This is a genomic window from Pseudomonadota bacterium (genome assembly GCA_039028155.1).
Classification (GTDB): domain Bacteria; phylum Pseudomonadota; class Alphaproteobacteria; order SP197; family SP197; genus JANQGO01.
Map to the genome: position 1 here is coordinate 1 of JBCCIS010000030.1, position 57,671 is coordinate 57,671.

The 57,671-nt window shown below is 63.1% G+C and carries 51 protein-coding genes (1 of these 51 running past the window's edge); 23 read left to right on the top strand and 28 right to left on the bottom strand.

The features are described from left to right. Positions 1 to 95 precede the first annotated feature (95 nt). The 3 genes from AAF563_15785 to AAF563_15795 form a co-directional block, all read right to left on the bottom strand. Entirely contained in the window at positions 96 to 2,087 is a 1,992-nt protein-coding gene (locus AAF563_15785) for a CocE/NonD family hydrolase (GenBank protein ID MEM7122741.1), read from the bottom strand. 78 nt (positions 2,088 to 2,165) lie between these two features. Further along, positions 2,166 to 2,936: a FadR/GntR family transcriptional regulator gene (locus AAF563_15790; protein MEM7122742.1), complete on the bottom strand. Its 771-nt coding sequence runs from the start codon at positions 2,934 to 2,936 to the stop codon at positions 2,166 to 2,168. Between the two features lie 2 nt (positions 2,937 to 2,938). After that, positions 2,939 to 3,952: a succinylglutamate desuccinylase/aspartoacylase family protein gene (locus AAF563_15795; protein MEM7122743.1), complete on the bottom strand. Its 1,014-nt coding sequence runs from the start codon at positions 3,950 to 3,952 to the stop codon at positions 2,939 to 2,941. Between the two features lie 77 nt (positions 3,953 to 4,029). On the opposite strand from AAF563_15795, the gene AAF563_15800 reads away from it, so the two are divergent. From AAF563_15800 to AAF563_15815, 4 genes are read left to right on the top strand one after another with little or no spacing between them, the layout of a single operon-like run. After that, entirely contained in the window at positions 4,030 to 5,820 is a 1,791-nt protein-coding gene (locus AAF563_15800) for an extracellular solute-binding protein (GenBank protein ID MEM7122744.1), read from the top strand. Positions 5,821 to 5,871: 51 nt separating this feature from the next. Then, entirely contained in the window at positions 5,872 to 7,032 is a 1,161-nt protein-coding gene (locus AAF563_15805; GenBank protein ID MEM7122745.1) for a dienelactone hydrolase family protein, read from the top strand. 56 nt (positions 7,033 to 7,088) lie between these two features. Beyond that, entirely contained in the window at positions 7,089 to 8,489 is a 1,401-nt protein-coding gene (locus tag AAF563_15810; GenBank protein ID MEM7122746.1) for a sugar porter family MFS transporter, read from the top strand. 37 nt (positions 8,490 to 8,526) lie between these two features. Then, positions 8,527 to 9,903 (top strand): MATE family efflux transporter, encoded by a 1,377-nt coding sequence (locus AAF563_15815; protein ID MEM7122747.1) that lies wholly within the window; start codon positions 8,527 to 8,529, stop codon positions 9,901 to 9,903. 8 nt (positions 9,904 to 9,911) lie between these two features. Here the strand turns inward: AAF563_15815 and AAF563_15820 are convergent, their stop codons facing one another. Together AAF563_15820 and AAF563_15825 are read right to left on the bottom strand one after the other, a co-directional pair. Continuing rightward, the gene (locus AAF563_15820) at positions 9,912 to 10,997 is read right to left on the bottom strand and encodes a DNA alkylation repair protein (protein ID MEM7122748.1); all 1,086 of its coding nucleotides are present in this window, start codon (positions 10,995 to 10,997) and stop codon (positions 9,912 to 9,914) included. 16 nt (positions 10,998 to 11,013) lie between these two features. After that, positions 11,014 to 11,640, bottom strand: a complete 627-nt coding sequence (locus AAF563_15825) for a DNA-3-methyladenine glycosylase 2 family protein (GenBank protein MEM7122749.1) — start codon at positions 11,638 to 11,640, stop codon at positions 11,014 to 11,016. A gap of 92 nt (positions 11,641 to 11,732) precedes the next feature. Between AAF563_15825 and AAF563_15830 the strand changes: the two genes are divergently transcribed. Together AAF563_15830 and AAF563_15835 are read left to right on the top strand one after the other, a co-directional pair. Next, entirely contained in the window at positions 11,733 to 12,332 is a 600-nt protein-coding gene (locus AAF563_15830) for an urea carboxylase-associated family protein (protein ID MEM7122750.1), read from the top strand. Between the two features lie 20 nt (positions 12,333 to 12,352). After that, entirely contained in the window at positions 12,353 to 13,105 is a 753-nt protein-coding gene (locus tag AAF563_15835) for a sulfite exporter TauE/SafE family protein (protein MEM7122751.1), read from the top strand. Positions 13,106 to 13,166: 61 nt separating this feature from the next. Here the strand turns inward: AAF563_15835 and AAF563_15840 are convergent, their stop codons facing one another. Continuing rightward, positions 13,167 to 13,952, bottom strand: a complete 786-nt coding sequence (locus AAF563_15840; protein MEM7122752.1) for a cupin domain-containing protein — start codon at positions 13,950 to 13,952, stop codon at positions 13,167 to 13,169. Between the two features lie 203 nt (positions 13,953 to 14,155). Between AAF563_15840 and AAF563_15845 the strand changes: the two genes are divergently transcribed. The 3 genes from AAF563_15845 to AAF563_15855 are packed head-to-tail and all read left to right on the top strand — an operon-like array spanning position 14,156 to position 17,289. Beyond that, positions 14,156 to 15,142: a thiamine pyrophosphate-dependent dehydrogenase E1 component subunit alpha gene (locus tag AAF563_15845; protein MEM7122753.1), complete on the top strand. Its 987-nt coding sequence runs from the start codon at positions 14,156 to 14,158 to the stop codon at positions 15,140 to 15,142. A 12-nt stretch (positions 15,143 to 15,154) separates the two neighbouring features. Then, a complete protein-coding gene (locus AAF563_15850) occupies positions 15,155 to 16,174 on the top strand; it encodes an alpha-ketoacid dehydrogenase subunit beta (GenBank protein MEM7122754.1) in 1,020 nt (339 codons plus the stop codon). Next, complete coding sequence (locus tag AAF563_15855; protein ID MEM7122755.1) at positions 16,171 to 17,289, top strand: acetoin dehydrogenase dihydrolipoyllysine-residue acetyltransferase subunit; 1,119 nt, start codon at positions 16,171 to 16,173, stop codon at positions 17,287 to 17,289. The genes AAF563_15850 and AAF563_15855 overlap by 4 nt, the downstream gene beginning before the upstream one ends. Positions 17,290 to 17,365: 76 nt before the next feature. Here the strand turns inward: AAF563_15855 and AAF563_15860 are convergent, their stop codons facing one another. Together AAF563_15860 and AAF563_15865 are read right to left on the bottom strand one after the other, a co-directional pair. Then, positions 17,366 to 18,337, bottom strand: coding sequence for an ABC transporter substrate-binding protein (locus AAF563_15860; protein MEM7122756.1), 972 nt, complete (start codon positions 18,335 to 18,337; stop codon positions 17,366 to 17,368). 354 nt (positions 18,338 to 18,691) lie between these two features. Beyond that, on the bottom strand, positions 18,692 to 19,663 hold the full coding sequence (locus AAF563_15865; GenBank protein ID MEM7122757.1) for an ABC transporter substrate-binding protein: 972 nt from the start codon (positions 19,661 to 19,663) through the stop codon (positions 18,692 to 18,694). 199 nt (positions 19,664 to 19,862) lie between these two features. Between AAF563_15865 and AAF563_15870 the strand changes: the two genes are divergently transcribed. The 6 genes from AAF563_15870 (at position 19,863) to AAF563_15895 (ending at position 25,516) form a co-directional block, all read left to right on the top strand. Then, the gene (locus AAF563_15870; protein ID MEM7122758.1) at positions 19,863 to 20,690 is read left to right on the top strand and encodes an enoyl-CoA hydratase-related protein; all 828 of its coding nucleotides are present in this window, start codon (positions 19,863 to 19,865) and stop codon (positions 20,688 to 20,690) included. A gap of 100 nt (positions 20,691 to 20,790) precedes the next feature. Further along, complete coding sequence (locus AAF563_15875; GenBank protein MEM7122759.1) at positions 20,791 to 21,162, top strand: hypothetical protein; 372 nt, start codon at positions 20,791 to 20,793, stop codon at positions 21,160 to 21,162. A gap of 90 nt (positions 21,163 to 21,252) precedes the next feature. After that, positions 21,253 to 22,413, top strand: a complete 1,161-nt coding sequence (locus AAF563_15880; GenBank protein MEM7122760.1) for an enolase C-terminal domain-like protein — start codon at positions 21,253 to 21,255, stop codon at positions 22,411 to 22,413. Beyond that, complete coding sequence (locus tag AAF563_15885) at positions 22,410 to 23,549, top strand: mandelate racemase/muconate lactonizing enzyme family protein (protein ID MEM7122761.1); 1,140 nt, start codon at positions 22,410 to 22,412, stop codon at positions 23,547 to 23,549. Before AAF563_15880 ends, AAF563_15885 begins: the two co-directional genes overlap by 4 nt. A 29-nt stretch (positions 23,550 to 23,578) precedes the next feature. Then, positions 23,579 to 24,736 (top strand): Xaa-Pro peptidase family protein, encoded by a 1,158-nt coding sequence (locus tag AAF563_15890; protein MEM7122762.1) that lies wholly within the window; start codon positions 23,579 to 23,581, stop codon positions 24,734 to 24,736. A 3-nt stretch (positions 24,737 to 24,739) separates the two neighbouring features. Then, positions 24,740 to 25,516, top strand: a complete 777-nt coding sequence (locus AAF563_15895) for a carbon-nitrogen hydrolase family protein (GenBank protein MEM7122763.1) — start codon at positions 24,740 to 24,742, stop codon at positions 25,514 to 25,516. Here AAF563_15895 and AAF563_15900 read toward each other — a convergent pair. After that, the gene (locus AAF563_15900; protein MEM7122764.1) at positions 25,511 to 26,767 is read right to left on the bottom strand and encodes an MFS transporter; all 1,257 of its coding nucleotides are present in this window, start codon (positions 26,765 to 26,767) and stop codon (positions 25,511 to 25,513) included. The two genes, AAF563_15895 and AAF563_15900, sit on opposite strands and share 6 nt — an antisense overlap. Positions 26,768 to 26,926: 159 nt before the next feature. Here AAF563_15900 and AAF563_15905 point away from each other — a divergent pair, with 159 nt between their 5' ends. Beyond that, positions 26,927 to 27,424 (top strand): N-acetyltransferase, encoded by a 498-nt coding sequence (locus AAF563_15905; GenBank protein MEM7122765.1) that lies wholly within the window; start codon positions 26,927 to 26,929, stop codon positions 27,422 to 27,424. 29 nt (positions 27,425 to 27,453) lie between these two features. Here the strand turns inward: AAF563_15905 and AAF563_15910 are convergent, their stop codons facing one another. The 13 genes from AAF563_15910 to AAF563_15970 form a co-directional block, all read right to left on the bottom strand. Next, entirely contained in the window at positions 27,454 to 29,523 is a 2,070-nt protein-coding gene (locus AAF563_15910; GenBank protein ID MEM7122766.1) for an FAD-dependent oxidoreductase, read from the bottom strand. A gap of 2 nt (positions 29,524 to 29,525) precedes the next feature. Continuing rightward, positions 29,526 to 31,607, bottom strand: coding sequence for an FAD-dependent oxidoreductase (locus tag AAF563_15915; GenBank protein MEM7122767.1), 2,082 nt, complete (start codon positions 31,605 to 31,607; stop codon positions 29,526 to 29,528). 83 nt (positions 31,608 to 31,690) lie between these two features. Next, the gene (locus tag AAF563_15920; protein MEM7122768.1) at positions 31,691 to 33,133 is read right to left on the bottom strand and encodes a metallophosphoesterase; all 1,443 of its coding nucleotides are present in this window, start codon (positions 33,131 to 33,133) and stop codon (positions 31,691 to 31,693) included. Beyond that, on the bottom strand, positions 33,123 to 33,620 hold the full coding sequence (locus tag AAF563_15925) for a hypothetical protein (protein MEM7122769.1): 498 nt from the start codon (positions 33,618 to 33,620) through the stop codon (positions 33,123 to 33,125). Before AAF563_15925 ends, AAF563_15920 begins: the two co-directional genes overlap by 11 nt. Before the next feature lie 12 nt (positions 33,621 to 33,632). Beyond that, positions 33,633 to 33,830, bottom strand: a complete 198-nt coding sequence (locus AAF563_15930; GenBank protein ID MEM7122770.1) for a hypothetical protein — start codon at positions 33,828 to 33,830, stop codon at positions 33,633 to 33,635. Between the two features lie 58 nt (positions 33,831 to 33,888). Then, entirely contained in the window at positions 33,889 to 35,040 is a 1,152-nt protein-coding gene (locus AAF563_15935) for a thiolase (protein ID MEM7122771.1), read from the bottom strand. Next, entirely contained in the window at positions 35,037 to 35,399 is a 363-nt protein-coding gene (locus AAF563_15940; GenBank protein MEM7122772.1) for an OB-fold domain-containing protein, read from the bottom strand. Before AAF563_15940 ends, AAF563_15935 begins: the two co-directional genes overlap by 4 nt. Then, positions 35,396 to 36,256, bottom strand: coding sequence for a MaoC/PaaZ C-terminal domain-containing protein (locus tag AAF563_15945; protein MEM7122773.1), 861 nt, complete (start codon positions 36,254 to 36,256; stop codon positions 35,396 to 35,398). Before AAF563_15945 ends, AAF563_15940 begins: the two co-directional genes overlap by 4 nt. Beyond that, complete coding sequence (locus AAF563_15950; protein MEM7122774.1) at positions 36,246 to 37,124, bottom strand: MaoC/PaaZ C-terminal domain-containing protein; 879 nt, start codon at positions 37,122 to 37,124, stop codon at positions 36,246 to 36,248. The genes AAF563_15945 and AAF563_15950 overlap by 11 nt, the downstream gene beginning before the upstream one ends. After that, positions 37,121 to 38,026 carry an SDR family NAD(P)-dependent oxidoreductase gene (locus tag AAF563_15955; protein ID MEM7122775.1) on the bottom strand — a complete coding sequence of 302 codons (906 nt, stop codon included), beginning with the start codon at positions 38,024 to 38,026 and terminating at the stop codon, positions 37,121 to 37,123. The genes AAF563_15950 and AAF563_15955 overlap by 4 nt, the downstream gene beginning before the upstream one ends. Positions 38,027 to 38,051: 25 nt before the next feature. Beyond that, positions 38,052 to 38,828: an MBL fold metallo-hydrolase gene (locus tag AAF563_15960; protein ID MEM7122776.1), complete on the bottom strand. Its 777-nt coding sequence runs from the start codon at positions 38,826 to 38,828 to the stop codon at positions 38,052 to 38,054. A 110-nt stretch (positions 38,829 to 38,938) separates the two neighbouring features. Next, a complete protein-coding gene (locus tag AAF563_15965) occupies positions 38,939 to 40,600 on the bottom strand; it encodes a hydantoinase B/oxoprolinase family protein (GenBank protein MEM7122777.1) in 1,662 nt (553 codons plus the stop codon). A 29-nt stretch (positions 40,601 to 40,629) separates the two neighbouring features. Further along, entirely contained in the window at positions 40,630 to 42,675 is a 2,046-nt protein-coding gene (locus tag AAF563_15970) for a hydantoinase/oxoprolinase family protein (GenBank protein MEM7122778.1), read from the bottom strand. Positions 42,676 to 42,930: 255 nt separating this feature from the next. Between AAF563_15970 and AAF563_15975 the strand changes: the two genes are divergently transcribed. Further along, positions 42,931 to 44,331, top strand: coding sequence for an MATE family efflux transporter (locus tag AAF563_15975; protein ID MEM7122779.1), 1,401 nt, complete (start codon positions 42,931 to 42,933; stop codon positions 44,329 to 44,331). On the opposite strand, the gene cydC is transcribed toward AAF563_15975, so the two are convergent. Then, complete coding sequence (cydC, locus tag AAF563_15980; protein ID MEM7122780.1) at positions 44,298 to 47,891, bottom strand: thiol reductant ABC exporter subunit CydC; 3,594 nt, start codon at positions 47,889 to 47,891, stop codon at positions 44,298 to 44,300. The genes AAF563_15975 and cydC overlap by 34 nt on opposite strands. A gap of 142 nt (positions 47,892 to 48,033) precedes the next feature. On the opposite strand from cydC, the gene AAF563_15985 reads away from it, so the two are divergent. After that, entirely contained in the window at positions 48,034 to 48,789 is a 756-nt protein-coding gene (locus AAF563_15985) for a glucose 1-dehydrogenase (protein MEM7122781.1), read from the top strand. Positions 48,790 to 48,806: 17 nt separating this feature from the next. Further along, the gene (locus AAF563_15990; protein ID MEM7122782.1) at positions 48,807 to 49,247 is read left to right on the top strand and encodes a GNAT family N-acetyltransferase; all 441 of its coding nucleotides are present in this window, start codon (positions 48,807 to 48,809) and stop codon (positions 49,245 to 49,247) included. A 52-nt stretch (positions 49,248 to 49,299) separates the two neighbouring features. Here the strand turns inward: AAF563_15990 and AAF563_15995 are convergent, their stop codons facing one another. Continuing rightward, positions 49,300 to 50,361 (bottom strand): arginase family protein, encoded by a 1,062-nt coding sequence (locus tag AAF563_15995; GenBank protein ID MEM7122783.1) that lies wholly within the window; start codon positions 50,359 to 50,361, stop codon positions 49,300 to 49,302. A gap of 32 nt (positions 50,362 to 50,393) precedes the next feature. Then, positions 50,394 to 51,023 carry a TetR/AcrR family transcriptional regulator gene (locus tag AAF563_16000; protein MEM7122784.1) on the bottom strand — a complete coding sequence of 210 codons (630 nt, stop codon included), beginning with the start codon at positions 51,021 to 51,023 and terminating at the stop codon, positions 50,394 to 50,396. Between the two features lie 64 nt (positions 51,024 to 51,087). Between AAF563_16000 and AAF563_16005 the strand changes: the two genes are divergently transcribed. Further along, a complete protein-coding gene (locus tag AAF563_16005) occupies positions 51,088 to 51,711 on the top strand; it encodes an SDR family oxidoreductase (protein ID MEM7122785.1) in 624 nt (207 codons plus the stop codon). Positions 51,712 to 51,754: 43 nt separating this feature from the next. Beyond that, positions 51,755 to 52,255, top strand: coding sequence for an anthrone oxygenase family protein (locus AAF563_16010; GenBank protein MEM7122786.1), 501 nt, complete (start codon positions 51,755 to 51,757; stop codon positions 52,253 to 52,255). A 75-nt stretch (positions 52,256 to 52,330) separates the two neighbouring features. Here the strand turns inward: AAF563_16010 and AAF563_16015 are convergent, their stop codons facing one another. The 3 genes from AAF563_16015 to AAF563_16025 form a co-directional block, all read right to left on the bottom strand. Then, a complete protein-coding gene (locus tag AAF563_16015; protein ID MEM7122787.1) occupies positions 52,331 to 53,113 on the bottom strand; it encodes a class II aldolase/adducin family protein in 783 nt (260 codons plus the stop codon). 95 nt (positions 53,114 to 53,208) lie between these two features. After that, on the bottom strand, positions 53,209 to 54,351 hold the full coding sequence (locus AAF563_16020) for a mandelate racemase/muconate lactonizing enzyme family protein (protein ID MEM7122788.1): 1,143 nt from the start codon (positions 54,349 to 54,351) through the stop codon (positions 53,209 to 53,211). A gap of 6 nt (positions 54,352 to 54,357) precedes the next feature. After that, the gene (locus AAF563_16025; GenBank protein ID MEM7122789.1) at positions 54,358 to 55,401 is read right to left on the bottom strand and encodes an Ldh family oxidoreductase; all 1,044 of its coding nucleotides are present in this window, start codon (positions 55,399 to 55,401) and stop codon (positions 54,358 to 54,360) included. 261 nt (positions 55,402 to 55,662) lie between these two features. Here AAF563_16025 and AAF563_16030 point away from each other — a divergent pair, with 261 nt between their 5' ends. Together AAF563_16030 and AAF563_16035 are read left to right on the top strand one after the other, a co-directional pair. Further along, positions 55,663 to 56,859, top strand: a complete 1,197-nt coding sequence (locus AAF563_16030; GenBank protein ID MEM7122790.1) for a TauD/TfdA family dioxygenase — start codon at positions 55,663 to 55,665, stop codon at positions 56,857 to 56,859. Positions 56,860 to 56,944: 85 nt separating this feature from the next. Beyond that, positions 56,945 to 57,671 carry the 5' portion of an MFS transporter gene (locus AAF563_16035; protein ID MEM7122791.1) on the top strand. Its footprint extends 677 nt past the window's final position, so 727 of the gene's 1,404 nt are visible here — the first part of the coding sequence; it begins with the start codon at positions 56,945 to 56,947; the stop codon falls past the right edge of the window.

Genomic DNA, 57,671 nt, shown 5'->3' on the forward strand with positions numbered 1-57,671 from the left:
GAAAGGATGCCGGAGAGGATCGAGGGGTACAAAAGATCAATTACTTATTGATAAAGCCATTATCCGAAATTCTAAGCGAATGAAGAAAAACCTTGCTATGTGTTACCCGCCTCTTCCGCCACAATGTCAGCTTCGACAAGGAAACTATCAGCGTCAGCGGTGACGGTCGTTGTCGCTTCAATGGCGACGTCCCAGTCGGCGCGCCGCTGTGCGATACGCCACGACACCTCGCCTCCGCCGGATAACGGATCGCCGTCGGTGATCCACTGGCGCTCGCTGCCCTGGGCATCAACCTCCATACCGTGACCGTCGATCCGATAGGCGCCGTCATCCTTCTCCAGAATCAAGTTGACACGTCCGCTGGCAAGGTCGCGCTCGAAGCGCCGCACACGGTCGAATGCGCGCAGCCATGTCAACGCAGGCGGTGGCGGGACCTCGGCGGCGGCAAACGCCGGCGGCGACGTTCCTGTTTCGTCAGACCAAACCGGCAGGTCCAGTTGGCTTGCCGATAGGTCCACACTGACGGTCGCTTCGACCGGAGCCGGCCACAACAACGGCCACGATCCCGTCGATACTGCGACGCGAAGTCGGCTTCCTTTCTCGAAGGTCTGGGCCATCGCGTTCAGCGTGACTGTAACGTCATAGTCTTCACCGGGGATCAGCGCTTCCGGGTCAGCGTGGCCACCACGGTGGGTCAGGTTGAGCACACCCCACGAGACAAGCGTCGACGCGCCGGCCGGCGCTACCGCGCAAAGGCGCGCCACCAGCGTGGCGACCGGCTGATCGGCACGGAGCCTCAGGCGAAGCACCGGCGTGCCGACGATACTGAGGTCGGCCTCAAGCGGTGAACCGTCAAAGCACACCGACAAGGCATCGTCCGGCCGCTGGTCAAGTGGCAGTTCCGGGCCGATGCCATGAGGGTTCCACTCGCCCGTCATCATGCCCAGCGACAACGGCGTCTTGACGTCAATGCTGCCCTGGCCCGCCTCACCGAGCGTCCCGTTGCCAAGCGCTAAGCCGTGCCAGACGACGTCGGGCGCGGGCCAGTCGGCCTGTGTGATCCATCGGCCCGGACGTTCGGCATAGCTGGCCGCAGGCGCTGCCGCTTCCTGCAGCCACAGGCGCACCATCGGCTCATTGTCGATGCCGTTCGCCTCGTCTTTCAGCCAGCGGTCCCACCAGCGCAGTGTCTCCTGTAGAAATCCAATGGCCGGGCCTGGTGCGGCGATATGGGGATAGCCATGCGCCCACGGCCCGATCAGGCAGCGGCGCGGTACCTTGAGACCCTCGACAAGACGCAAGGCCGTGTTGGTGTAGCCATCGGCCCAACCGGTGACCGCATAGACCGGACATTGGATGGCATCCCAATCCTCGTTGACCGAACCATGCCGCCAATAGGCGTCGCGTGTCGGATGGGACATCCACTCCGCTGTCGTGAATGCCAGGTTGTCGAGGCGCTCGCGCCACATGTCGCGCCATTGGTCGCCGACGATCTCGGGGTCCGGCGGGCGCGCCGAATAGGCCAGACTTTGGCCGCCCCAAGCCAGATTGTTCCGCAGCAGACAGCCGCCCATGTAGTGGACGTCGTCGGCGTAGCGGTCGTCCGTCGAACACAGGGTGACGACGGCCCTTAGTTCCGGTGGGCGGCGCATCGCGACCTGAAGACCACTGAAGCCGCCCCAGGAAATCCCGATCATGCCGACCGCACCGGTGCACCAGGGCTGGTCGGCGATCCATGCCAGCGCCTCCAGCATGTCGTCCTGCTCCTGGGCGACATACTCGTCCATTGGCAGGCCTTCGGAGTCGCCGGAGCCGCGGATGTCGAGCCGGATCGCGGCATAACCGTGTCCGGCATACCAGGGATGGATCAGCTCATCGCGCGGCAGGGTGAAGTCGCGCTTGCGGTAGGGAATGTACTCGACGATGGCCGGCACCGGATCGGTTTCGACGTCGTCCGGCAGCCAGATGCGCGCGGCCAGCCGGATCCCGTCCGACATGGGGATCCAGACGTGCTCGATCTCGCGTACCCTACGCGGAAACGTGTCGACAACGTTGAGATCGCCACCCGCAGCAACCAGATTGACCATGCACCCCCACCACGCTCATGTGGCGGGTATTGCACACCAGGTTGGCGGTCAACGGCAAGCCGCCAGCGCAGGTGACGGTCAGTCGGTGTCGTCGGGCAAGGTATCGGCCGGGAGCATGTGACCGACAACGCGTCGTTGCGCGTTGCCGACATGGGCGCGCATCGCGACACGCGCGCGATCGGCATCACCATCTTCGATCGCCGACATGATGGCGTCATGTTCCTGGCAAACGATCACAACGCGCTCCTGCTGCTTTTTGGCGTCGAGCGACCGGGCGAGGTCCATGCCCTGACCGATATCCTCAAGCAGGCTTTCCATGGTCTCGGCAAACAGGTCGTTGCCGCTGGCGCGCGCGATGTTCAGGTGGAACTCAAGGTCGGAGGTCTTACCGATGCGACCCTGGTTCACCGCTGTATCGAAGTCCCGGTGCGATTTTCTGATCGCCCGCAACTGGCTCGCGCTGCGCCTTGTCGCCGCCAAAGCGGCTGCCTCACCTTCCAGCGCGACGCGGAATTCGAAACAGCGCAACAATTGCGCGACGTTGGCACACGGTGCATAGCGAAGAATCTCGTTGGCGGGGCGCCGCCGCACATAGCTGCCGGAACCCTGACGTGAGTCGACGATGCCGTCAGCCCTGAGACGCGCCAGCGCCTCGCGTACGACGGGACGCGAGACCTCGAACATGCGGCAGAAATCGTGCTCTGATGGCAGGCGAGAGCCTTCGGGCAGCGAGCCGGATACAATACGCTCGACAATCTGCTCGTAGATACGGTCGCCCAGCTTGGGCGCCTTGATGGGAGATCTGACCGGCCAGGGTCCTGGCTGATCAATCGGTTTGGTTTCGTTCATGATCAAATCACCGGATCGTCAATGTCGATGGCTAAATGCGCCAGGCAGTCGCCCGGCTCAACACGGCCGATCGCCCTGAGGCAAATCAAAAGGCCGGATGCACTAAAGTAAACGGGAATAGCTGGCCGTTCGGGATGTTCGATGGCATGAACTTCGCCGGCCAACTGACCTTGTGAAACTGTTTCGCCCAACCGACAGGCAGGCGCAAAAACACCGTAATCTGGCGCGAATGTATAGAGATCTTCACTCGCGCTTGTCATCCATCTCATGGAGTCCTCGTTATGAACCTCAGCGCCAGGCAGAATGCCCAGATGAGCCATGAGATTTCTGACACCACGTTCAACATAGGCCGTGTGGTCGATGTCGACGACACCGCCGCCACCGAACTCACCGCCCAGCGAGATACACCGAGGCCGCGGCACCGAGCTTTCGGAGACGCCGCTCGTGCTTGGCGCCCAAGCTTGAGCATAGGGCCCGCCGAACGCCTTGGTCGCGGCCAGCGCACGTTCATCATGCTGTGCATCGCCGCACAACGTGACCGCCACGAAGGGAATGTAGTCGAGCGACGCGCCACCGGAATGCAGATCGACGAAAACATCGGCCATCGGCATCAGTACCGTTCCGATGTAATGGGCGATCTGGCGCGTCGGCGATCCTTCGGGATCACCGGGGAACATGCGGTTCAAGTTGCCGCCATCCAGCGGCGAGACCCGAACGCCATCCCGCGCGGCCGGAAGATTGGCCGACGGCAAAACGATCACACGGCCCTGGATCGACTCCGGCTCGAGGTCGCGGATCAGTCGCCCCAGGGCGACCTGGCCCTCATACTCGTCGCCATGATTGCCGGCCATCAGGACAAGTGTCGGTCCCTCGCCGTTCGCGATGACCGCGATCGGTATCGGGATGACGCCATAGGCCGATCGCGTCACCGAATGGGGCATCTTCAGGCGGCCAACCTGCTTGCCCTGGCGATCGAAGTCCACATCCGTGTAAAGGCTGGTTTGGTAAACCGACATCCCCAAGCCACTCGGCAACGAAGGGCATGCCCGCCCGACGTGAATCCGCTGGTTCTAACCGACGGCGGAGTAGGGTAATGGCCCTATTGCGCCGTTTGATGGTCTTGATTGCCGGATTCACCATGGTCGCCGGTTCGGAGTCAACGGCCGGCGAGGTGCAAACCGCTTTGGCGATGCATGGCGATCCCGCCTACCCGCCGGACATGACCCACTTCGCCTATGCCGACCTCGACGCACAGGTCGGCGGCACGCTGCGGCTGACCGCCGTCGGCACCTTCGACAACCTGAATCCCTACATCATCCTGGGCGTGCCGGCGCAGGGTCTGGGCCTGGTCTTCGAGAGCCTCATGGAACGCAGCCAGGACGAACCTTTCACGCTTTATCCACTGATCGCCGAATCCATCGAGCTCGCCGACGACCGATCGTGGATCACGTTCCATATCAATCCTGAGGCCCGCTTCCAGGACGGCACGCCGGTCACCGCCGACGACGTCTTGTTCACCTGGCGCACCCTGCGCGACGAAGGCCGGCCCCACACGCGCACCTACTATAGCGAGGTCACCGAGGCCGAAGCACTGGATAGCTTGAGCGTGCGTTTCACGTTTCGAAGCGGCAACTGGGAGATGCCGTTGATCATGGGATTGATGCCGGTTCTGTCGATGAGCTATTTCGAAACCCATGAATTCGACAAGACGACCCTTCAGCCGCCACTGGGCACCGGCCCCTATCGAGTCGCCCAGGTCGAGGCCGGGCAGCGAATTGTCTACCAGCGCGACCCCGACTATTGGGGCTGGGATCTGCCGGTCAACCAAGGCCGCTATAACTTCGATCAGATCAGCTACACCTACTTCCGCGACGCCAACGCGGCCCTACAGGCATTTCTGGCCGGGGATGTCGATGCCCGATTCGAAGACGACGAGACGCGCTGGGCGACCGGCTACGATACGCCCGCGGCACGGCGCGGTGATATCATAACGGAGGAAGTTCAGCACGGACGGCCATCCGGTATGTCGGCGCTGGTGTTCAATACCCGACGCGATCTGTTCGACGATGTCCGTGTGCGCGAAGCGCTAGGCTTGGCCTTCGACTTCGAGTGGACCAACAGGAACCTGCTGCATGGCGCATACGAACGCACCACCAGCATGTTCGACAACGCCGATCTCGCGTCGAGTGGTCTACCGGTGGGCATGGAGCTTGCTTTGCTGGAGCCCTATCGCGACCAGTTACCGCCCGAGCTGTTCAACGAACCATTCGCCCTATCCGTGACGGATGGCAGTGGTCAATTGCGCCAGCAGCTGCAGGCAGCCCGTGACCTGCTAAGCGACGCCGGCTGGCAGGTGATTGACGGTACATTGACCAGGTCCAGCGACGGTCGGACCTTCGACTTTGAGATCCTATTGGACGACTCCCGCTGGGAACGCATCCTGTTGCCCTATACGCGCAACCTGGCGCGCCTGGGTATCACCGCGCGTTTGAGAACCGTCGATAGCGCCCAGTACCAGTTGCGCCGTTCCGACTTCGACTATGACGCGATCGTCTATCGTTGGGGCCAATCGCTATCGCCGGGCAATGAGCAGTTCATCTACTGGTCGTCCGAAGCCGCCGAGAGTCCTGGCAGCCGCAACTATGCCGGGGTGACAGATCCCGTTGTCGATAGCCTGATCACCAAGCTGGTCGATGCGCGCGACCGTGACGAACTGGTCGCCGCCGCACGCGCCCTCGACCGCGTTCTGTTGTGGGGTCACTACGGCATGCCGTTGTTCCACCTGGAGGTCGACAACATCGCGCGCTGGTCGTCGATCGAAAGACCGGCGATTTCGCCGCTCTACGGTCCCGACATCTCGACCTGGTGGCAGAGCCAGAATTGATCGGTGCGGTGAAGCGCGTAATGCTGCGCCATTGGTGATCGGGAGGCCGTGATGAAACGACCGTGGTTGGGCGCGCTTTGGTGCCTTTTTCTTTTCCTGCTCCCGAATACCGTCAGTGCTGCGTCGACCACGCCGGTCGAGTTTGAGTCGAAAGAGACCTTCGAAGGCGCCTCGGGCATCGAGCCGGGCAGCGTCACCGGCCTGCTGACCGTGCCCGACGGCGACGGTCCATTCCCGGTCGTCATTGTTCTCCACGGCTGTGCCGGCCCCACACCATCACATGAAGAGTGGGCGGGCCACATGGCGTCATGGGGTTACGCAAGCCTACGCGTCGACAGCTTCGGACCGCGCGGCATCGACGAGATCTGTACGAACATCTTGCGCCCGGTGCCGCGCGTCGCCGATGTCAACGGCGCCATCGACTATCTCGCCACCGTCGATCAGATCGATACCGGCAAGATCGCTGTCGTCGGCTTCTCCCACGGCGCCAACGTTACCTTGCTGGTCGCCGGAGAACCCGGCTCCCTGGCGCCGCACCACAAGCCGTCGATCAAGGCGGCAGTCGCCGTTTACCCCTATTGCCCGATCACCCATCAGCGGTTCTCGCCACCGTTGATGATTCTGATCGGCTCGGCGGATGAGTGGACACCCGCCAGCCGTTGCGAAAGCCTGGCGGAAGGGTCGGTCGCCGCCGACAAACCCATCGATCTCGTTGTCTATGACGGCGCAACGCACTCCTATGATTGCCGAACGTGCAACGGCGAGCATTGGGGGTACCAATTGGTTCACAACCCCGCGGCCCACGATGACTCGATCCTGCGCATGCGGGACTTTCTGCTGGCGAACCTTGGCCCCGGTGTCGGTGCGGCGCCGCCAGAAGCCGCCGAATCGGAGGCGCCTACCTATCTCGATACGGCAGCGCTGGAAGACGCGCTTGCCGGATCGACGACCATGGGCGTCAACAGCTATGGCAACCCCTATACGGTCCACATCCTCGCGGACGGCACGACGACCGGCGTTGCCGGGCACAACGACGAGTTCATGGATTCCGGCACTTGGTGGATCGAAGACGATATGTACTGTCGGCGCTGGAACACGTGGCTGGATAGCGCAACAGGTTGTTTCCATGTCGTGATCGAAGGCGATAAAGTCCGCTGGCTTAACGCCGATGGTAGTTTGGCGCGCGAAGAAGACTACATCGCGCCCGAGTGATCGATTCGGTTCCCTTAATCAGGATTTTGCCTCCGGGGCATTCTCGAGGTTAGACATTGGCAGATTTATCCTCGAACGTCCCGGGCACCGAGCCAGGCGGCCAAGGCGGCGTCACGATCCTGTATGTCATCGCCGCCATGTGCGCGATGAGTGGCCTTCTCTACGGCTACAATCTCGGCGTCATTGCCGGTGCGATCCTGTTTGTTGTCGACCGGTTCGATCTGACCGACACCTGGGAAGATGCGACGGTCAGCGCATCGCTGCTGGGCGCCATGATTGGCGCCGTCGTCGGCGGCAAGCTGGCGGACAAGTTCGGACGCCGGCGCATCGTCATCCTGGGTGCGGCGATCGGTCTTGCCGGCGCTCTGACATCGGCCCTGGCGCCGACCTTCGAGATCCTTTTCGCCGGCCGCCTGATCGCCGGCCTATCGATCGGCACGTTAACCTGTGTGACGCCGCTGTTCGTTGCCGAGCTCTCGCCGAGCCATCTGCGCGGGCGCCTGGGAACGTTGTTCTCGGTCGCGCTGACGGCCGGTCTGCTGACCTCCTTCTTCTCGGACTTCGCATTTCGGGCAAGCGATCATGGCTGGCGCTGGATGTTCGCCATGGGTGTCGCGCCAGCCGTGCTATTGATCGCCGCGACACTGGCCTTACCCGAAAGCCCGCGATGGCTGGTCGTGCGCGACCGCATCGACAAGGCACGCGATGTCCTGCGCAGAATCTCCGGCACCCAGAAAGTCGATCACGACATTGCCGAGATCAAAGACGGTTTAAGCGCGCAAACCGGCCGATGGTCGGACTTGATCCTGCCAGTGTTCAGATTGGCATTGATCGCCGGCATGGGGCTTGCGGTTATCCGACATGCCACCGGCGTTGCGATTGCCACGTTCTGGGCCCCCGAATTGTTCGGTCTTGCCGGGTTCAGTGATCGATCGGTCGAACTGATGGGTACCGTCGGCGTCGGCGCCGTCTACTTCGTCTTCGGTCTTGTCGGCCTCTCGCTGGTCGACCGTCTGGGACGCCGGCCTCTGATGTTGTGGGGGCTGACCGGCATGGGATTGATGCTCTTCACCCTGGCGGCGGTCTTTTTGTCGCCTCAACTCGGCGGTGTCGCCAGCTGGATCGCCGTCATCGCCTTCCTGCTGTTCGTCGCGACGTTCACGGCGGGGCCCGGCGTCGTCGTCTTCCTGCTGATCTCCGAACTCCTGCCGCTGCAGATCCGCGCGCTGGGCACAGGGTTGGCCAATCTGGTCCTGTGGGGCACGTATCTTGTCTCCACGCTATCGTTTCCCATCCTCATCGACCTTGTCGGGGACCCCGGGACATTCGCGACCTATGGTCTGTTGGTCGTCGCGTCATGGATATTTGTCTATAAGCTGATCCCCGAGACCAAAGGCCGAAGCCTGGAAGACATCGAGTCCCACTGGCGGGCGCCAAAGACCCACAAGACGCCATAGACCTCGGGCGGCCGCCGGCTGCCCGACCGGAGTTCCCGTGACCGTTTTACCGCACCCGACAGCCAGCCGGCCGCCAGCCCAATCGCTTCGCGAGCACATCTCGCGGACGCTCAGGCTGGCGGGCCCGGTGATTGTCGCACGCTGCGGCATCCTGGTGATGGTCTCGACCGATACCATCATGACCGGCCGTGCCGGCGGCCAGGAACTGGCCTATCTCGCCATGGCCTATTCGATCCAGGTCGCCATGCTCGTCCTGGGCGTCGGATTGATGGGCGGCGCGGCCATCCTGGTGTCCCAGGCGGATGGCGCCGGCAACCAGAAGGGCTGTGGCAACATCCTATGGATCGCCGTCGCCAATGCGGTCACCCTGGGGTCCCTGTTCGCCGTCCTTCTGCTTTGGAGCGAGGATATCCTGCTGCTGTTCGGGCAATCGCCGGATCTGGCAGCGGGCGGCGGCGATGCCATGGCGATGTTTGCTCCCGGCATGCCGGCCGTTTACATGTTCACCGCCGGCATCATGTTTCTGGAAGGGTTGAGCCGGCCCCGGCCAGGCATGATCGTGATGCTGGTGGCCGTTGTCTTGAACTTCGGTCTGAACTGGCTCTTCATTTACGATCACGTGGCTTTCGTTCCCGGCGGCGCAGCCGGCGCCGTTCTGGCGACGAGCTTGACGCGTTGGTTCATGGTGTTCGCGTTGTTCATTTACATCCTGACCATGCGTGACGGCGACAGCTTCGGCGTGCGCCGACCGGTACGCGACCGCTGGCACCTGGAAAAACGTTTTCTAAAGCTCGGGGTACCGCTGGCACTGTCCTACGGATTCGAAACGACGGCCTTCATGAGCCTGACCATGATGGCCGGCTGGCTGGGCGCAAGTCAGGTCGCGGGCTTTCAGGTGACCGGCAACGTCATCGGTCTTGCGTTCATGGTCGCCATCGGGATGTCGGCGGCGACGGCCGTGCGTGTCGGCAACGCCGTTGGGCGTCACGATATGCCAGGTCTGCGGACCGCCGGCTGGGTTGGCACTGGCCTGATCGTGGTCATCATGATCGCGGTCGGCGCACTGGTCCTGGGTTTCGCCGACGTTATCGCAGGGATCTATACCAGTGACGCCGGCGTCCTTGTCGTTGCCATTCCTGCCTTGACCTTGGCAGCATTCCTGCTGGTGGCCGACGGCCTCCAAGGAGTCTTGATCGGCGCCCTTCGCGGCGCGGGCGATATCTGGCCGACCACCTGGATCGGCTTGGCCGCGTTCTGGCTTCTGATGGTGCCGGCCGGTTACGCGCTTGGTATCGCGCTCGACCTGAAGGTCCAGGGATTGCTCATCGCCGAGCTCATCGGCGTCGGCGCCGCATCAGTCCTGCTCGCTTGGCGATTTCGTGTGATCTCGCAACGCGACATCGCGCCCGTGTGACACCGGCATCATTTCTTTAGGAGGAAATCGGTTTCGCCGCAGGTCTTGCCATTGATCGCGAGCTCAAAGACATGCCGACCTGGATGGTGCGTCCGTGTCGAGAAGTCCTTGAACGTCTGACGCTTTTCGATCGTCTGGCGCCCTCCCGCCTCCAGCACGACTTCGCAGAGCTTGAAGACCTTGCGCGATGGCCGGCCCGATGCCTTGACGTAGTGGATGGCATAGTCGACCGCGAGCTTTTGGTCGCGGCGGGCGCGTGAGACAACGTCGAAGCTGAAGGTGACGGTGTCACCGAGATTGATGCGTTTCGGTGCAGCTTTCAGCTTCTCGACGGTTAGGCGCGGTTTCGATTCAAAGCCAAACAGGGCGAACGACCGCGGGTGCCCAGCCTTAATCAGGCTGCGCGCGCCGTGACGGACGATCCATGCGGTACGCTCGTCTTGCCGGTCCCACGCTTCGACCCAATCCAGCATGATCTCCGGATTGTCCTTTGAGATGTCGTTCAGGTGATTGGCCACGGACTTGCGAACATAGAGCTCGGGGTCAGCCTTCAGCGTGTCCAGTATGGGAAACACCGGCGTCGGATCGTCGATGAGCGCATCCAGCCGTGATGACCAAGGAAGACGCGGCCTGCAACCTTCGCTCGTCAGACGGCGAACATGATGATTGTCGTCCTTGGCCCAACGCGTCATCACCTTGAGGGTTCCCGCCAAATCCTGCTCGATAAACGGTCTGATAGCCGACTCCGACGTGGAGAACCGGGTCAGATACTTGAGCGCCTCAAGCGATCGTTTGCGATCGTCGAGGCCGTAGAGACCGACAAACTCTGGTGCGAACATGCCGCGAAACTGACCGTCATAGCGTGGCGCGACCTCACACAAGATATCTAGCGCCCGCCCATAATCCGGCGGCAGGTAGCGACGGCACAGCTCGGCGGTACGGAGCAGTCGTTGTTTAAGCTCAAGCGCGTCCAGGCCATCAGTGGCCGCGTCAACGAACGCGCGTTGATCGAGCGCCGGGTGAGCCTTGCCCAGCGCCGATGCCAGGTCCTCGTAGAACGTCTTGTCAAACCAGTTCTTAAGTTCTTCAGGCATCGCCTTGACCCCAATCCTAGACGCCGGCGTGACGGTAGTAGGACCATAAGAGGCGCGCCGCCACCGCCCGCCACGGCCGCCACGGCTCAGCCAGCACTTCCATCGCCGCGGCGTCCGGACGCTGCGGCAACGCGAACACCTGCTGCGCTGCGCTGCGCAAGGCGACGTCGCCACCGGGCCAGGCGTCGGGTCGTCCCAGACAGGTCAGAAGGTAGAGTTCGGCCGTCCACGGCCCAATGCCCGGCAGCGCGATCAGCGCCTTGCGCGCCGGCCCGTCATCCATGGCCGTCAACGCGCCCAGATCAAACTGGCCGTCGACAATCTGCTCGGCGATCGCCAAACAGGAACGCGCCTTGGCGAAGGTCAGGCCGGTGTCACGCAGAGCCTGCTCGTCGAGAGCCGCGATGGATGACGGCGACACGGCCCCCGTGCGTTGCTCCAGCCTGACCCAGGTCGCCCCGGCGCTGGTCAATGAAACGTGCTGGTAGACGATCATCCTGATCAGCGATGCAAAACCACCAGCCTCGCGCCTGAGCGGTGGATCGCCCGTCGCAGCATGGACGGCGGCAAAGCGCTTCTCCAACGCGCCCAGGCAAGCAATGCCGTGGCGCAGGTCATCCATGGTATCGATCGGCCTGCTCATGCCGGGGTTACCGTGGACACCATTGCGCCCGCCGCGCAGATGACCACAATAGCGGGCATCTCATCGTCGAATCGTTCAGGGAGGTGCACGTCATGTCTGGCGAAACTGTCACAGTTCCGGCGCGCGGCGGCAAGGCCGCACATGTCAAAAAAGGCCAGCACATCAAGATCATCAACACCCATGGCGAACAGGTCGTCGATACCTGGGCGTTCAATGCCGAGGATGTCGCGGAGTTCATGGCGATGGACGCGACCCGCGCATACAACCAGCGCATGGTGCCAAAGGTGGGCGACCACCTGGTCACCAACCAGCGCCGCCCGATCCTGACCCTTATCGAGGACACCTCGCCCGGCGTGCATGATACCCAAATGGCGGCCTGCGACCGCTGGCGCTATGGGCTTCTGGGGGTCAAGGACTATCACGACAACTGCGCCGACAATCTAACCGCCGGCTTGGACGAACTTGGCCTGAAGGAAACGCACACGCCGGCACCGCTCAATCTCTTTATGAACATCCCGTGGACGCCCGATGGTGGTCTGTCCTTCGAGGCGCCGGTCACGAAACCCGGCGACTACGTCGTCTTCAAGGCTGAGATGGACTGCGTTGTCGCCATGTCCGCCTGCCCGCAGGACATGTTGCCAATCAACGGCAAGGGCGGCGAACCGACCGAGGCGCATTTCGAAGTCTACTAGTCCGACACCGGGCAAGCCCGTTGCCGATCGAGAGTTTCTGGTTCTACGCCGCCGCTGTACCGGCGGTGCTGATTTCGGGCGTCTCGAAAGGCGGGTTTGGCGGCGGACTTGGGATTCTTGCCGTCCCGCTGATGGCGATGAGCGTGTCGCCGATCGAGGCGGCGGCCGTCATGGCGCCCGTGCTGTGCGCCATGGACATCTTCGGTCTAAAATCGTATTGGGGCACCTGGCAGCGCCGGATGATACTGCTGATGGTGCCGGGCGCCTTTGTCGGTATGGGCCTGGCCGCCCTAACCTTCGGCACCATCGATGAGGCGAGCATCCGCCTGATCATCGGCGGTATCGCGCTGGCTTTTTCGCTTAACTACTGGCTACAGCGCATCGCGCCGTTGACACGCCTGCCGATGCCAACCTGGCTGGGACCGGCCGCCGGCGCCGTTTCCGGCTTCACCAGCTTCATCGCGCATGCTGGTGGGCCGCCGGTCCAGGTGTTCCTGCTCGCGCAGAACCTAGACAAGACACTTTATGTCGGCACCACCGTCGTCTTCTTCACGGTCATCAACTACATCAAGCTTGTGCCCTATGCCGGGCTGGGCCTGTTCACCGAGACCACACTCCTCACCGCGCTCGTCCTGGCGCCGCTCGCGCCCATCGGCATGTGGATCGGTTTCCGCCTGCACGGGCGCGTTCCGCAGGAGCTGTTCTATCGCCTGTGTTACGGCTTTCTTGTGATTGTCGGCATCAAGCTCGTCCTTGATGGGCTAGGTCTTTAAACGCAAAAAAAGGGCCCCGGAGAGACCGGAGCCCTTTGTCTGACGTCAGTATCTTGCCGAACTACTCGGCGGCGTCGGCGGCCGCGGCGGCCGCTTCTTTCGGCTGGAAAATACAGAAGATTTTCTTCACGAAACCCGTGCTGTCCCACTGATAGGTGATGCCCTTGGGCACCAGGAACGTGTCGCCGGCCTTGTAGGTCGTCTTCGCACCGTTGTCGTCGGTCAGCGTGACCTCGCCTTCCAGGATGTGCATCAGCTCGTTCCTGGGGAACGGCAACGGTTTGGTATGCATTTCCGTTGTCGTCCAGATGCCGACGGTCAATTGTTCGGTCGCGTCCTGGAAATAGACCTTCACGGTCTGCTCCGGCACATCACCGACATAGCGCGAGGTATCCTGCTCGCCGACCGGCGCCAGATCGTCAGCCGGATTGGGCAGGCGCACGTTAAGCGCGTCATCCCCCAGCACATCGCCGGACGGATCGTCGTGGATCACGTAGAACTTCAGGATGTCTTCGGTCTGCTTCCACGTGCACGGCATGCCCTTGGGGATCACGAAGCTCTCGCCCGCTCGGATGGTGTGCTCGTCGCCATTCTCGTGGATGATGGTGACCGATCCGTCCAGCACCAGCATAAACTCGTTGACGTCATAGGGACCGGGCTTCGCCGTCATCGGCGTGCAGTGCCAGACGCCAGCGGTCAAGGTGCCGGTATCGTCAGTGAAATAGTTGTGGCCGGACTGGACCGGCGTGCCCGCAGTCAGCGAGGACTGTGGAATTTCCTCCCATTCGACCATACCGGTGTCGGCTGGCCCGCCGTTCTCGAACTTCAGGACCTTCAGATCACTCATCGTCGTTTCTCCATCGTGGATTGCCCGGTGACGCGGCGACGCCACCTCCCGGCGTGCTTGGCCGGAAGTCGATCTCATACTTGCGCTTTTCGGCGGGTTTGGCGAGTCCCCGGCAGCGGATTGTCCGACGGCAACAATTCGGTCGGTGCACAGCCGATTTCTGGTTAGTCTTGGACGATTCCCAGACTGCCGGAGCAGAGCCGATGACCACAGGCGCCGCCCTTCAACTTAGCCGCGACAAGCTGCTGCAAGCCTACCGCACGATGCGGACCATACGCGACTTCGAGGAGCGCGTGCACGAGGAGTTCGAGGCAGGCCATCTGCCCGGTTTTGTCCACCTTTATGCCGGCGAAGAGGCGTCCGCGGTTGGGGTCTGCCTCAACCTGGATGATGAGGACAAGATCTGCTCGACCCATCGCGGGCACGGCCACTGCATCGCCAAGGGCTGCGATGTCACGGGCATGATGAAGGAGCTTTGGGGCGCTGCCGACGGACTGTGCGCCGGTAAGGGCGGTTCCATGCATATCGCCGATCTGTCAAAGGGCATGATGGGCGCCAACGCCATCGTCGGCGGCGGGCCACCGCTTGCCTGCGGCGCCGCGCTTGCCGCCAAGACGCTGAAGAACGGCAAGGTCGCGGTGACGTTCACAGGCGATGGCGGTTCCAACCAGGGTACGACGTTCGAAAGCATGAACTTCGCGGCCGTGTTCGATCTGCCGGTGATCTTTGTTTTTGAGAACAACGGCTACGCCGAATCAACCGCGTCCTCCTGGTCGGTCGCCTGTGGTGACATCGTCAATCGGGCCGAAGCGTTCGGCATGCCGGGCATGCAGGTCGACGGTTTCGATTTCTTTGCCGTCCACGATGCTGCCGCCGAGGCGGTCGAACGCGCGCGCACCGGTGGTGGCCCCAGCCTGATCGAGGTCAAGTTCGGCCGCTTCTATGGCCACCATGAAGGCGACAATCAGTCCTATCGCGGCAAGGACGAGGCCGCCAATCTGCGGGCCAACCATGACTGCCTGAATCTGTTCCGACAGCGAGTCACCGAAGCGAGCCTGCTGGAAAGTGCTGACCTCGACTCAATTGATACCGAGGTCGCTGCGCTGATCGACCGCGCGGTCCAAGACGCCCGTTCGGCGCCCAGACCGACGCCGGAACAACTGACCACCGATGTTTACGTGAGCTATTGAGGGAGGCGGGCCATGGCACGGACACTAAGTATGCGGCAGGCTCTATCGGAAGCCTTCCATCAGGTCATGGAGGAAGACGAACGCGTTATCATGCTGGGCGAGGATATCGCCGGCGGCAAAGGCGCGCCGGGCGACCAAGACGCCTGGGGGGGCGACATGGGCATCACCAAGGGCCTGCAGCCGCGCTTCGGCGAAGAGCGCGTGCTGGATACGCCGATCAGCGAGTCCGCGATTATCGGTTCGGCGGTCGGCGCGGCAACGTGTGGGCTAAGACCCATCGCCGAATTGATGTTCGTCGACTTCATGGGTGTCTGTTTCGATCAGATCCTCAATCAGGCGGCCAAGTTCCGCTATATGTTCGGCGGCAAGGCCGAGACGCCTGTCGTCATCCGCACCCAGATTGGCGCGGGCTACAACGCCGCGGCTCAGCATAGCCAGTGCCTCTATCCGATCTTCGCCCACATTCCCGGTATCAAGTGCGTTGTTCCGGCGTCGGCCTATGACGCCAAGGGCTTGATGATCCAGGCGGTGCGCGACGATGACCCCGTGATCTTCTTTGAGCACAAGGTCATGTACGACGAGGTCAGAGACGAGGTGCCGGAAGAGCCCTACACCATACCGTTTGGCGAGGCGAACATCGTGCGTGACGGCGGCGACTGCACGATCGTCGCCATGGCGCGCATGGTGCACAAGGCCAAGGAGGCCGCCGATGCGCTCGCCAAGGACGGCATCGAGTGCGAGATCATCGATCCACGCACGATCTCGCCGCTGGACGAAGACACGATCCTGGAAAGCGTCGAGAACACCGGACGCCTGGTCGTCGTCGACGAGGCCTATCCGCGCTGCAACATGGCGACGGATATCTCGGCCCTGGTCGCACAACAGGGGTTTGCCGACCTGAAGGCGCCGATCGAAATGGTGTCGCCACCGCATGTGCCCGTACCCTTCGCACCGGAGCTTGAGGAGGCGTTCATTCCGACGCCTGAAGGGATCGCCAAGGCCGTACGCAAAACCGTGGGCTACGCCGGATGAGTGAGAACGGTATCGTTGCCATAACCGTGCCCAAGTGGGGCATGGCGATGGACGAAGGCACGGTCACGGCTTGGCATATCGACGAAGGCGGCACGGTCGAGGCCGGCGACGAGGTGCTGGACGTCGAGTCGACCAAGATCGCCAACGCGATCGAGGCCAAGCAAGCAGGCGTTCTGCGTCGCCAGGTCGCGGCGGTCGGTCAGACACTGCCGGTCGGCGGCCTGCTTGGCGTCATTGCGCCAGCAGATGTCGGTGACGCTGAGGTCGATACGTTCATCGACGGGTTTGTGGTCGTCGCGCCGGACGACGATGAAGCGGAAAGCGGGCCGCAACCCCAATCGATTGGGGTTCACGGCCAGACGATCCAGTACCTGGTGCATGGCGAAGGTGGCGTGCCGATCCTTCTCATTCACGGGTTCGGCGGCGACATCAATCTATGGATGTTCAATCAACCGATCCTGGCCGATACGCGCGCGGTCTACGCGCTGGATCTCCCCGGGCACGGCGGCTCAAGCAAGGATGTCGGCGACGGCAGCATCGCGTTTCTGGCCCAGGCGACAATCGGCACCATCGATGCCCTCGGTCTCGAAACGTGCCACCTGGTCGGCCACTCCATGGGCGGCGCGGTCGCCATGCAGGTCGCCCTGGACCACCCCGAGCGCATTGCATCCATGACCTTGATCGCTCCCGCCGGTCTGGGGCCGGAGATCAACGGTGCTTACATCGCCGGGTACATCGCGGCGGAACGACGCAAGGACATGAAACCGATGGTCGCCCAGTTGTTTGCCGACCAGTCACTGGTCACCCGCCAAATGGTGGAAGATGTGCTGCGCGCCAAGCGCATCGACGGCATCAACGCCGCACTGGCGACAATTGCCGCGGCACAGTTCGACGGCGACCGCCAAAAGCTCGACCTGAGTGATCAGGCCGGTCGCCTGGACCTGCCGAAACAGGTCCTGTGGGGCGCCGACGACCACATCATTCCGGTGTCGCATGCGAACCATCTTAGCGGCGCGAACGTCACCATCCTGGATGGCGCCGGACATATGCCGATGATGGAAAAGACGCCAGACATCAATCAGACGATCGCGGCATTCGTCGCATCACAGGTATAGGCCACGCGCGCCCTAGAACAAAAAAGAGGCCGGGCGTCGCCGCCCGGCCTCTCTTCCATCTTCTATCGACAAGCGACTACATGGACGCCTGATCCGTCCAAGCCTTGACCTTGTCAGGATTGTTGTCGAGCCACTCGTTGACGACCTCGATCAGGTCGCGGCCCTTGTCGTCGATCTCCGACATCATCTGAGCTTGCTCGTTGTTGTCGATCGAATAGACCTCGATCAGGTTCCAAGCTGCGGGATGCGAATCCTGCAGGCCCTTGTTGACGACCTTCCAGATCTCGGCGCCACCCCAATCGCAGTCATAGGTCGCGTCCGGGTTCAGGCCGAGCGAAGCATCGTCGTGGCAGCCGTCGTAATACTCCGGCAGATAGACACGCTCCATGTCGACCTGGGCGTGCAGCCAATGCGGTTCCCAGAACATGGTCAGCAACGGCGCTTCACGTTCAACGGCGGACTTGATCTCAGCGATGATCGCACCCTCGCCGCCCGACGGGATCGAGACATAGTCGAGGTCGAGCGCGGCGATACGCTGGGCATTGGTATCACCCCAGTCGGCCGGATAGTCGAGGAAACGACCAGACGGTGCCGTGTCAGCCGTCGAGAATAAGTCAACACAGTCGTGCAGCGCTTCCCAGTCCGGCAGACCCGGGCACATGTCGATGACGTAGGAAGGAACGTACCAGGCTTCCTGAGGCCGCAGGCCGGACTCGCCGAGCACCTGGACGTTGCCCGTATCCATCGCCGCATCGAAACCTTCGCCAATGTTGGAGCTCCAGATCTCCAAGGTCGCGTCAAGATCGCCATCGGCCAGCGCGGTGAGCTGCGGATAGTAGCCGGCGGTCACGTATTCGACGTTATAGCCCATGCGTTTCAGGACCTCGCCGGCAACCGTCGTGCTGACGTGCTGACCGGTCCATTCGTTCATGGCGAGTTTAATCGGCTCGTCCGATTCCGGAACGCTCTGCGCCTGCGCCGAGACCGCAAGGCCCAAGGCGAGAGCGCCAGCAGCAACGGCCGACGAGAGTTTTAGTACGAGATCCATGTAGTTGCCTCCCAGTGAACGGATCATAAAGATACCTAATCTTGGTATCCTCTCAGTAGATTCTATGCGCCAGCACGCCAGCGAGTGCAAGTCGGGTTCGTGCGAAACGCGACTGTCTTAGGTGTTATGCCGCGTCCTGATCGGCCCCGCGCTTCTGTGATGGACACCGACATGCCGTTCGAGAAAGTAAGGATACCGGGGCCTCTCGCTGCAAAATCTGGCGGTGGCTGCAAAGCCATCTTGTCATCAGTCGCTCGGTCGGAATCCGCACGCGGAGCCATGCGAGGCGGCCGACAAGAAAAGAGGCCGGACGTTACCGCCCGGCCTCATTCAACAGCCCGGTGCTTCAGGCCCTTACATCGTCGCTTCGTCCATCCACTCCTTGACCTTGTCGGGATTGTTGTCGAGCCACTCATTGACGACCTCGATGAGGTCGCGGCCCTTGTCATCAATCTCCGCCATCATCTCAGCCTGCTCACCATTGGTGATCGAGTAGGCATCGATCATCGCCCAGGCACCGGGATGGGAATCCTGGAGGCCCGGATTGGCGACCTTCCAGATCTCGGCGCCAGCCCAGTCACAGTCGTGCGTTGCGTCCGGATTCATGCCGCCTGACGGATCGTCTTCACAGCCCTCGAAGTATTCCGGCAGATAGACGCGCTGCATATCGATCTGCGCGTGCAGCCAATGCGGCTCCCAGAACATGGTCAGCAACGGCGCTTCGCGTTCCACCGCCGACTTGATCTCGGCAATGATGGCGCCTTCGCCGCCCGACGGGATTGCCACATAGTCGAGGCCGAGCGCTTCAATTCGTGGCGAGTTCTTGTCGCCCCACTCCGCCGGATAGTCCAAGAAGCGGCCCGAAGGCAGCGTCTCTGGCGTCGCGAACAGCTCGGCACAGTCGTTCAAGGCTTCCCAGCTCGGCAAACCCGGGCACATGTCGACCACGTAGGCCGGCACGTACCAGGCTTCCTGTGGTTCAAGGCCGGATAGAGAAACCACCTCGACCGAACCGGAATCAAAGTGCTCGTCCCAGCCTTCGCCGATGTTGGAGCTCCAGATCTCCAGCGTGGCGTGGATGTCGCCGTCTGCGACGGCGTTGATCTGCGGATAGTAACCGGCGGTGACGTACTCGACGTTGTAGCCCATGCGCTTCAGCATTTCGCCGGCCACGGCCGTGCTCACATGCTGGCCGGTCCACTCGTTCATGGCCAGCTTGACGGGTTCGTCAGTCTCCGGTGCGCTCTGCGCGTTCGCCCCGAACGCCAGTCCCAGGACAAGGACGCCAGCCGCGGTAGCGGTCGCGAACTTACGTACGAAATCCATGTTGTGCCTCCCATTATGCGGATCGCAAACACCCATTTTTTAGGTGTTCTTAAGCGATTCTATGCGACAGCAGCCCGTTGAGTGCAAGTCGCGTTCTCAAGGCCCTAAGCTGACCAAGGGATTATGGCGATACCGCGAACGCGTCACGCGTGCATGATCCCCTTCTTGCTGACGTATTGCTAAGCAAAGGATCGATGTCATGAACGAGTATGTCCACGCCAGCCAACGAGGACGGGTTCTGGAGATCACCATGGATCGGCCGCCCGTCAACGCCATCAACCGGCAGTTCAGCGATGAGATGTACCGATCACTGTGCCGGTTGAAAGATGATAATGAACTGCGCGTCGGACTTGTTACGGCGACCGGTGACAGGGTTTTCAGCGCGGGCTGGGATCTGAAGGAGATTGCGGCGATCGACGACAACGCCGATGCTCTCGCCTCGGCCGACGGACTGCCCGGCGGCTTTGCCGGCATTGTCGAGTTCTGGGATCTCACGAAACCGGTGATCGGCGCCGTTAACGGCATTGCCGTGGGTGGCGGTTTCGAGATCGCGCTGGCTTGCGACGTCTTGGTTGCCGCCGACAATGCCGAGTTCTTCTTGCCCGAGATGCAGCGCGGTTTCCTGCCCGATGCCGGCGCAATCCAACGCCTGCCCCGGCGCCTGCCCTATAACGTTGCCGTGGAGCTGTTCCTGACCGGGCGGCGCATGGGGGCGGAAGAAGCCAAACACTGGGGTCTCGTCCATGACGTCGTGCCGCACGACCAGCTGATGGATCGCGCGCGTGCCCTCGCCGACGAGATTGCCGAAGGCGCGCCGCTCGCCCTACAGGCGCTGAAGGAAGCACTCGGCGCCATGATGCACCTCTCGCTCCCCGAGTCGTTCGAGGTCACCCATCGTGCCATCAAAGGCGGCGGCACCGGCAAGAGCGGCTTACCGACCTATGAGCGGATGCTCTTCTCCGACGATTTCATGGAGGGCGCGCGGGCTTTTGCCGAGAAGCGCCAACCGGACTTCAAGGGCAGATGAGCCGCCCATCACGTCTCGGTGAGGCCTAGAGCAACGCCGTATGGTCCACCGGACCATGGACGTTCTAGCGGGTGGGGGTAACGAAACGAGGGAATGCGTAATGGGTCACCGTCTTCGCCTGCTGCTGGCAGCCGGTCTTGCCGGCCTGCTGCTGGCACCTGCCGCCGCTTCGGCAGGCAACTTCAACTACGGCTATTCGCCGGGCTATTCCTATTTCTTCGGCTATGGCGGCCATAACAACCGCAATCATGGTTATGGTCACGGGAAGAACTACTACCACGGCAACAGCTACAATAATCATGGCTACAACAATCACGGCTACAACAGCTACCAACGGTCCTGCCATTCGGTGCGCAAACACAGCTATGACAGCTACGGCAACCGCGTGGTGATCGGCGGGACGCAGTGTTACGATCGCTACGGCAACCCCTATATCGTGCCGGGAAGCCGTCACATCATCGGTTACCACTGAAGCGCCGGCCGGTAACCTAGCCACTGTCGCGCGGACGCCGAGGTCTGTAGGATCCCCCGGACGTTAAGGATCGTCCGGGGGGTCCACTCTTTGACACGCGATCTCGATATCGTTCGCGCGCGCGTTTATGCGGTCGCGCCCAGGTCAACACCTCCGTACCGCTGGTCCGGGCAGGACGGCTTCGTTCGGGTCACGGACAACATCCTTAGACTGACGGCGCGCAATGGCCTGGAGGGCGTTGCCAGCAACACGTCGAACGTGCCGCAGGGCCAACCGGGAGAACCGACAGGCAAGGCTGATCGAAGCCTGTTCGATCGGCTGAACGACCTCGCGCCATCGGTTATGAGCGCGTCAGCTCTGGAGCGTGAAGCGGTCAACGACCGGCTGCTGCGCTATTCCCACGATCCGCGGCACCTGGCCGAATCCCTGATCGACATTGCGCTATGGGACCTTACGGCGAAGGCCGCGGGCCTACCGCTACACCGGCTGCTTGGCGGTGCCGCTGATCGCATGCCCGCTTATGCAAGCACGCCTGTCTTTGACGCGGTCGATGACTACGTCAGCTTTGTCGGCGACTTGAAGGCGCGCGGCTACCGCGCCGCCAAACTACACACCCGCTGTGATCCCGACTGGGATCTGGAGATGGTCGCGGCGGTCGATGCGGCCCACGGCCGGAACATGCGGTTCATGTTGGATGTCGAACAACGCTACGATCTCGATAGCGCCCTTCGTGTCGGCAAGGCACTCGCCGAACGCAATTATCTCTGGTTCGAGGCGCCCCTGCCCGACCGTGATCTCGACGCTTATGCGACGTTGCGTCGTGCGGTTGATGTGCCCGTATTGGCCGCGGGCAACACGCTGACCCGACTGGATGACCTTCGTGGCGGCATCGCGTCTGCTGCGTGGACCCATTTGCGCACAGGCCCGACCCATGCCGGCGGCATCGGTCCGGCGCGCAAAGCGATGGCGCTGGCTAACAGTCATGGCATGACAGTCGAACTGCAGAGTTATGGCTTTGAAGGTCGCAAGCTTGCTTGTCTGCATATGGCGCTCGGTCTCGGCAACTGTCAGTACTTCGAACAACCAGTCCCTGAGACCGACTACGAATACGAGATGAACGAGCCGCCACGCATCAATGAGGCGGGAGAGATCGCGCCCCCCGATGGGCCCGGCCTGGGACTCGACATCGACTGGACACGAGTCGAAAACGATGCGTTCGCATACTTCGATACACTGCGTGAGGCAGCATGACGCGTTTGGATAAGAACGATTTGGAAATCACGCGCGTGCGCGTCTATGTCGTCGCACCCGATGTCACACCGCCGTACCGCTTCACCGGGACAGAAGACCACTACACCATGCACCACCATGTCGTCCGGCTGACGACCCGTGGCGGCATTGAAGGCGCATCCGGCGCCGATTCCGGTGATCCGGTTGACGGGAAACACGCTTATGCCGAGGCCTTTCGCCCTATCGTCGGTGATGTCTTGGGTCGCAGCCTGCTCGAGCGCGACGCGGTTACCGCGGCATTGTTGGCCAAACGATCGGCGCCCGTTCCCGATCCCGAGTCGCTGCTGGATATCGCGATGTGGGATGCCTTCGGGCGCGCCGCCGGCATGCCGCTCTTCCGGCTCTTGGGCGGTCAACGCGAGCGGATCCCCGCTTACGCCAGCAGCCCGGTGTACGAAACCGTTGAGGAGTATCTCGACTATTGCCGGTTGGTCCAGGGGCTGGGTTTCCCGGCGGTTAAGTTCCACACCCAATGCGATCCCACATTCGATCTGGAGATGACAGCGGCGGTGTCTAAGGCATTCGATTCGAGCGGACTGCGCTTCATGGTCGATCTTGAGCAGCGCTATGACTTCGATGATGCGGTGACACTGGGCCGCGCACTGACCAACATGCCCTGCGACTGGCTGGAGGCGCCACTGACCGATACGGACCTCGACGGTTATGCCGAACTAAGGCGCGCCGTTGGTGTCGATGTTCTCGCCGCCGGCAACACGATTGTCGAGCTCTCCGACATGGCCGAAGCGATCGAGCGCGGCGCCTGGTCTCGCCTGCGCTGTGATCCCACGAATGTCGGCGGCATTCAGGTGACCATGAAGGTGATGGCGCTGGCCGAGGCCAACGGCATGAAAACCGAACTGCAAAGTTATGGTTACCCGCTCAGTCAGGCGGCAAACCTGCACGTCATGCTGGGCGTCGCCGGCTGCACCTATTTCGAACAGCCGGTTCCGGTCGAACACTACGAATACGCCTGCGCCAACCCGATACGAATTGAAGCCGACGGGTGCGTCAGCGCACCGGAGGGTCCAGGTCTGGGCCTCGATGTAGACTGGGATCTGATCGAAGCCGAAGCGTCGCTCGTCATCGATACGGACTGAACGCACCTATGCCGCCAGGGACCAACACCATGCTCGACCAAGCACGCCAACGGACAGTCGCGTTTCAGAAACGGCTCGCAGACGCCGGTATCGACGTCGCGGTCATGACCGACGAGAGCTCGATCGCCTATCTCGCCGGTTTCTGGGGCTATCTGTCAGTGGAGTTCGGCCGTCCGACCTTTCTGCTTGTCCGACCCGACGCGCCGCCGGTCGTTGTGACGCCGCTGATGGAAAGCGAAATGGTGTCGGCCATGACCTGGGTGGAGGCCATCGAAACCTGGGAGGATGCGGGCGCGCGCCGCTGGGAGAACGTGCTGCGCGATGCGTTGGGCGAGAGACCCGGCCGCGTCGGCATCGAGGCCGCCGCGCTGCCGGCGATCGTGCGCAACTGGTTCGACGAATGCCTGCCCGGCACAGTGCTTCATGACGTCTCCGACGAACTCGGCGCGATGCGCATGATCAAATCGCCGGAAGAGGTCGAGGTCATGCGCCAGACCGGCACAATCGCCGGCGCCATGATGGCGGCCGCCGAAGGCGCGCTTGCCGAGGGCGCGCCGGAATACGAGGCGGCGCTCGCGGTCATCAACGCCGGGACGCGCGCGGCGGCCGGCTTTCTGACGGCGAAGGGTTGGGACGCCTTCATATCGCCCATGATCCACAATCTTCAGATCATGCAGTCCGGCCGCGACACCTCCATGGTTCACCGGCGCGCCAGTGTGAAGCCGCTGGAGAAGGGCGATCCCGTCTACTTCTGTTTCTGCAACATGGCGCAATTCAAGCTCTACAAACTGGGCTTCGACCGCATGTTTTTCGTCAAGCAGGTGTCGGACGACGCCATCAGGGTCCAGCAATGCGCCATCGACGCGCAACAGGCCGCCATCGGTGCCATCAAGCCTGGCGTGACGGCCGAATCGGTCGCCGATGCCGCCAACGCGGTCTACCAAGACAGGGGCTACGAGACCGGTTACCGCACCGGCCGTTCCATCGGCATGTCGTATCTGGAGGCACCGGAGCTCAAGGCAGGCGACACCACCATTCTGCAGCCCGGCATGACCTTTGCCGTCGACGGCGGCATATCGGTTGATGGCAAGCTCGGCGGGCGCATCGGTGATTCCATTGTGGTGACGGAAACCGGCGCGGATTATCTGACCGAGTACCCGCGCGAAATCCTGGTAGTGGATCGCTAGGCGATGCGCGCCGGGATCTATCAGGGCGCCTGCGCCGGCTTGACGCCGCGCGAGCGCGTAGATCGGCTACGCACTGCCATCGATGGCAGTGACCTCGATCTCGTCGTCTGCCCGGAACTGTTCGCCTCCGGCTATAACGTCGGTGAGCTGCTGCACGAACGCGCCGAGCCACGCGGTGGACCGGTCATGACGGCGATGGGTGAGGTTGCCCGGGCACAAGGCACCGCAATCGTCTATGGTTATCCCGAGCGCGACGGCGACACCGTTTACAACGCGGCGGCCGTAATCGGCGCGACCGGGGAACTCGTGGCGAACCACCGCAAAACCGTCCTGCCGCCCGGCATGGAGCCCGAGCACTTTGCACCCGGCGATACCATGACTGTGTTCTCTCTGGACGATGTCCGGTGCTGCGCCCTGATTTGCTATGAGGCCGAGTTTCCCGAGGCTGTGCGCGCCGCCGCCGAAGCAGGCGTCCATGTCATTGTCGCGCCGACCGCCTTGGCCGAACAATGGCGGTCGGTGGCGATGCAACTCATGCCGACCCGGGCATTTGAGAACGGTGTCTGGCTGCTCTATGCCAACCATGCGGGCGTCGAGAACGGCGCGCGTTATCTGGGCGCGAGCTGCATCGCCGCACCCGACGGCAGCGACGCGGCGCGTGCCGGCAGCGACGAAGAGCTCATCGTCGCGGACCTCGATATGGAACGCGTAACCGCGATGCAGGCCCGGCTGCCCTATCTGCGCGACATTGGGGCCCTGCGCGCTGCTGTTAGATCATGAACCGCCCTGCTCCGGCCGCAGGACCGCTCTCACGGCCGGCGTCCGCCAGACAAGGGCAATCAAAATCAAAGACAGAAGCCCTGATCCCATCGCGAGAAAGAATGGCGATCGAATGTCGATGGCGGTCAGTTCACCGCCGATCAGGGATGTCAGGCCCGCGCCCAGCGTCCACAGCGCCGTCTGCACGCCCATCACCCAGCCCTGTTCGCTGGCGTCGACACTGGCCGAATAGAGGCTGAGCAGGCACGGGTATCCGATAGCGAAGCCAATCGCCAACGGCACGATCGCGACATAGACGACAGCCGGTGACGGTGCGAATGCAATCGCGGTCGTCGCCAGCAGCATGACGGCTCCGGCGCCAACGACGATGGTCAACTTCGAGAAGCGGTCGTTGGCGATGGCGACCAGATACGAACTCGACACGATGAGCGCGGCGCCGAAGACAAGCAACGCCATGCTTGTACCCAGCGTGCCGATGGCGAACCGGCTGGACAGCAGGTTGTCGACAAAGACGAAGCAGGTGTTCCAGACGAACATGAAGAAAAAGAAGACGAACGAAATGCGCAGCACAGCGGCCTTTTGCGTCGCCCGCCAAAGCAAACGGAACACGTCAAGCGGACCGATCTTGAGCGGCGCCCGCTCCTTTAGCTTGTCATCAAAGAAGAAGGCGATCAGGAACGCCGCGACCAGTACCAACACCATCGCAGCGTAAAACGGCAGATTAAGCGAGGCGATACCGCCAAGCAGCGCCGTGTCGGACAGGACGCCAGCCAGGATCGGGCCAGCGACCAGTCCGATGCTCAAGGCCGCGACGCTGTAGCCCATGTTGCGTGTCTTGATCGCATCGTCATCGCTGAGGTCCGCCAGCGACGCCTGGGCGATCGGTATGCTGCCGGCCGTGAAGCCAGTGATGACACGTCCCAGCACCATCAGCCACAGGCTGCCGACCATGACGGCAAGGATGGTCAGCACGTAACCGGCAAACGCGCCGGCAAGGCAGATCAGGATACCGTTCTTGCGTCCGATGCTGTCGGAGAGCTTGGAGATGTAGACCGCGCCCAAAAACCAGGAGAGGTAGAAGACACCGATGACCAGACCAAAGCTGAAATGGCGCTCTGATGTCGACGCACTCTGCGACAACAGACCTGTACCGGGATCCATCACCAACGTATTGATGATCGGCAGGATCAGCCCCTGACCCGCGACATCGACCATGATGACAAAGAGCAGTCCCAGTACGGACAAGTTCATCCGGCCGTCCCCCCACGGCAACCTGACTGCGCGGACCTCCGTGGTCCAAGCAGCCACATCAGCTCACGCGACACACTGACAGGATCCCGGCGGCATTGTCACGATAACAATCTAGCGGTTGCGACTACACCGCCTGAACGTTCATCGTTGAGCCGCGCCATGATCATACGACCGGCCACAGAATCCGATAAAGCAGCCATCGCGACCGTTCACGCGGCAAGTTGGCGCGAAGCCTATCGCGATATCTTGCCCGCGGCCTATTTGGGCAACGACGTCGGCAATGACCTCGCCACACAGTGGCACGACAGGGTCGTTACCAAGGATGATGTCGTGTTGGTCCTTGAGGACCCGGATATCGTCGGCTTTATCGCGGTGTGGTGTGAGCCCGACCCGTTCATCGACAATCTGCATGTGCTGCCGGAACGCCGCTCAGGCGGCCTTGGTCGGCAGCTCATGGCGCACGCGGCGTCTGAGCTCATCGAACGCGACCATGCGTCCGCCCATCTCTGGGTGCTCAAGGACAACCGGCGCGCACGGGCGTTCTACGGAAGAATTGGCGGCCAGGAAGCCGAAACCAAGACGAAGCCGATCTTTGGCCACGACCTCCCGCACGTGAAGATCGTGTGGACCGATCTGACGAGCATCAACGCCTCCTAGTCGCCACGACGAAGCGGTGCGCCTGCCGGTCAGAAATCCGCCGATAGCGCGGTCAACTCGCGGCGGAAGGGAATGTCGCCCATGGGTTCCGCGCCGAGTTCACGGGCATAGCGGTGCCCTTCGTAGACCGCCGCCGCGATTGTCGCCGGACCATAGCAGTCACCGATACGGCGCACCGACGTAATCCCGGCATCGGCCAAGCCTTCTTGATTGGCCACCAGCTCCCAATAGACCTGATCGATCGGCTCTCGCGACGTTACCATCACGACGGCGGACGCCGGCACCGAGCGTTCACGCTCGGTATAGCCGCACGCCAGCGTGACATCGCGATTGCCAATGACGCGCAGGGTGTGGCTGAGGATGATGTCGACCCCGATCTCCATCAAGCGCGCCTGGATACGCGTCTGTTCCAGAGTCTGATCGGTCCAGGCCGAGACCTTTGCCTCAGGCGTCACGAGGACAACGTCGGCACCATCGGCACGAAGCTTCTCGGCGATCAGGCCGCCCATGTAGTAATGGTCGTCGTCGTAGACGAGGACAGGTCCCTCCGGCGTGGTACCGGCCATGATGTCGTCGGGCGTGAAAACGTTGGCGCCGTCGGTGCCGGGAATCGGAAACTGGTGGGCGCGCCCAAAGCCGTCGCGACGCCACGTCGCGCCGGTCGCCAAGGCCACGCTTGATGCGCCGAACTCCCTGATCTGCGCCGCGTCCAACGCGCTTCCCGGATACATCATGACATTGGGCATTTGCTGGAGCTGATAGGTCCGGTAGTCGCGAACTCGGGCCCACGCGCTCAATCCCGGCAATTTGCTTTCTCGGGTCACACGGCCGCCCGGCTCATCCGCGGCATCCGCCAGCGTCACGTCATAGCCGCGCTGGCCCAACGCGCGCGCGGCCTCAAGACCGGCCGGCCCGGCGCCGACGATCAACACCGTATCGTCGGTCGACTTCGGCTCGATGCGCTCGGGATGCCAACCCTTTCGCCATTCCTCGCCCTTCGTCGGGTTCTGGGTGCAGCGCATGGGCGCGGTCGACATGTCCCAGCTGACGCAGACATTGCACCCGATGCACTCGCGAATGTCCTCGATGCGCCCTTCTTCGATCTTCTTGGGCAGGAAGGGATCGGCGATCGACGGGCGCGCCGCGCCGATCATGTCCATGATGCCTTTCTTGATGACGGAGACCATGCGGTCGGCAGATGTGTAACGTCCGACGCCGACGACCGGTTTGGTCGTCACCTTCTTAACGAACTCGATGAACGGTTCCTGGAACCCTTCCTCGGAAAAACGGCTGGTCTGCGAATCGTTGTGCCACTCGGCAACGTTGACGTCCCACAGGTCGGGCAATTCGGCCAGCATCTCGATGATCTCGCGGCCCTCCTTGTCCCATTCCATACCGTCGGCGCCACGCAGTTCATCAACCGCGAAACGTGCGACGACACCCATGGTGTCGCCGACCGCATCCTTTGCTTCCTCGGTGATCTCACGGAACAGGCGCACGCGGTTCTCCAGGCTGCCACCGTATTCATCGGTGCGGTGGTTGTAGCGACGCAGCATGAACTGGCCGGCGAGCGACAGATTGTGTGCGGCGTAGCAGCAGACGATGTCGAAGCCCGCCTTTTTTGAACGCTTCACGGCGTCCAGGTGCCAGCGGCGGTAATCGCGTATGTCCTGCTTGTCCATGGCGCGCGCCTGCACCGGGAACGTGCCGACGACCGGCATGTGACTCGGGAAGATCGGCACCTCGCGGCTATAGGCATTGGTGACGAACTTGCCGTTGTGGGTCAGTTCGATCAGGGCCAGCGAGTCATGCTCATGGACCGCATCGCACATGCGCGCGAGGTAGGGGATGTCCTCGTCCGACCACAGGCGGCCCTCGGTTGCCGGGGTGATGTCCGCCGTCGGGTGAATATCGATCTGCTCGGTCGCAATGACCGCCCAACCGCCTTCGGCCTTGACGCCGCGCATGCGCGCCATGCTGGAGGGAAAGGTACGGCCCATGCCATTGCAATGGGGCACCTGATAGAACCGGTTGCGTGCGGTGACAGGCCCGATCTGGACCGGCTCGAAAAGAATGTCGTAGCGGGGGTCACGTGTCATGGTCAGTTCACCGGCCAGTCGTTGCTGAGTTCCACCACCTCGCGCCGGAACGGCACCTCGTCGATCAAAGGCGGCGCATCCATCTCGCGGGCGTACTTGTGGCCACTATAGACGGCAGTCGCAATCAGGCCAGGTGCCAGGCAGTCGCCGATGCGCGTTACCGAGCGAATGCCGGCGGAGTCGAGGGCATCGGAGTCGGCCATCAGGTCGTGATAAAGACTATCTTCCGGCCGACGCATGGTTACCAGGATAGCGCTGCCACACGATACGTTCTGACGGCGACCAGTATAGACACAGGCCAACTCCACGCCGCCATTTGCGATGGCCGCGACGCTTTGCGCTGTGTAGACGGCGACATTCAGTTCCAAGAGGCGGGCCTGGATGCGCCCCTGTTCCATGGTATTGTGGGTCCAGGTCGCGACATCGGCGGCCGGTGTCACATAGGCGACCTCGTGACCGTCGGCGCGAAGCTTCTCCGCCAGGACGCTCGCCATGAAGTAGTACTCGTCATCAAAAATCACGACAGGGCCCGTCATGGCAGCGCCGGCGATAACATCGTCTGGCGAAAAGACGTGATTGCCGTCTGAGCCGGTTATGGCGCGTCGATGGGTTTCGCCGATACCGTCACGTGTCCACGACGACCCGGTCGCCAGGACCACATGGTCGAAACCGAACTCACGCACGTGGTCGGCGTTCAGGCGGCTGTCCAGAAAGACCTCAACGTTCGTCATGTTCTGGATCTGGCCAATGCGATAGTCGCGCACACGTGCCCACGACGACAGTCCCGGAAGCTGACTGACCCTGTTCAGGTGGCCGCCCAACTCCGTTTCGGCCTCGGCCAACGACACCGCGTAGCCGCGCTGGCCCAGCGCGCGGGCGCATTCAAGCCCGGCCGGGCCGGCGCCGACAATCAGGACGCTGTCGTCGCTCTCCTGCGGCGCGATGTGCTCGGGATGCCAACCGCGACGCCACTCTTCACCCTTGGTCGGGTTCTGGGTGCAGCGCATGGGCATGAACATGTAGTCGCCGGAGACGCAGATGTTGCAGCCGATGCACTCGCGGATGTCTTCGATACGGCCTTCCTCGATCTTCTTCGGCAGGAACGGATCGGCAATCGACGGGCGCGCCGCGCCGATCATGTCCAGCACGCCTTTGTTTACCAGACCGACCATGCGGTCGGCGCTGGTATAGCGGCCGACACCGACCACCGGCTTCGACGTCTTGCTCTTGACGAAGCCGATGAATTCCTCCTGGAACCCCTCCTCGGCGAACCGCGCGGTCTGGGAGTCGTTGTCCCATTCGCTGATGTTGACGTCCCAGAGGTCGGGCAATTCGGCAAGCAGCTCGACGACGGCCGTTCCATCGTCCTTCGCCACGATGCCCTGATCGCCAGCCAATTCATCGACGGCGAAACGCACCGCGACCGCCATGGTATCGCCGACCGCCTCCTTGGTATCCTCGATCACCTCGCGCATCAGCCGCGTGCGGTTCTCGATGCTGCCGCCGTACTCGTCGGTGCGGAAGTTGTAGCGGCGCGAAATGAAATGCTGCATCAAGCACAGGTTATGGCCCGCGTAGACATAGACGATATCGAAACCAGCGTCGCGGGCACGCAGCGCCGCTTGCTTGTGCCAGCGCCGGAAGTTCTTGATGTCGGTCTTGTCCATGGCGCGCGCTTGGCCCGGCTCGCTGCCGAAGACCGGCATGGCGGACGGCGCCATCACAATCTCGCGCGACAGCCGGTTGTGGCCGGCCGGCCCGCCATAGACCAGTTCACAGCCTGCAAGCGCGCCATGGCGGTGCACCGCCTCGGTCATGCGTGCCATGATCGGAATGTCCTGCTCGCTCCACAACCGCGCCTCGATCGCCGGCGTGACATCGCCGGTGGCGTGAAAGTCGCACTCCTCGGTGCAGATGACCGCCCAGCCGCCTTCGGCCTTGATGCCGCGCATCGCCGCCATGGCGCTTGGGTACTGCACGCCCATGCCGTTGCAGTGGGGAACTTGGTAGAAGCGGTTGCGTGCCTGGACCGGTCCGATCTGAACAGGCTCGAACAACACGTCGTAGCGCGGGTCTCGACTCATCGATCATCCCGTAGAGGTCTGTTGTCCGCACTCTAGCCGGTCTCTTCGGCCCGTCTCAAACGATCTATGGTTGTGAAATCACCTCAAGGGCCAAGCCGACAGACCCCGTCCCAGCCCACCGGCAGCGAGCAGACGGCGATGACGCGACCTGTGGCGGTTCCGTCCGGCCTGAAGCTGTGCACTTCGCCCTTCATGGTGCCATCGGCCTTCAGCGTCATATCGAGATAGCCAAAGTGGTCCGGACTGATGTTGGCCGACAGTGACAGCACGGAGGCCGGCTCGCCGTCGACATCGGTCTCGTAAGGACTGTTCAGAAGATTGATGTCCAGTGTACCACCGGAATTGCCGATAATAAGCTGCGGCGGACGGTCATCATCGAACGTGACCGCCTGAAACTCGTGTACATGGCCACTCAGCACCAGCGTGATGGACGGCGGCAACGATGACATCAGAGACTGTTTGAGTGCGCGCTGCAGCGCCGCGTTAAGCTGCACAACCTCCGACTCGCCTTCATAGTGAACCGCTGTCCAAATGGGATGGTGCGTGATCAGCCAGACCGGCTTCTCCGAGCCACGGGCGAGCGCGGCGACCTGGTCGAATTGTTGGGCGTAGACGCGCGCCTGATACGCGAAGGACGCCTCGTCCTGGAACGCCGTTTCGTCGCAGGCATTGGCTGAATCCATGATGACGACGCGGATCGGCCCTAGGTCGAGCGCATAGGCGCCGGTCTGCACGGTCAGGGCGTCACAAACCGGCAGGGCACGATAGGGATCGAGCAACACCGAGCGGGGATCAAGGAGATAAAACCATCCCCGCCCCGCACGGCTGCAAAGCTCATGATTACCGCGCGCGATCACCCAAGGCGCAGTCGCCATCAGCGCCGATGCGGGCTCAAAAACATCCAGCCACCATGTCTGCCATGTATCGCCGGCCGTCGTGTTGACCCACGGCCGGCCAGGTCGAGGCATGCAGCTGTCGTAGGTCGTCTGGCCGTCGACTTCCTTCTGCGGCGTACCGCGATAGTTCCAGTCGCCAACATGGATGACCAGATCGGGATTGCCCGCAGCCGCGTGCGCGGCGATGCCGGCAAACGGCCACTCCGAAGCGCAGTCCTGTGTGGCGCCCCCATCGCAACCACTGTCACCGATAACGACCAAACGTTCGGGCTCAGACGTGTAGCTGGGCAGTACCACCCCGTCGATCGCGGCGCGGACCCCGAGTGGCATGACCGCCTCGCACACGGTTACCGGAAAAGCCTCCTCATCGGGATTGTCCCGCGTTGTCGAGTTGAGCGTTCCATCCACGTCACCATTCTGGTCAAGACGCTGGAAAGCGGGACACGCCAGACCAGTGCCCTCCAAGATCACCCTGGCGAGGGTGGTTGTTTCTTCGTTGACGGGATCATAGGTGACAATGACGTAGCGCGCCGCGATGTCACCATGATCGGCCCAAGCGGTCGGACCGGAAATCAAAGAAGCCAAGGCAATGACTACGGCGCCGAGCCGCGTGATCGGACTAGTCTTCAAAGGCTCTCCTGGCCGCCTCCTCGCCGAACAGATCGGCGATCGCTTGGGGTCCCGCGCGCTTGCCGATCTCGATAAACCGCTCGTTCTCTTCGGCACGCCAAATCATGCGCTCCGAATAGGCCGGCATCAGTTGCTCCTTGCGCCGGCGCATGTAACCGCCGAGGCTTTCCTCAAGCGCCGCCTCGACATCATCCGGTCGCGTCCAGGCGGCCTTGTACAAAATCAGGCCGCCACGGCCGACGATCCACGTCATGTTCGGCAACTGGCCGTAGCCGTTGTGGCAGGCCCCGTCGAGCGTATCGATCAACACCGGACGCTGGATGTTCTGTTCCCCAACGAAGGCACGCGCGTGCTCGCGCTTCATATCCATCGAGTCATGGGGTGGCAGGAATTCACCCGGATGGGCCTCGCGCACATAGATGAAGACCGATCGCACGGACCGATCGGCGTACCGGCCGGCGATGTCTTCCATCGCCGCGGCCGCCATGGTGCAGTAGGCTCAGGAGTAGCTGCCGAACTCCATGATGACGGCGTCGCGCTTCCACAGCTCCTTTAAATGCACGGTATCGCCGGTCGCCAGATCGTCGAGCGCGAAGTCCGGCGCGACGGTCCCGGCGTTCGGCGCCTCGTAGAAACGCGAGAACTTCTCCATGTCCTCGTCTGTCGGCGCAAAGACCGAATAGTTGTACCCGTCCATGGCTCCTCCTCAGTCCGATAGAAGGATATCAACACGGCGGGCCGCCACGGTCCAGGCATCACAGCGTGGCGGCGTTGCCCCAGATTGCCGTCACCTGGCTCGACAGATGGCCGCCATTGCCGTGACTGACGGCCGTCTCGGTGCCACCGACTTGGCGCTCGCCCGCCTCGCCACGCAGTTGCTGTATGGCTTCGATGACGGTGAAGATGCCGTACATGCCGGGATGCACGCATGACAGGCCACCGCCATTGGTGTTGACCGGCAGACTGCCGCCCGGCGCGATGGCACCGCTGGCGGCGAAGGGACCGCCTTCCCCCTTGGCGCAAAAACCGAGATCCTCCAGGAACAGAACCGTGTTGATGGTGAAGGCGTCATAAAGTTCGGCGACATCGATCTCGGCCGGTGACAAGCCTGCCATGGCGAATGCCCGGACGCCGCTTTCCGTTGCCGCCGTCACCGTCAGATCGGGCATCTGCGAGATCTGGCGGTGCCAGTGCGCCTGACCGACACCCAACAGATAAACCGGCGGTTTCGGCTGATCGCCGGCGTGGTCGGCACGCGTCAGAACGATCGCGCCGGCGCCGTCGGTTACCAGACAGCAATCGCGCACGCTGAGGGGATCGCAAACCAAGCGGCTGGCGAGGACATCATCGACCGTCAGGGGATCGCGCATCATGGCGTCCGAGTTGAGCGCCGCCCATTGACGCGCGGCGACCGCGACCTCGGCCAGTTGCTCACGTGTCGTGCCGAACTCATACATGTGACGCGACGCCGCAAGCGCATAGGAACTGATCGGATAGCGCGGGCCATAAGGCGTCTCGTAAATCAACGGTTCGCCGGTCGACGGCGATACCAGGCGACCGGCAGCGCTGCGCTGGTTGCTGCCGTAGCAGATAAGCGCGACATCGCACAAACCGGCATCGAGCGCCAAGGCGGCCCACAACAGGTGCGCGACCGGCGACGACCCGCCAATCTGCGTGCCGTCGCTGACCTTGGGCCTGATGCCCAGGTATTCGCCGACATTCAGTGGCGCAAAAATGTTCTGCAGATTGGCGGTGAACAATCCGTCGACATCGCCAAGCGTCAGGCCGGCATCGTCCAGCGCATCCTTGACCGCCATCGCGGTCAGATCGAGATGGCTGAAGCCCGGCGCCTCACCCAGGCCGGCCAGGCCGACACCAACCGCCGCGGTCTTGCCGCGCAAGCTCATGCCAGATCGAAGACGACGAAGGGTTCGCCGTCCTGCTTCGTGATCCTAGCCGTGACCGACATGCCGATCTCGACGTCCTCGGGCGCCAGCCCTTCGACGCGACTGGTCAGCCGGACGCCTTCTTCCAGGTCGACCATGCAGAGGTTGTAGGGCGGACCCTGTTCCGGTCGGCGGCGGATGACCGTTGTGGCATAGACCGTGCCCCTGCCGGACACCTGCCGCCACGTCAGGTCATCGCTGCCGCAATAGGGGCACAGGATGCGCGGGAAGAAGACATACCGTCCGCACCCGCCGCATTGCTGGATGTGCAGGGCTCCGGCTTCCAGGTAGGCGGCGTACTGTGCGTCCGGCCCGGTCATGACGCCAGTTCCACCAAGCCGTTGTTCAAGACGACGGCATCGCGGTCGTCGACGCGCGCGCGCAGCGACACGGTCGTGCCGTCGACCCACAGCTCTGTGCGGATCGTCTCGCCGGGGAACACCGGCGCGGAAAACCGCACGTCGAACCGTTTGAGGCGCGTGGGGTCATAGTCGCACAGGGTCTTCAAGACCGCATGCCCGGCGATACCGAACGTGCAGAGCCCATGCAGGATCGGACGGTCGAAACCGGCCGCCTTGGCAACGTCGGGATCGGCATGGAGCGGGTTATCGTCACCATTGAGCCGGTAGAGCAAGGCCTGCTGCGGCAAAGTCGGGAGATCGCAGACGTGATCGGGATCGCGTTCGGGCATCGGATGGGGCTGGCGCACCGGACCGGACGGCCCGCCAAAGCCACCGTCGCCGCGCGCGAACGTCGTGCGCCGGATGGTCGCGACCGGCTGGTTCGTCGAGGCGTCGATGATGTCGCGCAGCATATAAAGCAGCGCACCACGGCCCTCGCCTTTGTCAATAATCTCCTCGACCCGGCTGCGCGTCAGGAACGTGCCTTCGGCGGGGATCGCGCGATGTAGCGTCAGGCTCTCCTCGCCGTGGACGACCTTCTTCCAATCGACACCGGTCTTGGGATCACGCAGCCAGAACCCCGGCGGTGTCAGAACCACCGCCATGGTCGGCAAGGCCTTCATCTCCTTTTCGTAAACGAAGCGGAGTTCGTTCTCGTCGACCGGATCGTGACCGACACCGACGCCCAGCGCGTAGAGCGCTGTCTGTTGCCAGGTCCAGGTCCGCGTTTCCTCGGGAAACGACCAAGCCTTCAGGGATTCGTAGTCAATGGCCACCGGCATGTCCTTTCAAGTCGGCGCGACCATTGGCCAACACGACGATGTCGCGGCCAGCCGCGCGGGTTTCAAACCAAACGGCCGAACCGTCGCGCCAGATCAGGGTGCGCAATCTGTCACCGGGATAGACCGGGGCGCTGAAACGGCCATGGAAACGCTGAACGCGCTCGGGTTCATGGTCGCAGCAGCAGGCAACGACCGCGTGACAGGCGATGCCATAGGTCGCCAGACCGTGCAGGATAGGCCCATCGAACCCGGCATCGCGGGCGAACTTCGGCTCTACGTGCAGCGCGTAGTGATCGCCCGACAGGCGGTAGATCAATGCCGCCTGCGCCGCAACCGGCTGTTCGTGGATGGCATCCGGTTCGCGATCGGGCATCGCCGCGCGTTCCGGCACCGGTGGCGGTGGGCCGCCGAAGCCGCCAGCACCGATCAACACATCGGTCTGGCGCAACGTCGCAAGCGCCTGCCCCGAATCGGCATCGACCATCTCCTCTTCGATGACCAGAATGGCGTGGCTTCCCGAACCCCTGTCATAGAGGCCAACGACGCGGCTCTGTCCCTTGATTGTGCCTTCGGCGGGGATTGGCGCGTGCAGGGTGATCGTCTCGTCGCCGTGCACATTCGGCGCGGCCCCTAGACCTAGCGCGGGGTCGCTCAGCCAATGGTTGGAATCGCCGATGACCGTGGCGAAAGTCGGCAGCACCCGCGGTCCCCAGTCCTGGTAAACGAACGGCAGGACGTTGCGGTCGACGGGATCATGCCCGAGACCCAGGCCGAGGTGATAAAGCACGCTATCGTCAGCGGCATGACCCCTTTCGTACGGCGCGATCTCGAAGGATGCGACCTTGCCGGGATCGACGGTCACACGGGATCCCACGAGAAGACGTCGCCGGAAACGTCGAGATCGTAGAGATCGGATTTGAAGGCCGGCAGCATCTGATCGGCAAGCGCCTGAGGCGTCCAGCCGCCGTCGCGATGCAGCGAGCGCAGCGGCCGGGGCTGGCTGATCAGGAACACCTCGTCGCCACGGACGCAAAGGATCTGGCCTGACACGTCGGACGCCGCGTCGGACGCCAAAAACACCGCCATCGGCGCGATCTTGGCCGGCGTCAGCGATTTCAGCTTATCGACCCGCGCCTTCTGGTCCTCGGTTTCCGTCGGGATCGACCCGATCATGCGCGACCAGGCGAACGGCGCGATGCAGTTCGATCGCACGCCGAAGCGCGCCATATCGAGCGCGATGCCGCGCGACAGGCCGACGATACCCATCTTGGCCGCCGCGTAGTTGGCCTGACCGATGTTACCGATCAATCCGGATGTGGAGGTGAAGTGAACGAAGGCGCCAGAGCCCTGCTCGCGGAAATGCGCGGCGGCGGCGCGGCTGGTGTTGAAGCTGCCACGCAGGTGGACATCGATCACCGCTTCGAAATCGGCATGGCTCATCTTGTGAAAGATGGCGTCGCGCAGAATACCGGCGTTGTTGACCACCGCGTCGATGCGGCCGAAGGCATCCAGCGCCGCCGCGATCATGCGTTCGGCGCCCTTGGCGTCGGCGACGCTATCGGCGTTCAGCACCGCCCGACCACCGGCGTCCTTGATCGCAGCGACGACCTCGGCGGCTGGCCCCTCATTGGCGCCGGCGCCATCGAGCGACGCGCCGAGGTCATTGACCACGACAGCAGCACCTTCTTGCGCCATCAACAACGCGATCTCGCGCCCGATACCGCGGCCGGCACCGGTCACCAGGGCGACCTTGCCCGCCATCATGTCTCCGGCCATGAGCGTTCTCTCCCTAAGCCGCCGCGCGCATCTCCAGATAGCCGCGGCACAGTTCGACGAGGCGCTCGCGGCCGAAGCTGGGGTCGTGGCCGGCGTGGACCACGGTGACCGGCAGTTCCATCAGACGCTCGACCGTCTTGATGTAGGTCGGGATATCGGATTCAGGCAGCATGTCGAGCAGTGGTCCGTCATAGACGGAGTCACCGGAGAAGAGCGTGCCGGTCGCTGCTTCCCACAGACCAACGCTGCCGGGCGAGTGTCCCGGCAAATGCAGGACTTCGAACTTGCGGTTGCCGATCGAAACCTCGTCGCCTTCGTCGACCACGCGGGTCGGCTTGGCTGGTTCGACGCGATAGGCGCGCGCGTCGTAGCCCGGGTGCGGCAGCGCATCGATCAGGCAATCGGATATCTTGTAGCCGGAGTCTTCAATGCACTTGACGATCTCCGGGTCCATGTCTTCGCGATAGAGCGAGAAGCGATTATCCGCATCCTCCATGATCGCGGCCTCATGTTTGGAGACGATACGGTTCTCGAACTCGTGCAGCCCGCCGACATGATCGAAGTGGGTGTGCGTCGCAAACGCGATCACACCCTTGCCGAAGAGATCCTGGATCGCGGGTCTTAGCTCCTTGATGCCCATGCCGGTATCGACCAGTAGGTCAGTCTCAGATCCCCGCACATGCCAGATGTTGCAGCGGCCGAGCGGATCGACATGGGGCTCCCAAATCAGTGTGATGTCGTCGTCGATCTTCTTGCGCTCGAACCAGCGCTCGGCGATCTGGAAGGTCATGGTCCCGGCCCCTCGACGGTGATTGGATCAAAAATACGGCAGGCGCGGTGACGCCTACGTGGGATCGTACAGGCCAAGGCGGCCGACAACAAAGAAAGTGGTGTCAGGGTTCAAACGTACCCTTCGGCACGGTCGCGTTGGGCGAGCGCCGGGTCGCGCTTGGCCGGGTCGCCCCAGCCGCCGCCGCCCGCACCCCTCGTGCGCAGCACGTCGCCGCGCTTCAGGAGCAGTCCGACGATCTTGCTGCCGAGGTTCTCTTCGTTCGCCGTCTCCGGATTCTTGATCAGCATCGCCTTGCCGCCGGGACCGCCGCCGGCATAGCCCCACGGCGCGGTGTCATCGCGGGTCTCCTGGCAATAGCCGGTCAGAATGCCGCTTTCCGCCAGCACCTCGAAGTCGCGCTGGATGCCGAGTCCGCCACGGTGTTGGCCGACACCGCCGGAACCTTCGACAAGTTCCGTGCGCTGCACCCGGACCGGCGACAGCGTTTCCATGATTTCAGCCGAGAGAATGGCGCAGTTGCCGCCGTGGGTATCCACCGCGCTCAGCCCGTCGGCCTTCGGACCGCCGCCCATGCCGCCGCCCAGAATGTCCGCGATGATGTAGTAGGGCTGGCTGCCGTCATCGTTCGCCATCTCCGGTCGATCGTCGAAGCCGCCCAGGACAAAGGACGGGAACGACGTCTGGCACGCCGCCGCGGCATTTTCACCACCGACCGGCGCCAGCGCACGCAGGACCACGTCGGCCAGGGCCTGCTGGGTGATGTGGCGCACCGAGACGGCGGCCGGACGGATCGGATCGAAGATTGAACCCCGGCGCGTCGCGATCGTGACCGGCCGGTCGTTGCCCTGGTTCTGCGGCAGTTCCGGCGCAACGATGCACTTGACGGCGTAGTGGATCATGGAATGGGTTGAGGCCTCCGGACAGTTGAGTCCGTTGGCCCGCTGATCCTCCGATCCCGTCACGTCGACAGTCAGCGCGTCGCCGGTGACGATGACGGCGGCGTGCAGGCGGTTCGGTTGATCCGTCGTCACGTCGTCCTCGATGAAAACTTCGGCGTCATAAGTGCCGTCGGGGATCGCCTCGATAGCGCGGCGCATGAACGTCTCGTTGTAGTCGAGGCAGGCCCGACACAGGTCAGCGAAACCCCTGTTGCCGTAGCGCTCAGCCAGCTCCGACAAACGCCGTTCGCCGGTGCGGCAGCCGGCAATTTGGGCGCGGAGGTCGCCGGCGGAACCGTCGGGATCGCGAACGTTATTGGCGATGATGTCGAAGATCGCCTGGTTCGGCTTGCCCGCCTCGATCAACTTAAGCGGCGGCAAGATAATGCCCTCGGCAAACACCTCTAGATTGTCCGGGCCTTCCGAACCCGGCACCTTGCCGCCGATATCGACGTGGTGGGCGATGGTCGAGGTGATCGCGATCATCTCGCCATCGTGGAATACCGGGCTGAAAAGGCAGATATCCATGGTGTGCGTGCAGCCGTGATAGGGATCGTTGCACACGATGATGTCGCCGGGATTCCAGTCCTCACGCGGGATCGTCTTGAACATGTAGCCGATCGCCGTCGACATGATGCCAAGCTGAGCGGGAATGGTTTCGGCCTGACTCAGCATGTCGCCGTCGGGCGTGAAGAGGCCGCAGGCGTAATCGTACATGTCCCAGATGATTGACGAGAACGCCGCTCGGCGTAGCGCCATCGACATCTCCTCGGCGATCCCGGCGACCTGGTGCTGGAACACATCGCGGCTGATCGGATCGATGGCGGTCATGGTCGTTCTCCCCTCAGCGGCGTGGTCTGTCATGACGCCACCTTGATGCGGATGACACCGGTCGGCGCGACCGTCGCGCTCTGACCGTGTAGCAGCACGGTCGTGGTATCGCGCTGGATGATAACGGCGGGCCCGTCGATCTCGTGGCCTGGACATACGTCCTCACGACGGTAGACCGGCATGTTTTCGAACCCCTTGGCTGCGTCCAAGCATACCGGACGATGCCCGGCCGGTTTCGGAGAACCCGACGTCATGCCGTCCGCCTTGGCTAACGCCGCCTTGGGCGTGCGGCCGAAGGCATCGACACGCAGGTTGACGAACTCGACCGGCACCGTCTCGTCGGTGTGGCCATAGGCGCGCTCGTGCTGGCGGTGAAACGCGGCCGCGATATCGTCGGCCCGCCACCAGCCGACCGCGCCCGGCTCGGGCAGTGTCACCAAAAGTTCGTGGAACTGACCGACGCAGCGCATATCGGCGGCGAAACGAAAGTAGCGGTCGCCTTCCGATAAACCGTCGCGGGCCAGCGCGCCGTCGAGTTCCGCCTTCAGCGCCAGCAACCGTTCCGTCAACTCGCCTTCGTCGACCTTGGCGAAGCGCCGCTGCCAGGCAGCTTGGCGGGCGTGGCGAATGTCGGACATCAATAGGCCCTGGGCGGCGTAAACACCGGGTGATGTCGGCACCAACACCTCGGCCATGCCGAGATCGCGCGCCATGAAGGGCGCGTAGATCGGCCCCGCGCCGCCGAAAGCCAGCAACGCGAAGTCGCGGACATCGAGGCCGCGCTCGACGGAGAGCTTGCGGATCGCCTGGATCATGCCGGCATTGGCAACACGCACAATGCCCAGCGCCGCCTCCTCCAGAGACAGCCCCAGCGGTTCGGCGATCGTCTCCTGCACCGCGCGGCGGGCGAGATCGGCATCGAGCGCCATCTCACCGCCGAGGAACTCATCAGGGTCGAGAATGCCCAGCACAACGGCAGCATCGGTCACCGTCGCGTCGCTGCCACCCTGGCCGTAACAGGCAGGACCCGGATCGGCGCCCGCCGACTGCGGCCCAACCCGCAAGCCGCCACCCAGATCGACATGCGCGATCGAGCCGCCACCAGCGGAGATGGTCTCGATGTCGAGCGTCGGCAGGCGCAGCGGCTGGCCGTCAATCTCGCGTCCCATGACCATACGGGGCTCGCCATCGGCGACGACGGAGAAGTCGGCCGACGTGCCGCCCATGTCGAAGGTGACGAGATTGGCGACACCAAGCTCACCAGCCATGGCGGCGCCTGCAATGACGCCGCCCGCAGGCCCGGAAAGCAACATCGCCGCCGGGTTTTGACGCGCCGCCTCCGGCGTCGCGACACCACCGTCGCTGCGCATCAGCCGCAGCGGCGCGGCGACACCGTCGCCGGCAAGCGCCTGATCAAGGGTCGCGACGTAGCGATCGACCACCGGTCCGACATAACCGGCGACGGCCGTGGTGTTGGCCCGCGGGTACTCCTCGATCTGCGGGTTGACGCGGCTGGAGAGATAGATCGGCACGCCGGGCAACAGCTCGGCCAGATGCCGCTCGATCATCTCCTCCGGCCCGGCATCGAGATACGAAAAAGCGAGGCAAACGGCGACCGCTTCCGGGTCCAGTGCGGCGGTCTCCTCAGCGACCCGGCGCGCCTCGTCCTCGCCGAGCGCGGTCACCGGTTTGCCGAAGGCGTCCAGACGCTCCACGGCCTCAACCACGCGCGAACGCGGCACGACTGGCAGCGGTTTGGTCTGGGTCATCCGGTAGAGATGCGGCCGCAACTGATCGCCGATCTCCAAGACATCGCGAAAGCCGTCGGACACCACCATCGCGACCTTCGCGCCATTGCGCGTCAGGAACGCGTTGGTGCCGACCGTGAAACCGTGCACGAAAAGATCGACATCGGAAGGTTTGAGACCGGCGCTGTCGGTGACACGTCGAATCCCCTCCAGCACGGCATCGGCACTACCCGGGGTCGACGCGACCTTGTCCAGATGGACGCGATCGGAATCGATCAGGACGAGATCGGTAAACGTGCCGCCGACATCTGCCGAAAGATAGCGCATAGCCGGCAGGGTAGTGCATGGGTTGGCGGGCATCCACCGGCATAAACACGCGCATCGGCTGTTGACCGCAACGGGCAAACGCCCGTAAAAGCAAACCCATGTTCAAGCCACCGTTCCATCCCATGTCGAGACCGGCCGGCATCGCCGGCTGATGACGGGTCTCGTCCGTCACTGACCGGCCGACGCCTTAAGGGCGTCACTTTGGCTGGACTTGGGCCGCTTCGATAGGCCCCGAACGACGGAACGGAACCCCACGTGACACATTCAACGACTTTGGCCGGCATGCCGGCTCGATACTGGCGCAGCGAAGCCGTTGCGCTCATCGCGCTCGCCGCGCCGCTGTCGCTTGCCTTCCTGGCGCAGATGGCGATCACCGTGACCGATGTGGTCATGATGGGCTGGCTCGGCCCCGACGATCTGGCGGCGGGCTCGCTCGCCAGTAACTACAACGCCCTGTTCTTCTTCTTCGGCACTGGCCTGGGCACGGCGGTCGCGCCGATGATCGCCCACGCGCTGGGCGCCAGGCGGCTCAGCGAGGTGCGGCCGATCACCCAATGCGGCATCATCCTGGTGCTGGCGCTGTCGCTGCCGTTCGGCGTCGGCATATGGTGGGGTGCCGACGTGTTGGTCCTGATCGGCCAGGACCCGGAGAACGCGCGGCGCGCCGAAGGTTACCTGCGCACCGTCATCTGGGCGCTGCCGACCGCGATGATCTTCGTCGTGCTGCGCAACTTCGTCGCTGCCCACAGCCGGCCACGCAGCGCGCTGGTCGTCGTCGTGCTGGCGATTGGCGTCAACGCCGTCGCCAACTATGCGCTGATGTTCGGCAACTGGGGTGCGCCCCGCCTGGAACTGGCCGGCGCCGGTCTCGCAACATCGATCGCGGACGCGTTCATGGCGTTCGCCCTGCTCGGCTACATTCTGACCGACCGCCGCTTTCGCCGCTATCACCTGTGGGCACGGATCACGACGATCGACCCCACGATCATGCGCGAGATGCTGCGCATCGGCGTGCCTATCGGTTTCACGATCCTGGCGGAGATGGGTCTTTTCATGGTCACGACCTTCATGGCCGGCCTGATCGACACGATGACGCTGGCCGCACATGCGATCGCCATGCAGACGGCTGGCGTCGCCTTCATGATCCCGTTCGGACTGGCGCAGGCGGCAAGCGTCCGGATCGGCCTCGCCGCCGGCAGCGGTCGCCATGACGATGTCAGACGCGCAGGATGGGTGGCGCTTTACCTGGGTTTCGCGACTTCGCTGACCGCCGCCATCCTTATCTGGTTCGGCGCGCCATTGATCGTCGACGGTTTTCTCGACCTGGAGGACGCGGCGACCGCCCCGCTGGTACCAATCGCGCTATCGTTCCTGGCCGTCATCGCTTTCATGCAGATCTTCGACACGACCCAGGCCGTCGCCGCCGGCGTGCTGCGCGGCTTGAAGGACACGCGCGTTCCGATGGTCTACGCGGTGATCGGTTACTGGGGCATCGGCCTAGCGGCGTCGATCCTGCTCGGCTTTGGCGCTGGCTGGGGCGGTGTCGGCATTTGGATAGGCACCGGCATTGGGCTTGCCGTCGTCTCGCTTCTGTTGATCGCGCGCTTCCGGCGCATGGATCTTCAGCGCGCCGCCGCGGCGGCGCCGGCCATTTGACGGGACACCAGGCGGGCATAGAGACCAGACTTGCCGACCAGGTCGTCATGCTGGCCCTGCTCGACAATGCGGCCGTCTTGCATGACGACGATCTGATCGGCATGGCGCACGGTCGACAAGCGATGGGCAATGACGACGGTGGTGCGGTCCTGCATGAGTTCGTCGAGGGCATGGCGCACCGCGCGTTCGTTGGCGGCATCGAGATGGCTGGTCGCCTCATCGAGCACCAGGACGGGCGAGTCCTTCAGGAACGCGCGCGCGATCGCGACACGCTGACGTTGGCCGCCGGAAAGGCGCATGCCGCGCTCGCCGACCGGCGTGTCGAGACCGCGCGGCAGACCGCCGATGACTTCGTCGAGCGACGCACGCGCGACCGCCGCCTCAAGTTCCTCGCCGCTCGCCTCAGGGCGCGCGATCAGGATGTTCTCGCGCAGAGTCTGATTGAACAGGTAAGTGTCCTGGGCGACCAGGGCGACGCGCTGGCGCAGGTCATCAAGCTGGTAGTCCTTGAGGTCGTGGCCGTCCATGGCGACGGCGCCCTGCTGCGGATCCCAGAAACGCACCAAGAGGTGCGCCAGCGTGGTCTTGCCCGCACCGGATGGTCCGACCAGCGCCACCGTCGTGCCGGCGGCCATCTGAAGCGAGACATCGTCGAGCGCCGGTTCGCGCCGGCCGTCATAGGTGTAGGTCGCGCGGTCCAGGGTCAGCGCCGCGCCGCCGCTGTCGGCTCGCGCCGGTACGCCCGGACCATCGGTGACCGCCACGGCTTCGTGTTCAACCGCGAAGATCCGGCGCGTCGCACCCAGGGTATCGGCAAGCTGGCGACCGATATGGGCGATCTCGGAGACCGGCAGGAAGGCCGCCATGGCAAGCAGGGTAAGGAGCGGCAGGAGACTGGCGTCGAGATTGCCGCCACGCACCAAAACCGCGCCGGTCACGATGATGGCAAGGCCGCCAAGGCCGGTCGCGACCTCCAGCAGCGCCGCCTGCACGGTGAGGTCGCGGTAGAACGACAGGCGCAGGTTCTGCACCCGGTGGATCAGACCGACGAAGATGTCGCCACGCCGCCTTGCCTGTTGGAAGGCGATGATCTCAGCCAGGCCCTGGATTGAATCGACGGCGAAAGCGTTGAGTTCGCCGAGCGACTCGCGCGCTCGCGAGCCCAGCTTGTCGAGACGCTTGCGCATCAGGAACGGGCTCAAGACGACAATCGCGAGGAACGGCACCAGCGAGAGCGCGAGCTCCCAGCCGAACGCGATCAACGTGACCAGCACCGCCGTCGGCACCAGGACTGCGACGAAGGCTGGCGCCACCGTGTGCGCATAGAAGTACTCGACCGTCTCGACATCCTGCGTCGCCATGGCGGCGAGATCGCCGGTGCGCCGCCTCAGAAGATAGGCGGGCGCGAGTTTCTCCAGCTTGTCGAACAGGCGGATGCGCATTTCCGCCAGCAGCTTGAACGCCATATCATGGGCGAACCACGACTCCAGCCAATGCAGAATGCCCGCCAACGGCGCGGCGATGGCGAGCCAGACCAGCAGATCGTCGAATGGCTGTTCAGCCCGCACACGAGCGACGATCAGTGCCGACAGTACGCCGACACCGATAAAGGCAAGCACCCGGGTGACACCGAAGATAAAGGTGAAGGCGAGCTTCAGCCGCTCGACCGTAACGAAGCGCAACAGCTCCCGCGCCGCGCCGGCCCAACCCAGGCCCTGGGCGCGCAGGATGGCGTCGGTCGGCTCGACTTGGGCCATGTGGGTGTCCAGATCGCGCGTGTCGGCGGCTGACAATGCGGCGACCTCCGGCTCCGGCGGACGATCGAAGGTGTCGTCGCCGCGCTCGGCGGCCTGCTCGCCCATCAGCCGGACATAGGCGCCACCGCGCGCCATCAGGTCGTCGTGGCGGCCCTCCTCGACAATCCGGCCCTCGTCCAGCACCAGGATACGGTCGGCATCGATGATGCTGGACAGGCGATGGGCGAAGATCAGGGTGGTGCGACCCTGCATCAAACGATCCAGCGCCTGCTGGATGACCGCCTCGTTCTCCGCGTCGACGGCCGAGAGCGCTTCGTCGAGAACCAGAATCGGCGCGTCGCGCAACAGAGCACGCGCAATGGCGATGCGCTGGCGCTGACCGCCGGAAAGCTTGATGCCGCGTTCGCCGACCACGGTCTCGTAACCCTGTGGCAGGCGTTCGATGAAACCGTGGGCGTTCGCGGCGCGCGCGGCCGCGACCAGCTCGTCGTGGGTCGCGTCCGGCTTGCCGAAACGCAAGTTGTCCTCGACCGTGCCGTGGAACAGATAGGTGTCCTGATTGACCACCGCGAACTGCGAACGCAGATCGTTGAAGGAAAGATCACGGATGTCCGTGCCGCCGATGGTGATGCGGCCGGACTGTGGATCGTAGAAGCGCAACAGCAGACGCACGATCGACGATTTACCGGCACCGCTGGGGCCGACAATGCCGACGCGCTCGCCCGGCGCGACCGTAAAGTCGAGATCCGCGTGCGCCGCCGCGTCGTTGCCGGGATAGGTGAAGGTGACGTGGTCAAATGCGACCACCGGCTCAAGATTGTCCGCCGATGCGTGGCCGGTGTCCTTGACCACGGGATCGGCCTCCAGCACGCGGAAGATCGACTGGGCTGCCGCCTGTCCCAGCATGCCGGTATGCAGCTGGGCCCTGAGGTCGCGCAAGGGGCGGAACAGCTCGACACCCATCATCAGGATGATCAGCAGCGCCTCCAGGCTCATCGAGCCATCGACCACGCGGTAGGCGCCAAGACCAAGGGCCAACGCCGCGGCGATGGCGATGCCGGCATCGGTGATACCGCGACCAAGCGCATTGGTCGCGTTGACCCAAAGCGTGCCACGCGCCAAGACGTGTGCGCGCTCGGCCAACCTGCGCCCGCGCGCTCCGGCCTGGCCGAAAGCCTTGAGAGTCGCAAGACCCTGAACCGAGTCGAGGAACTCCGCGCCAAAGTCGCTATAGGCCTTGGCGCGCCGCAGACTGGCCTTGTAGTCCAGCTGGTGGAAAATTGTCGGCGCGATCAGTGTGACAAGCGCACCGGCGACCAGCACGGCGGCAACCGGCAGGTCAAGGTAGGCGACAAAACAGAAAATGATGATCGGCGTCAGCAGCGCGATCAGAACCTGAGGCAGGAACTCGCCAAAATAGGTCTGAAGCTGTTCGACACCGTCAACGACGGAGAGGATGACGTCGCCGGTGCGCTCCAGGCCGAACCACGCCGGTCCAAGCGAAATGGCCTTGTCGTAGAGCGCCTTTCTGATACGCGCCTGGGCCAATGCGGCGGTCTTGTGCGCGACCATGGTGCGCACGTATTCGAGCACGCCGCGCAGCACCATGACGACCGCGACCAAGACGATCGGCAAAATGAGCTCATCAAGGCCGGCACCCTGGAAAACCAGGGCGATCAACCATCCAAGCAACGCCAGGCGTCCGACGCCCACCGCCGCGGCAAGCAGACCGACCACCACGGAAAGCCCGATGCGCCAGCGCATTCCCGAGGTGAAGGCCCACAATCTTTTGTCGAAGTACATGCCGGGAGACTAACCCCATAGTCGCCGCGTTTCGCCATACAATCCTGCATATCGGGTCAACGCTGGTGAACGGGCCACGAGGGTCCTGACGTGACCCCTCATCTCGGTCACAATGCGCCAAGAACTGAACGAGGGAGGACTTATGGGACGGTTGGACGGCAAGGTCGCCTTGATCACGGGCGGGGCGTCGGGCATCGGCAAGAGTACGGCCGAACGCTTTTCCGAGGAAGGCGCGACCGTCGCGCTCAGCGACCTTGATCTTGCCGGCGCCGAGCGCGTTGCCAACGGTCTTGCCGCAGAGAGTATGGCACTTACCCATGACGTCACCGACGAAGACGCCTGGATCAGTGTCACCAGGGCCGTGACCGATCGATTCGGCCGATTGGACATTCTGCTCAACAGCGCCGGCATCGGCGACTCGACAACCGTTGAGGAGACAACCTACGAGGACTGGAAGCGAGTCATGGCGATCAATGCCGACGGCACCTTCCTGGGCTGCAAGCATGGCGTCATCGCCATGAAACCCAAAGGCGGTTCGATCATCAACATGTCGTCGGTGTCAGGGCTTATCGGCGGGCACAACATGTGCGCCTACAACGCCAGCAAGGGCGCCGTTCGTCTGCTTACGAAATCGGTCGCGCTTCATTGCGCCAACGAGGGCTACGGCATTCGCTGTAACTCCGTGCATCCGGCCTTCATCATGACGCCCATGGTCGAAGGGCTGGTCAGCCGGCACAAGTCTCCAGATGTTGTGATGGGCAAGCTGGCACGGCAGATTCCGGTTGGTCGCATTGGCGAGGCCCACGAGGTCGCCGACATGATCGTCTATCTGGCTAGCGACGAATCCCGGTTCGTCACCGGTGCGGAGTTTGTTATCGATGGTGGTCTGACGGCCTAGTGCGCCGTAGCTAACCCATGGACATCAGAACCGCCACGACCGACGACCTACCGGCGTTGCTCGCCCTCTATCGTAAGCTCCATCCAACCGATAGCGCCGTTTCACTCGAGGATGCCGCCGACATCCTCGATCGCTACCGCTGTTACGCCGGCAGCGACATCTTCCTTGGTATCGTCGAGGGAACGTTTGTCGCGAGCTGCGCGCTGGTTATCATCCCCAACCTGACACGCGGCGGCTTGCCCTATGGTCTTATCGAAAACGTCGTGACCGATCCCGATCACCGCAAGCGCGGCTATGGCAAAGCGATGTTGCAGGCGGCCACGGCCGCCGCCTGGCGTCACGGCTGCTACAAGGTCATGCTGCTGACAGGCTCGACCAATCCGGCGACGATCCGTTTCTATGGCGATGCCGGTTTCGAACAGACCAAGACCGGTTTTCAGATACGCCGGCCCGCGTAGGCCGCAAACCTAGACTGGCGCGCAACGCACCCAGCGCCGATTTCGACACTGGTCAGACATTGCGTCGCACGGACATCGCCTTACCGGCCAGCAGGTACATGATGATATAGACGATGACGCGGTACATCACCGGCGAGCCCGGCGGAATGCAGATGAAAGAGAATCCGTCAACGCCGCGCAGACCGAGTTCATGCGCAATGCGGATGCACTCGTAGTCGGTCAGGCCGATGGGTTCGGCGAGTTCGCCGAGGATGTCGCCGGGCGCCGGGCCGGCGCCGCCCAGAACGTCCATGTCGAAGTGACCGTATACCGCCTGGGTGCCGTTGTAGGCGTGATCCAATCCCTTGCAGACCGCCTCGACACCTTGCTGGCGCACATCCCAGCCGGAATAGAAGGCGGCGCCGCGATCAATCAGCTCCTCGACCACGTCGGAGGCTTCCAGCATGCCACGCGGACCGATCTCGACCAGATTACGAGCATGGATATTGTCGTGGAACTCCAGCGTCTTGTAGAGCCAGCAGAAGCCGCCGGCGATACGCGGGTCCTTGGTCTGTGGACACAAACGGAAGATATCCCAGTGGGTATCCAGGCTGACGACACCGACATTGCCGGTCGTGTGTTCGGCCACACATTTGGCGATAGCGTAGGAACCGCAGGGCGAGTTTTGGCCGATGACAACCGGCAGAGCGCCGACATCCAGCGCGTCGTTCACCTTGCTCTCGACGGCGGCCTGGGCCTTGAGGATAAGTTCGGGGTCGAGCTTGCCGACATTGGCCTCAGGCGGAATATCGGCGTCGCCGTAGTCGACGACATTCAGATGATCGAACACGTTAAGGCGAAAGTCCTGCACGTAGCCCGACTGATAGCGAATTGATTGCTGGCGCACCCGCTGCGGCGCGGCGAGCCAGTGCTCCTTGCCAATGCCGGCCCACTCATCCGACGAACTCGAAACATAGGGGCTGCCGATAACAACGACATCGGCGCCTTCAAGATCATCCTTCGTCGTAGCGATCGGCCGCGCCATGAAGCTCGGTGTCTCGTCGTCGAACATCGGGAAGTTCAGATGCGCGGCCCACATGCCCTCGCGGGTCTCTTTCCAGTCAGGATAGTCCATGCGCCGCCTCCCCGTTCTCGGTAGCGGCCATCCTAACCGCGGATCAGCGATGGGGTCTCGCCCCAATCGCCGCCGTCATTGGCGACGAAGATCTGTCGCGCGAGAGTTTTGAGCGTGCTGACATAGCGCCCCTGCGTCCATCCGCAGGTGATCGTCAATTGCTCCCAGTTGCGCACGGACAGCATGGTCCAAAGGATATCGGTTGCGCCGTCCGGATCGTGTTCTGGCGACAACATCCGATCGCGTTCGAGTGCCTTGATCGCGGCCTCGCAGCCTTCCCGCATGTCCCCCATACGTTTGTCCCAGGCTGCGGCGGCAGCCTCGTCGGTATCGCGCATGGCAAGCAGCGCCCGTGCGACGCCGTAGACCTCGGGAATGTAGGCGGACCAAGCCTCGATGAAGGCGTCCAGCCGTTCGGCGCCCGTTTCGGCGGTGCGACTCGGCGCCAGGCGCGCATCCATGTCCTTCATGTCGTCGACATAGTGCGTCACGGCGATCAGCAACTCGGCCCTGGTCGCGAAGTGGAGATAGAGCGCCTGACGGCTGATGCCCGCCTGTTTCGCGATATCACCGACCCGAACGCCCTTGCCGCCGCTCGACTCCAGGAGTTCCAAAGCGGCCTGAAGGATTTTTGTGCGTGTGTCCGTTTGCTCTCTTGACATGGTGTCAAGTAGCACCTACTTGTCATCGTGTCAATTGACACAGTGTCAAGCAGGAGGAAGTCCTATGAAACTCATCATTTTTGGCGCAACTGGTACGGTTGGACGGCATCTGGTGGAACAGGCGCTTGACCAGGGCCACGATGTGACGGCGTTCGCGCGCCACCCCGAAGCGCTCACACATGATCACCCGCATCTGACCCGTCTGGCGGGCGACGTTCTAGATCCCGACGACGTCAGGGCGGGGGTGCGCGGTCATGACGCCGCGTTGATCGCGCTTGGCGCCGGACGCAAGGGGACGGTGCGCGCGGCGGGAACGCGGAACATTGTCGACGCGATGCGTGAAGAAGGTCCGCGGCGACTCGTCTGCGAGACGACGCTTGGCGTCGGCGACAGCCGTCCGCTGCTCACCTTCTTCTGGAAACGCATCATGTTCGGCCTGCTGCTGCGGCCGGCCTATGCCGACCACGTCGCGCAGGAAGCCGTGATCCAAGAAAGCGACCTCGACTGGGTCATCGTGCGCCCCGGCGCATTCATCGATGGGCCGATGACCGGCACGTACAAGCACGGTTTTCCGGCAACAGAGAAAAATCTGAAGCTGAAGATCGCGCGCGCCGACGTCGCCGATTTCATGCTGCGGCAGCTCACCGACAACACCTATCTGCATCGCACGCCGGCGCTGTCCTACTGACACGGCGGTTCGGCGGTGCATCACCCTAACCTGGAGAAAGCTCATGTTTTCGGATTGGTTTCTCATCGTCTGCGCGGTCTCGGCAATCGCGTGCGGGCTTGTGTCAGGCGTCTTTCTGACGTTTTCCGACTTCGTCATGCGATCCCTCAACGGGGCACACACGCCCGCCGGGGTCGAGGTGATGCAGATCATCAACCGGGAAGTCTATCGATCGGTTTTCATGGTTCTGCTGATCGGCATGGCGGTGTTGTCACCGTTGCTGATCGTCCTCGCCTATATCGGCGCGAACGGACCGGCCCTGACCTGGATGACTTTGGGCGGCGCGATCTATCTGATCGGCGTGTTCATGGTGACGATCGTCTTCAATGTCCCAATGAACAAGCGGCTCGACAAAGAACTCTACGCGGCGGCAGAGGCAGCGCGATACTGGACGTCAACCTATTGGCCGCGCTGGACATCTTGGAACCACGTGCGCACGGCAGGCGCCGCGTTGGCCGCGGCCTGCTATCTAATCGCCTGTGTCTACCTGGTTCAGCCGGTCTGAAGTACCGGCGGTGCTAGAACGGATTCACCTGTTTTGACGCATACGCGAAGCGATTCCATCAAAACAGGATCTGCTCTAGCTCCGGTAACCCGTGCCGCGCTCGCGTTCGAGCTGGGCGATCAATGACGGCCACTCCATGCCAACACGGGCGTGACCGTTCGGCGCGAAGATCTTGAGCCCCTGCTCGATCGTCTTCTGCCGCACGGCCTCACTGGGATAGTGCAATGGCGCGCCGCCGGCCATACCGTCGATCTGATAACGGCAGGCGGCCTCGATGCGGTGCATCCAGACAAAGGCGCTGCCGACACTCTCGCCGCAAGTGAGCAGGCCATGGTTCCGCAAGATCAGGATCATCTTGTCACCCAGGCTGGCGACAAGGCGCGTCTGTTCGTCGGCATCCAGCACCACGCCTTCATAGTCGTGATAGGCCGTCCAACCCGTGATGATGAGCGCTTTCTGCGACAACGGCAGCAGGCCGTCTTCCTGCATCGCCACCGCGTTGCCGGCGCGCGTGTGGGTGTGCAGCACACAGCTCACATCGGGCCGCGCACGGTGAATGCAGCTGTGGATCAAGAAACCGGCCGGGTTGATCGGATAGTCGCTGTCGCCGACGACACGGCCTTCATGATCGACCTTGACCAGCGACGACGCGGTGATCTGGTCGAACAACAGGCCATAGGGATTGATCAGAAAATGCTCGGTGCCGGGGATGCGTGCCGAGATATGTGTGCCCGACAGGTCCGACCAACCATAGAAATCGACAAGCTGATAACATGCGGCTAGATCGCAGCGCGCGCCCCATTCGGCCTCTGACATTCCGTGACGGGCTTGATCGAGACGTTCAATCAGCTCACTCATAGGCTGCCTCCTTCGACTACCAAACGATGACGCCAACCGAAGGCCCCGCCAAGAAAAAACGGCACAAGACGTGAGCGCGAGGGCGTGATGCGACGCTACAGCACGATCTCGCGTGCCGGTGTGAAGTGATCGAGATCCCGAGGCTGGTAGACGTACTGATCGAACACATCCTTGTTCAGCTCGACGCCGAGCCCCGGCTTGGTCGGCAGGGCAAAGGCGCCGTCCTTCATGATCAGCGGTTCGATCAGCACGTCCTCGCGCTCCGGCACGGCGATGTACTCAAGGATCCGGAAGTTGGGCATGCACGCAGCCGCGTGAATCGAGGCAGCGGTGCACACCGGTCCATTGCAGTTATGCGGCACCACCGGGCAGTAATATGTCTCAGCCATCATCGCGATCTTGCGTAACTCGTTCATCCCACCGGTATAGATCGCGTCCGGTTGAATGTAGTCGCACGCGTACTTTTCCAACACTTCGCGAAACTGATGGCGCGCGACATAGCGCTCGCCGGTTGCGATCGGCGTGGTCGTCGTGCGTTTGAGCTCGACAAAGGCGTCGAGGTTTTCCGGTGGCAGCGGTTCCTCGAAGAAATAGAGATCGTGCTCTTCGAAGCGCTTTGCCAGACGTCGCGCCTGGGGCAAGTCGAACCGGCCGTGCGCGTCGACCATCAGCCAGACATCCGGGCCCACGGCTTCGCGAACCTGGCGAACACACTCGACGGTGATGTGTTCCTGTTCCGGCGTCATGGAATGGGCGGCGTAGCCGAATGGACTCCACTTCAAGGCGCGAAACCCGTTCTCCACCGCGCGCGCCGCGCTTTCGGCGTACTCGCCGACGCTGGTCTTGCCCATTCTGGTCTTCATGAACCAGTAGTTGCCATAGGCCGGCACCGTGTCGCGTACTGGCCCGCCGAAAAGCTCGTAGCAGGGCACGCCGAGAGCCTTGCCCTTGATGTCCCAGCACGCGATCTCGATAGCACTGAGCGCGACATTGACCAACAGGTCCGAGCGGAGGAACTGGCCGCGATACCGGTTCTCCCACAAGTACTCGATCGCACGGGGATCCTTGCCGATGACCGTTCGTTTGTAGTCTTCGACGAGCGTGACCATTGTGCGCTCAAAGGGCTCGATGGTCGCCTCACCGACGCCGGTGATGCCCTCATCCGTTTCAACCTCGATAAAGACCCAGTTCCGTCGGTGAGCCTCAACCAGATAGGTTTTGATGTCGGTGATCTTCATCCGTGCCTACCCCTGTATCAGTTCCTCGGAAAGCGCGAGGACCTGTCGCCAGGTTTCCTCCGGAACGGCGATAACGCCATTGCTCCGGCGCCGCTGTTCGCGCTCCCGTTCGCCGGGTATCTCCACCCTATCGAAGCCCGGCGCCGGCGGGCAGGTCCGCAGGTCGGCAAGGACTTCCTCCGCGGCGGCCTGAAGCGCGTCCGGCTGCCTGAACTTGCGTGTGTCGATGGCGAGCAGGAACCAGTTACACTCCGGCGAGGACGGACCCAACATGGCCTCGCCGATCAGCTCGGCCATCAACGACAGCGCATAACCCTTGTGCCCGCCCATGGGCAGGATCGCGCCGCCATTGAAGTAGTCTTCCGGATCGCGCGTCGGGTTACCGTCGCGGTCGATGACGCAGTCCTCGGGCAGCAAGGCGCCGGCGGATCGCGCCGCATAGATCCAGCCACCGGCGATCCTTCCGGTCGCAAAGTCCATCACGACCGGCCCCTGATCACCGCCCGGAATGCCGATGCACCAGGGATTGGTCGGCAGCATGCCGCGCGCGCCGCCGTGGGGCGCGACCATGCCGTGGACCCGGTGGTTGCCACCGCCCGTGCAAATGGTGAGGAAACCCTTGGTGGCGGCGTCGTCTGCAAAGGCGCCATGACGCCCCGTGTGGCCGGTGTTGAGCACCGACACCGCAGCCATGCCACTCTCCTCGGCCAGCGCGGTGGCCGTCTCGTAAGCAAGGCCCATGGCCGGAATGCCGCTCCCCATGCCGCCGTCCACCACCGTCACGCCGGTCTGCGTCGTGCGCACCTCAGGCCGGACGTTGATCTTCATGGTGCCATCCCGCATGCGCTCGGCGTATTGCATGACCCGCATAACACCATGGCTTTCCATGCCGCAGAGGTTGGCATCCACCAGGTGCTCCGCAATGGCTTGGCTGGTGTCAGGCGAACAGCCCAGGCGGTCGAAGATATCGACGATGACGGCTGTTGCCTCCCGGGCGTCCACATCCACACGCCCACCGCGCAGCTCCAGTTTGGTGGGGATGTCGTTCATTCAGCGTGCTCCCGGAGTTGGCTGGGCGACGTCGACCAAGATCGCTTGGCGGCCCAGTTACACAGTTAGCTCACGATCGGGTTTTTACGGCAAGGGGATAAGCGCTTTGGACCGCTAGACCGACCGGTGCCGGGTCCGCGACCTATCTAGTAACGGCTGCGCCGAGCCAAGCCATCCCGATCAACCCGGACTTTCGGGGCATTTACACGGCAACTCAAACGCTTCACTCTTCCCATTCCCGAAGGCGGAGGAAGTTCGGTCATGGGTAAGATTGACAGTCACCCCCGTACAACGATTGCCAACGCCTGTGTAGCCGACGACCGGTTGGTCGTTGCCTGGGCCGATGGGCACGAGAGCCGGTTTCACGGCATTTGGCTGCGCCATAACTGCACATGTCCAATCTGCGGCACCTCGGAGACAGCGATGCGGGCACTGCGCATCGACGCGATTCCCGATGACATCATGCCCCAGACGGTTGAGATCGACGACGGCGGCGGCCTTCACATCGTCTGGCCAGGCGACGGACATATCAGCCGCTATGACGCCCCATGGCTGCGCGACAACTGCTATTCCGAGACCGAACGGTCGCGGCGGCGCTGGCGGCCGACCTATTGGGGCTCAGAGATCGCGACAGATCGGCCGCAGGTCGACTTCAAGACCGCGCGGGACGACGACGTCGCGCGTCTCGCATTCCTTGAGAATCTCCGCGACTATGGCTTTGCCTTGGTCAACGACGTGCCGGCCGATCCGGAAGCGACCGCAGACATCGCGGCGCTGGCCGGCCCGCTCCGGGTGACAAACTACGGCAGCGTCTATGACTTCCGCTACACGCCGACTCCGCTGGTCTATGGTGATTCAGAAGTCGGCCTTAATCCGCACACCGACGAACCCTATCGCCAGGCGCCGCCATCGATCACACTGTTCCATTTCGTGAAGGCAGCCGCGCGCGGTGGTGAATCGATCCTGGTCGACACCTTCCGCGTCGGTCAGGCGCTGCGTGACCAGGACCCCGAGGCGTTCGATCTGCTGGCGCATCAGCGCGTGACATTCCATCGCCGTCTCGAAAAACAGGATCGAGACTTCCGCATGCAGGCGCCGGTGTACAGCCTGGACGACCAGGGCGAGATCGCCGGTTTCCGCTTGCTCGACCGCGCGGTCGGCCCGCTCCACATCGACGACGCGTTGATGGTGCCCTACTACCGCGCGCTCAAGAAACTTCTGGTCATGCTGTTCGATGAAGCCAACCAGCTACGCATTCCCGTCGCGACCGGCCAGGCGCTCTTCTTCAACAATCAGCGCGTCCAGCATGGCCGCACCGCGTTTGACGTCGGCAGCGACCGTTACATGCGCACCTGTCACGTCGAGCTCGACGAATTCTATTCGTCACTGCGCACCCTCAGCGCCCGCTTAGGCACCGACGGCGTCAACATGGTTCTGCCGGCCGGCGCCCTGGTTTGATGCCGACTGCGCCATTGACATAAAGAAAGAAAAAACTTTATAAATAGCCTGCGGGATCCGGGCCAACTTGGCCGGGGGAGGATCGATGGCGCAGGCGGCGCAAGCTTCCATAGGCTGGATCGAGATTTTTCGCGGCGGTCGCGGACCCCGCGTTATCGCGTTCTGTCTGGCGGTCTGGTTGCACGCCGCCGACAGCCTGATGGTCGCAACGACCCTGCCCACCACCGTCGCTGAGATCGGCGGTGCGGCCTTCGTCGGCTGGGCCTATACCCTCTACTTGTTGGGCTCGATCATGGTCGGCACAGCGACCGGCCTGATGGCCATCCGCTTCGGCTTGAAGAACTCGTTCCTGGCCGCCGGCGGCTTGTTCGCGGTTGGTTGCGCGATCTCGGCCGTGGCGCCGGACATGGCCGTGCTCTTGGTGGGCCGGTTTGTTCAAGGGGTCGGCGGCGGCTGGCAAGTCGCACTGGTCTATGTGGCGCTGGACCGTTTGTTCCCCAACCATCTGATGCCGAAGCTGATCGCGCTGACATCGGTCGTGTGGAGTGTGTCGGCATTCTGCGGCCCGCTTGTCGGCGGGGTCTTCGCCAACATGGGCGAATGGCGTTTGGCCTATTGGGCCTTTGCCGGCCAGGCGATCCTGTTCGTCATTCTGGTGCTGTTCACCATACCCCGCGCCGAGACGACGAACGCGGAGGCCGACTCCAAGGTGCCGGGCCTGCGGCTGCTGTTGGTCGCCGCAGGCGTCCTGCTGATTGCCATCGCCGGCGCCCATCCCGATCCGGTCTCGGGGCCGCTTCTGGTCGCGGGTG

Excerpts from the sequence above, each read along its gene's own strand:
- AAF563_16000 (MEM7122784.1), bottom strand. The coding sequence starts at position 51,023 with ATGTCAAGAGAGCAAACGGACACACGCACAAAAATCCTTCAGGCCGCT.
- AAF563_15830 (MEM7122750.1), top strand. The coding sequence starts at position 11,733 with ATGTCTGGCGAAACTGTCACAGTTCCGGCGCGCGGCGGCAAGGCCGCA.
- AAF563_16030 (MEM7122790.1), top strand. The coding sequence starts at position 55,663 with ATGGGTAAGATTGACAGTCACCCCCGTACAACGATTGCCAACGCCTGT.
- AAF563_15955 (MEM7122775.1), bottom strand. The coding sequence starts at position 38,026 with ATGATGGCGGGCAAGGTCGCCCTGGTGACCGGTGCCGGCCGCGGTATC.
- AAF563_15895 (MEM7122763.1), top strand. The coding sequence starts at position 24,740 with ATGCGCGCCGGGATCTATCAGGGCGCCTGCGCCGGCTTGACGCCGCGC.
- AAF563_15805 (MEM7122745.1), top strand. The coding sequence starts at position 5,872 with ATGAAACGACCGTGGTTGGGCGCGCTTTGGTGCCTTTTTCTTTTCCTG.
- AAF563_16010 (MEM7122786.1), top strand. The coding sequence starts at position 51,755 with ATGTTTTCGGATTGGTTTCTCATCGTCTGCGCGGTCTCGGCAATCGCG.
- cydC (MEM7122780.1), bottom strand. The coding sequence starts at position 47,891 with ATGTACTTCGACAAAAGATTGTGGGCCTTCACCTCGGGAATGCGCTGG.
- AAF563_15800 (MEM7122744.1), top strand. The coding sequence starts at position 4,030 with ATGGCCCTATTGCGCCGTTTGATGGTCTTGATTGCCGGATTCACCATG.
- AAF563_15855 (MEM7122755.1), top strand. The coding sequence starts at position 16,171 with ATGAGTGAGAACGGTATCGTTGCCATAACCGTGCCCAAGTGGGGCATG.
- AAF563_15845 (MEM7122753.1), top strand. The coding sequence starts at position 14,156 with ATGACCACAGGCGCCGCCCTTCAACTTAGCCGCGACAAGCTGCTGCAA.
- AAF563_15940 (MEM7122772.1), bottom strand. The coding sequence starts at position 35,399 with ATGACCGGGCCGGACGCACAGTACGCCGCCTACCTGGAAGCCGGAGCC.
- AAF563_16015 (MEM7122787.1), bottom strand. The coding sequence starts at position 53,113 with ATGAGTGAGCTGATTGAACGTCTCGATCAAGCCCGTCACGGAATGTCA.
- AAF563_15860 (MEM7122756.1), bottom strand. The coding sequence starts at position 18,337 with ATGGATCTCGTACTAAAACTCTCGTCGGCCGTTGCTGCTGGCGCTCTC.
- AAF563_15840 (MEM7122752.1), bottom strand. The coding sequence starts at position 13,952 with ATGAGTGATCTGAAGGTCCTGAAGTTCGAGAACGGCGGGCCAGCCGAC.
- AAF563_15900 (MEM7122764.1), bottom strand. The coding sequence starts at position 26,767 with ATGAACTTGTCCGTACTGGGACTGCTCTTTGTCATCATGGTCGATGTC.
- AAF563_15865 (MEM7122757.1), bottom strand. The coding sequence starts at position 19,663 with ATGGATTTCGTACGTAAGTTCGCGACCGCTACCGCGGCTGGCGTCCTT.
- AAF563_15990 (MEM7122782.1), top strand. The coding sequence starts at position 48,807 with ATGGACATCAGAACCGCCACGACCGACGACCTACCGGCGTTGCTCGCC.
- AAF563_15965 (MEM7122777.1), bottom strand. The coding sequence starts at position 40,600 with ATGACCGCCATCGATCCGATCAGCCGCGATGTGTTCCAGCACCAGGTC.
- AAF563_15885 (MEM7122761.1), top strand. The coding sequence starts at position 22,410 with ATGACGCGTTTGGATAAGAACGATTTGGAAATCACGCGCGTGCGCGTC.
- AAF563_15850 (MEM7122754.1), top strand. The coding sequence starts at position 15,155 with ATGGCACGGACACTAAGTATGCGGCAGGCTCTATCGGAAGCCTTCCAT.
- AAF563_15985 (MEM7122781.1), top strand. The coding sequence starts at position 48,034 with ATGGGACGGTTGGACGGCAAGGTCGCCTTGATCACGGGCGGGGCGTCG.
- AAF563_16025 (MEM7122789.1), bottom strand. The coding sequence starts at position 55,401 with ATGAACGACATCCCCACCAAACTGGAGCTGCGCGGTGGGCGTGTGGAT.
- AAF563_15960 (MEM7122776.1), bottom strand. The coding sequence starts at position 38,828 with ATGACCTTCCAGATCGCCGAGCGCTGGTTCGAGCGCAAGAAGATCGAC.
- AAF563_15970 (MEM7122778.1), bottom strand. The coding sequence starts at position 42,675 with ATGCGCTATCTTTCGGCAGATGTCGGCGGCACGTTTACCGATCTCGTC.
- AAF563_16005 (MEM7122785.1), top strand. The coding sequence starts at position 51,088 with ATGAAACTCATCATTTTTGGCGCAACTGGTACGGTTGGACGGCATCTG.
- AAF563_15995 (MEM7122783.1), bottom strand. The coding sequence starts at position 50,361 with ATGGACTATCCTGACTGGAAAGAGACCCGCGAGGGCATGTGGGCCGCG.
- AAF563_15905 (MEM7122765.1), top strand. The coding sequence starts at position 26,927 with ATGATCATACGACCGGCCACAGAATCCGATAAAGCAGCCATCGCGACC.
- AAF563_15930 (MEM7122770.1), bottom strand. The coding sequence starts at position 33,830 with ATGGACGGGTACAACTATTCGGTCTTTGCGCCGACAGACGAGGACATG.
- AAF563_15820 (MEM7122748.1), bottom strand. The coding sequence starts at position 10,997 with ATGCCTGAAGAACTTAAGAACTGGTTTGACAAGACGTTCTACGAGGAC.
- AAF563_15890 (MEM7122762.1), top strand. The coding sequence starts at position 23,579 with ATGCTCGACCAAGCACGCCAACGGACAGTCGCGTTTCAGAAACGGCTC.
- AAF563_15915 (MEM7122767.1), bottom strand. The coding sequence starts at position 31,607 with ATGAGTCGAGACCCGCGCTACGACGTGTTGTTCGAGCCTGTTCAGATC.
- AAF563_15925 (MEM7122769.1), bottom strand. The coding sequence starts at position 33,620 with ATGGCGGCCGCGGCGATGGAAGACATCGCCGGCCGGTACGCCGATCGG.
- AAF563_15790 (MEM7122742.1), bottom strand. The coding sequence starts at position 2,936 with ATGAACGAAACCAAACCGATTGATCAGCCAGGACCCTGGCCGGTCAGA.
- AAF563_15935 (MEM7122771.1), bottom strand. The coding sequence starts at position 35,040 with ATGAGCTTGCGCGGCAAGACCGCGGCGGTTGGTGTCGGCCTGGCCGGC.
- AAF563_15870 (MEM7122758.1), top strand. The coding sequence starts at position 19,863 with ATGAACGAGTATGTCCACGCCAGCCAACGAGGACGGGTTCTGGAGATC.
- AAF563_16020 (MEM7122788.1), bottom strand. The coding sequence starts at position 54,351 with ATGAAGATCACCGACATCAAAACCTATCTGGTTGAGGCTCACCGACGG.
- AAF563_15795 (MEM7122743.1), bottom strand. The coding sequence starts at position 3,952 with ATGTCGGTTTACCAAACCAGCCTTTACACGGATGTGGACTTCGATCGC.
- AAF563_15910 (MEM7122766.1), bottom strand. The coding sequence starts at position 29,523 with ATGACACGTGACCCCCGCTACGACATTCTTTTCGAGCCGGTCCAGATC.
- AAF563_15785 (MEM7122741.1), bottom strand. The coding sequence starts at position 2,087 with ATGGTCAATCTGGTTGCTGCGGGTGGCGATCTCAACGTTGTCGACACG.
- AAF563_15875 (MEM7122759.1), top strand. The coding sequence starts at position 20,791 with ATGGGTCACCGTCTTCGCCTGCTGCTGGCAGCCGGTCTTGCCGGCCTG.
- AAF563_15825 (MEM7122749.1), bottom strand. The coding sequence starts at position 11,640 with ATGAGCAGGCCGATCGATACCATGGATGACCTGCGCCACGGCATTGCT.